51 protein-coding genes and 1 riboswitch (2 of these 52 only partly in view) are annotated in these 57,671 nt (G+C 61.4%); of the genes, 36 read left to right on the top strand and 15 right to left on the bottom strand.

Annotation, left to right across the window (positions count from 1 at the left end):
• From U5G49_RS19420 to U5G49_RS19395, 6 genes are all read left to right on the top strand, one after another.
• Window positions 1-1,014 carry the 3' portion of a heavy metal translocating P-type ATPase gene (locus tag U5G49_RS19420; protein ID WP_193446725.1) on the top strand. Its footprint begins 1,263 nt before the window's first position, so only the last 1,014 of its 2,277 coding nucleotides appear in the window; its start codon lies beyond the left edge, outside the window; its stop codon occupies window positions 1,012-1,014.
• 163 nt (window positions 1,015-1,177) lie between these two features.
• A riboswitch (cobalamin riboswitch) is annotated at window positions 1,178-1,401 on the top strand.
• Window positions 1,402-1,667: 266 nt separating this feature from the next.
• Entirely contained in the window at window positions 1,668-1,889 is a 222-nt protein-coding gene (gene nrdH, locus U5G49_RS19415; protein WP_018243700.1) for a glutaredoxin-like protein NrdH, read from the top strand.
• Window positions 1,890-1,903: 14 nt separating this feature from the next.
• Window positions 1,904-2,308, top strand: coding sequence for a class Ib ribonucleoside-diphosphate reductase assembly flavoprotein NrdI (gene nrdI, locus U5G49_RS19410; protein ID WP_018243699.1), 405 nt, complete (start codon window positions 1,904-1,906; stop codon window positions 2,306-2,308).
• A complete protein-coding gene (nrdE, locus tag U5G49_RS19405; protein ID WP_193446726.1) occupies window positions 2,287-4,491 on the top strand; it encodes a class 1b ribonucleoside-diphosphate reductase subunit alpha in 2,205 nt (734 codons plus the stop codon). Before nrdI ends, nrdE begins: the two co-directional genes overlap by 22 nt.
• An 87-nt stretch (window positions 4,492-4,578) precedes the next feature.
• Entirely contained in the window at window positions 4,579-5,553 is a 975-nt protein-coding gene (gene nrdF / locus U5G49_RS19400) for a class 1b ribonucleoside-diphosphate reductase subunit beta (RefSeq protein WP_193446727.1), read from the top strand.
• Between the two features lie 104 nt (window positions 5,554-5,657).
• Window positions 5,658-6,878: an adenylate/guanylate cyclase domain-containing protein gene (locus U5G49_RS19395; RefSeq protein ID WP_047623012.1), complete on the top strand. Its 1,221-nt coding sequence runs from the start codon at window positions 5,658-5,660 to the stop codon at window positions 6,876-6,878.
• 4 nt (window positions 6,879-6,882) lie between these two features.
• Here U5G49_RS19395 and queE read toward each other — a convergent pair whose 3' ends face one another.
• From queE to U5G49_RS19375, 4 genes are all read right to left on the bottom strand, one after another.
• On the bottom strand, window positions 6,883-7,611 hold the full coding sequence (gene queE, locus U5G49_RS19390) for a 7-carboxy-7-deazaguanine synthase QueE (protein WP_193446728.1): 729 nt from the start codon (window positions 7,609-7,611) through the stop codon (window positions 6,883-6,885).
• Window positions 7,608-7,964, bottom strand: coding sequence for a 6-carboxytetrahydropterin synthase QueD (queD, locus tag U5G49_RS19385; protein ID WP_018446446.1), 357 nt, complete (start codon window positions 7,962-7,964; stop codon window positions 7,608-7,610). The genes queE and queD overlap by 4 nt, the downstream gene beginning before the upstream one ends.
• Window positions 7,964-8,674, bottom strand: coding sequence for a 7-cyano-7-deazaguanine synthase QueC (gene queC, locus U5G49_RS19380; protein ID WP_018243693.1), 711 nt, complete (start codon window positions 8,672-8,674; stop codon window positions 7,964-7,966). The genes queD and queC overlap by 1 nt, the downstream gene beginning before the upstream one ends.
• Window positions 8,675-8,858: 184 nt before the next feature.
• Window positions 8,859-9,911 (bottom strand): LacI family transcriptional regulator, encoded by a 1,053-nt coding sequence (locus U5G49_RS19375; RefSeq protein WP_047623008.1) that lies wholly within the window; start codon window positions 9,909-9,911, stop codon window positions 8,859-8,861.
• Window positions 9,912-10,219: 308 nt separating this feature from the next.
• Here U5G49_RS19375 and U5G49_RS19370 point away from each other — a divergent pair, with 308 nt between their 5' ends.
• From U5G49_RS19370 to U5G49_RS19355, 4 genes are all read left to right on the top strand, one after another.
• Window positions 10,220-11,479: an ABC transporter substrate-binding protein gene (locus U5G49_RS19370; protein WP_047623007.1), complete on the top strand. Its 1,260-nt coding sequence runs from the start codon at window positions 10,220-10,222 to the stop codon at window positions 11,477-11,479.
• 114 nt (window positions 11,480-11,593) lie between these two features.
• Complete coding sequence (locus tag U5G49_RS19365) at window positions 11,594-12,547, top strand: carbohydrate ABC transporter permease (protein WP_131630967.1); 954 nt, start codon at window positions 11,594-11,596, stop codon at window positions 12,545-12,547.
• Window positions 12,544-13,530, top strand: a complete 987-nt coding sequence (locus tag U5G49_RS19360) for a carbohydrate ABC transporter permease (protein ID WP_193446915.1) — start codon at window positions 12,544-12,546, stop codon at window positions 13,528-13,530. Before U5G49_RS19365 ends, U5G49_RS19360 begins: the two co-directional genes overlap by 4 nt.
• Before the next feature lie 3 nt (window positions 13,531-13,533).
• Window positions 13,534-14,649, top strand: a complete 1,116-nt coding sequence (locus U5G49_RS19355) for an ABC transporter ATP-binding protein (RefSeq protein ID WP_028734729.1) — start codon at window positions 13,534-13,536, stop codon at window positions 14,647-14,649.
• 108 nt (window positions 14,650-14,757) lie between these two features.
• Here the strand turns inward: U5G49_RS19355 and U5G49_RS19350 are convergent, their stop codons facing one another.
• From U5G49_RS19350 to U5G49_RS19340, 3 genes are all read right to left on the bottom strand, one after another.
• Entirely contained in the window at window positions 14,758-17,001 is a 2,244-nt protein-coding gene (locus tag U5G49_RS19350; protein WP_193444359.1) for a glycoside hydrolase family 2 protein, read from the bottom strand.
• 203 nt (window positions 17,002-17,204) lie between these two features.
• Window positions 17,205-18,203, bottom strand: a complete 999-nt coding sequence (locus U5G49_RS19345) for a LacI family DNA-binding transcriptional regulator (protein ID WP_193444358.1) — start codon at window positions 18,201-18,203, stop codon at window positions 17,205-17,207.
• Window positions 18,204-18,212: 9 nt separating this feature from the next.
• Window positions 18,213-19,220, bottom strand: coding sequence for a Gfo/Idh/MocA family protein (locus U5G49_RS19340; RefSeq protein ID WP_193444357.1), 1,008 nt, complete (start codon window positions 19,218-19,220; stop codon window positions 18,213-18,215).
• A gap of 203 nt (window positions 19,221-19,423) precedes the next feature.
• Between U5G49_RS19340 and U5G49_RS19335 the strand changes: the two genes are divergently transcribed.
• From U5G49_RS19335 to U5G49_RS19315, 5 genes are all read left to right on the top strand, one after another.
• Window positions 19,424-20,716, top strand: coding sequence for an ABC transporter substrate-binding protein (locus U5G49_RS19335; protein ID WP_193444356.1), 1,293 nt, complete (start codon window positions 19,424-19,426; stop codon window positions 20,714-20,716).
• A gap of 104 nt (window positions 20,717-20,820) precedes the next feature.
• Window positions 20,821-21,708: a carbohydrate ABC transporter permease gene (locus U5G49_RS19330; protein WP_193444355.1), complete on the top strand. Its 888-nt coding sequence runs from the start codon at window positions 20,821-20,823 to the stop codon at window positions 21,706-21,708.
• A 1-nt stretch (window position 21,709) separates the two neighbouring features.
• A complete protein-coding gene (locus U5G49_RS19325) occupies window positions 21,710-22,621 on the top strand; it encodes a carbohydrate ABC transporter permease (RefSeq protein ID WP_065276800.1) in 912 nt (303 codons plus the stop codon).
• A gap of 19 nt (window positions 22,622-22,640) precedes the next feature.
• Window positions 22,641-23,723, top strand: a complete 1,083-nt coding sequence (locus U5G49_RS19320) for an ABC transporter ATP-binding protein (protein WP_193444354.1) — start codon at window positions 22,641-22,643, stop codon at window positions 23,721-23,723.
• A gap of 43 nt (window positions 23,724-23,766) precedes the next feature.
• Window positions 23,767-24,516, top strand: coding sequence for a ThuA domain-containing protein (locus tag U5G49_RS19315; protein WP_193444353.1), 750 nt, complete (start codon window positions 23,767-23,769; stop codon window positions 24,514-24,516).
• A gap of 1 nt (window position 24,517) precedes the next feature.
• Here the strand turns inward: U5G49_RS19315 and U5G49_RS19310 are convergent, their stop codons facing one another.
• The 3 genes from U5G49_RS19310 to U5G49_RS19300 form a co-directional block, all read right to left on the bottom strand.
• Entirely contained in the window at window positions 24,518-25,429 is a 912-nt protein-coding gene (locus tag U5G49_RS19310; protein WP_193444352.1) for an SMP-30/gluconolactonase/LRE family protein, read from the bottom strand.
• Window positions 25,430-25,793: 364 nt separating this feature from the next.
• Window positions 25,794-26,615: an SDR family oxidoreductase gene (locus U5G49_RS19305; protein WP_065276804.1), complete on the bottom strand. Its 822-nt coding sequence runs from the start codon at window positions 26,613-26,615 to the stop codon at window positions 25,794-25,796.
• 92 nt (window positions 26,616-26,707) lie between these two features.
• Window positions 26,708-27,895, bottom strand: coding sequence for a phytanoyl-CoA dioxygenase family protein (locus U5G49_RS19300; RefSeq protein WP_193444351.1), 1,188 nt, complete (start codon window positions 27,893-27,895; stop codon window positions 26,708-26,710).
• A 95-nt stretch (window positions 27,896-27,990) separates the two neighbouring features.
• On the opposite strand from U5G49_RS19300, the gene U5G49_RS19295 reads away from it, so the two are divergent.
• Both U5G49_RS19295 and U5G49_RS19290 read left to right on the top strand, forming a co-directional pair.
• Window positions 27,991-29,016 (top strand): LacI family DNA-binding transcriptional regulator, encoded by a 1,026-nt coding sequence (locus tag U5G49_RS19295; protein ID WP_193444350.1) that lies wholly within the window; start codon window positions 27,991-27,993, stop codon window positions 29,014-29,016.
• A gap of 63 nt (window positions 29,017-29,079) precedes the next feature.
• Window positions 29,080-30,297 (top strand): adenylate/guanylate cyclase domain-containing protein, encoded by a 1,218-nt coding sequence (locus tag U5G49_RS19290; protein ID WP_130759665.1) that lies wholly within the window; start codon window positions 29,080-29,082, stop codon window positions 30,295-30,297.
• Between the two features lie 16 nt (window positions 30,298-30,313).
• On the opposite strand, the gene U5G49_RS19285 is transcribed toward U5G49_RS19290, so the two are convergent.
• The 4 genes from U5G49_RS19285 to U5G49_RS19270 all read right to left on the bottom strand — a co-directional run bounded on the left by U5G49_RS19285 (window position 30,314) and on the right by U5G49_RS19270 (window position 33,695).
• Window positions 30,314-31,093, bottom strand: a complete 780-nt coding sequence (locus U5G49_RS19285) for an SDR family oxidoreductase (RefSeq protein WP_193444349.1) — start codon at window positions 31,091-31,093, stop codon at window positions 30,314-30,316.
• An 82-nt stretch (window positions 31,094-31,175) separates the two neighbouring features.
• Window positions 31,176-31,571, bottom strand: a complete 396-nt coding sequence (locus U5G49_RS19280) for a DoxX family protein (protein WP_047623157.1) — start codon at window positions 31,569-31,571, stop codon at window positions 31,176-31,178.
• A gap of 153 nt (window positions 31,572-31,724) precedes the next feature.
• Window positions 31,725-32,873: a galactonate dehydratase gene (dgoD, locus tag U5G49_RS19275; RefSeq protein ID WP_047623156.1), complete on the bottom strand. Its 1,149-nt coding sequence runs from the start codon at window positions 32,871-32,873 to the stop codon at window positions 31,725-31,727.
• 66 nt (window positions 32,874-32,939) lie between these two features.
• The gene (locus U5G49_RS19270; RefSeq protein ID WP_003543153.1) at window positions 32,940-33,695 is read right to left on the bottom strand and encodes a FadR/GntR family transcriptional regulator; all 756 of its coding nucleotides are present in this window, start codon (window positions 33,693-33,695) and stop codon (window positions 32,940-32,942) included.
• A gap of 213 nt (window positions 33,696-33,908) precedes the next feature.
• On the opposite strand from U5G49_RS19270, the gene U5G49_RS19265 reads away from it, so the two are divergent.
• The 10 genes from U5G49_RS19265 (at window position 33,909) to U5G49_RS19220 (ending at window position 47,138) form a co-directional block, all read left to right on the top strand.
• Window positions 33,909-34,892: an arabinose ABC transporter substrate-binding protein gene (locus U5G49_RS19265; RefSeq protein ID WP_018243673.1), complete on the top strand. Its 984-nt coding sequence runs from the start codon at window positions 33,909-33,911 to the stop codon at window positions 34,890-34,892.
• A 69-nt stretch (window positions 34,893-34,961) separates the two neighbouring features.
• Entirely contained in the window at window positions 34,962-36,467 is a 1,506-nt protein-coding gene (araG, locus tag U5G49_RS19260) for an L-arabinose ABC transporter ATP-binding protein AraG (protein ID WP_028734716.1), read from the top strand.
• Window positions 36,468-36,588: 121 nt separating this feature from the next.
• Window positions 36,589-37,539, top strand: coding sequence for an L-arabinose ABC transporter permease AraH (gene araH / locus U5G49_RS19255; RefSeq protein ID WP_018243671.1), 951 nt, complete (start codon window positions 36,589-36,591; stop codon window positions 37,537-37,539).
• A complete protein-coding gene (locus U5G49_RS19250) occupies window positions 37,536-38,423 on the top strand; it encodes an aldose 1-epimerase (protein WP_193444348.1) in 888 nt (295 codons plus the stop codon). The genes araH and U5G49_RS19250 overlap by 4 nt, the downstream gene beginning before the upstream one ends.
• Window positions 38,424-38,426: 3 nt before the next feature.
• Window positions 38,427-39,206 carry an SDR family oxidoreductase gene (locus U5G49_RS19245; protein ID WP_018243669.1) on the top strand — a complete coding sequence of 260 codons (780 nt, stop codon included), beginning with the start codon at window positions 38,427-38,429 and terminating at the stop codon, window positions 39,204-39,206.
• Window positions 39,207-39,353: 147 nt separating this feature from the next.
• The gene (locus U5G49_RS19240) at window positions 39,354-39,785 is read left to right on the top strand and encodes an OsmC family protein (RefSeq protein ID WP_017967997.1); all 432 of its coding nucleotides are present in this window, start codon (window positions 39,354-39,356) and stop codon (window positions 39,783-39,785) included.
• Window positions 39,786-40,042: 257 nt separating this feature from the next.
• Complete coding sequence (locus tag U5G49_RS19235) at window positions 40,043-40,651, top strand: TetR family transcriptional regulator (protein ID WP_018243668.1); 609 nt, start codon at window positions 40,043-40,045, stop codon at window positions 40,649-40,651.
• Window positions 40,652-40,700: 49 nt separating this feature from the next.
• Window positions 40,701-41,840 (top strand): efflux RND transporter periplasmic adaptor subunit, encoded by a 1,140-nt coding sequence (locus tag U5G49_RS19230; protein ID WP_193444347.1) that lies wholly within the window; start codon window positions 40,701-40,703, stop codon window positions 41,838-41,840.
• A 26-nt stretch (window positions 41,841-41,866) separates the two neighbouring features.
• Complete coding sequence (locus U5G49_RS19225; RefSeq protein ID WP_193444346.1) at window positions 41,867-45,013, top strand: efflux RND transporter permease subunit; 3,147 nt, start codon at window positions 41,867-41,869, stop codon at window positions 45,011-45,013.
• 214 nt (window positions 45,014-45,227) lie between these two features.
• Window positions 45,228-47,138 carry a beta-N-acetylhexosaminidase gene (locus U5G49_RS19220; protein ID WP_193444345.1) on the top strand — a complete coding sequence of 637 codons (1,911 nt, stop codon included), beginning with the start codon at window positions 45,228-45,230 and terminating at the stop codon, window positions 47,136-47,138.
• 51 nt (window positions 47,139-47,189) lie between these two features.
• Here the strand turns inward: U5G49_RS19220 and U5G49_RS19215 are convergent, their stop codons facing one another.
• Window positions 47,190-48,101 carry an ROK family protein gene (locus tag U5G49_RS19215; protein WP_193444344.1) on the bottom strand — a complete coding sequence of 304 codons (912 nt, stop codon included), beginning with the start codon at window positions 48,099-48,101 and terminating at the stop codon, window positions 47,190-47,192.
• A gap of 404 nt (window positions 48,102-48,505) precedes the next feature.
• Between U5G49_RS19215 and U5G49_RS19210 the strand changes: the two genes are divergently transcribed.
• The 9 genes from U5G49_RS19210 to U5G49_RS19170 all read left to right on the top strand — a co-directional run.
• Window positions 48,506-49,075 carry an exopolysaccharide biosynthesis protein gene (locus U5G49_RS19210; protein WP_018447055.1) on the top strand — a complete coding sequence of 190 codons (570 nt, stop codon included), beginning with the start codon at window positions 48,506-48,508 and terminating at the stop codon, window positions 49,073-49,075.
• A 151-nt stretch (window positions 49,076-49,226) separates the two neighbouring features.
• Window positions 49,227-50,180 carry a sugar-binding transcriptional regulator gene (locus tag U5G49_RS19205; protein WP_018072680.1) on the top strand — a complete coding sequence of 318 codons (954 nt, stop codon included), beginning with the start codon at window positions 49,227-49,229 and terminating at the stop codon, window positions 50,178-50,180.
• Window positions 50,181-50,326: 146 nt separating this feature from the next.
• The gene (locus U5G49_RS19200) at window positions 50,327-51,637 is read left to right on the top strand and encodes an ABC transporter substrate-binding protein (RefSeq protein ID WP_018243662.1); all 1,311 of its coding nucleotides are present in this window, start codon (window positions 50,327-50,329) and stop codon (window positions 51,635-51,637) included.
• Window positions 51,638-51,775: 138 nt separating this feature from the next.
• On the top strand, window positions 51,776-52,648 hold the full coding sequence (locus U5G49_RS19195) for a carbohydrate ABC transporter permease (RefSeq protein ID WP_018243661.1): 873 nt from the start codon (window positions 51,776-51,778) through the stop codon (window positions 52,646-52,648).
• Between the two features lies 1 nt (window position 52,649).
• A complete protein-coding gene (locus tag U5G49_RS19190) occupies window positions 52,650-53,480 on the top strand; it encodes a carbohydrate ABC transporter permease (RefSeq protein WP_018072683.1) in 831 nt (276 codons plus the stop codon).
• A gap of 18 nt (window positions 53,481-53,498) precedes the next feature.
• Entirely contained in the window at window positions 53,499-54,497 is a 999-nt protein-coding gene (locus U5G49_RS19185; protein ID WP_018243660.1) for an ABC transporter ATP-binding protein, read from the top strand.
• Window positions 54,498-54,581: 84 nt separating this feature from the next.
• Window positions 54,582-56,063, top strand: a complete 1,482-nt coding sequence (locus U5G49_RS19180; protein WP_193444343.1) for a mannitol dehydrogenase family protein — start codon at window positions 54,582-54,584, stop codon at window positions 56,061-56,063.
• A gap of 98 nt (window positions 56,064-56,161) precedes the next feature.
• A complete protein-coding gene (locus U5G49_RS19175) occupies window positions 56,162-56,851 on the top strand; it encodes an HAD family hydrolase (RefSeq protein ID WP_128404174.1) in 690 nt (229 codons plus the stop codon).
• A protein-coding gene (locus U5G49_RS19170; protein ID WP_193444342.1) for an FGGY-family carbohydrate kinase crosses the window boundary here: on the top strand, window positions 56,851-57,671 show its 5' portion. The gene runs 763 nt beyond the window's last position; the window shows 821 of its 1,584 coding nt (coding positions 1-821); its start codon is at window positions 56,851-56,853; its stop codon lies beyond the right edge, outside the window. Before U5G49_RS19175 ends, U5G49_RS19170 begins: the two co-directional genes overlap by 1 nt.

Below are 57,671 nucleotides of genomic sequence, written 5' to 3'. Positions count from 1 at the left end.
GCGGCGATCGCCGCCTCGCTTTCATCCGGTGCGCGGCGCGGGCTGCTGATGAAGGGCGGCGCGGTGTTGGAAACGCTCGGCAAGGTGACGATGGTCGCCTTCGACAAGACAGGCACGCTGACAGAAGGCAAGCCTCAGGTGACCGACATCATTTCCTTTGGCCTGAGCGAGGCGCAGGTGCTGTCGCGCGCGGCGGTGCTGGAGCAGGGTTCCAGCCATCCGCTGGCGCTGGCGATCCTCAACCGCGCCAAGGCGGACGGCGTTCCCGTGCCGCCGGCCTTCGAGCTGGAAGCGCTGCCGGGCAAGGGTGTCAGCGGCAAAGTCGGCGGTGAGGCGCTGGATCTGCTGTCGCCGCCTGCCGCCCGCGAGCGCGGGACGCTCAGCGCGGAACAGGATGCACGCATCACTGCGCTGAACGACGAGGGCAAGAGCGTGTCGGTGCTGCTCGTCAACGGTGTTGCGGCCGGCCTGATCGCCATGCGTGACGAGCCGCGTGAGGATGCCGAGGCCGGGCTCGCTGCGCTCAAATCGGCAGGCGTCAAGGCGGTGATGTTGACGGGCGACAACAAGCGGACGGCAGCAGCCGTTGCCGGCATGCTCGGCATCGACTGGCGCGGCGAGATGATGCCGGAGGATAAGCAGCGGGTCGTCGGCGAATTGAAGCGCCAGGGCTTCATCGTCGCCAAGGTCGGCGACGGCATCAACGATGCTCCGGCGCTGGCCGCTGCCGATATCGGCATCGCCATGGGCGGCGGCACCGATGTGGCGCTGGAGACGGCGGATGCCGCCGTGCTGCACGGACGCGTTGGCGACGTGGCGCGGATGATCGAACTTTCCAAACGCACGATGCGCAACATCCTGCAGAATATCACCATCGCACTCGGGCTGAAGGCGGTGTTTCTGGTGACGACGATCGCAGGGATCACCGGGCTCTGGCCAGCGATTCTTGCCGATACCGGCGCCACCGTGCTGGTGACGATCAATGCACTGCGGTTGCTTCGGATAAAAATATGAATGTCGTTTGAGGAGCCGGCTTCTGCCAGCTCTTTTTATGATGGGTTCTACACAGCGCTTTTCCGTTAACGCTTCGTTATCCACATCATACACAGCGCGGCGATTCGTTGCCGCCATTGTCGCGCCGCCACAACAACTTGTTGACGTCATGATCGATTCGCGTACCATATCTAGTGTTCGAGGTTCCGTCGATTCGTGAGGATCGGCGGCTAAGACGGGAATTCGGTGCGCTTCGCCATCATGGCGCGGCAATGCCGGGGCTGCCCCCGCAACTGTAAGCGGCGAGCAACTGTCCGATTTCAAGTCACTGGAGCATGATGCTCCGGGAAGGCTGGGCAGGCGCTTTGACCCGTGAGCCAGGAGACCTGCCTCGAACGAAACGTCCACGGGCGGGGTGTCCGGAAGGTCGCGTTGCATGGCTGCGGGGAATCTCCGCATCGCGTTTCGCGGGCCCGAACCTCCGCATGAGCCACTTCGGGGTGAAGTCATGTCAGAATTTCAGTTCAGGCCGCCACCCACTAGAGGTAGAGGGCGGAGTACGCCCAGCGGCTAAACAGCCGCACAGCTCAAAATCATCAGAGAATTTTTCGACGGATATCGACAGATTTCCGATCGATGTCCTGCGTCCCAATCGCATCGTCACGAGGAATATCATGACCATTACCGTCTACAGCAAGCCTGCCTGCGTCCAGTGCACTGCCACCTACCGCGCCCTCGACCGTCTGGGCGTCGATTATGACATCGTCGATATCTCGCAGGATGCCGAAGCGCTCGATCGCGTCCGCAGCCTCGGCTACATGCAGGCGCCTGTCGTCATCGCCGGCGAGCAGCATTGGGCGGGCTTCCGTCCCGACATGATCAGCGCGCTCTCCTGACCTGAGGACAAGCGATGGGCTTGATTGTCTATTATTCCAGCCGATCCGAGAACACCCATCGGTTCGTCGCCAAGCTCGGTCTGCGCGCGGCGCGCATTCCGCCAGGTGGCGCAGACGCGTTCCATATCCGCGAACCCTTCGTGCTGATCGTGCCGACCTATAGCGGCGACGGCGGCAAGGGTGCCGTTCCCAAGCAGGTGATCCGTTTCCTCAACGATGCGGAAAACCGAGGACACATCCGCGGCGTGATCGCCGCGGGCAACAGCAATTTCGGCGAGACATACGGGCTCGCCGGCGACGTGGTCTCGCAGAAATGCCAGGTGCCGTACCTTTACCGGTTCGAGCTCATGGGCACCGAAGACGACGTCGCCAAGGTCAAACACGGAATGGAACGATTTTGGACACGGGAACAAACCTGACGCGGGATGCGGGCGCAAAACCGCATCAAACTTTTGCTCAGCCCGCCGGGGAAAGGCCGCCGAAGGCAGCCGAAACCCTCGACTATCACGCGCTGAACGCGATGCTGAACCTCTATGACGATGAGGGGCGGATTCAGCTCGACAAGGATCGTTTGGCGGCCAAGCAATATTTCCTCCAGCATGTGAACCAGAACACGGTGTTCTTCCACAATCTGAGGGAAAAGCTCAATTACCTCGTGACCGAGGGATATTACGAGCAGGAGGTTCTCGACCAGTATTCCTTCAATTTCGTGCGGGATCTGTTCGACCAGGCCTATGCCAAGAAATTCCGTTTCCCGACCTTCCTCGGCGCCTTCAAATATTACACCAGCTATACGCTGAAGACCTTCGACGGAAAGCGCTATCTCGAGCGCTATGAGGACCGCATCTGCATGGTGGCTCTGGCCTTGGCGCGCGGCGACGAAGGCCTTGCGCGCGACATGGTCGACGAGATCATTTCCGGCCGTTTCCAGCCGGCGACGCCGACCTTCCTCAATGCCGGCAAGAAGCAGCGCGGCGAACTGGTTTCCTGCTTCCTGCTGCGCGTCGAGGACAATATGGAATCGATCGGCCGCTCGATCAATTCGGCGCTGCAATTGTCGAAGCGCGGCGGCGGCGTGGCGCTGTCGCTGACGAATATCCGCGAGGCAGGCGCGCCGATCAAGCATATCGAGAACCAGTCCTCGGGCATCATCCCGGTGATGAAGCTGCTCGAAGACAGCTTCTCCTATGCCAACCAGCTCGGGGCGCGGCAGGGCGCGGGTGCGGTCTATCTCAATGCCCATCATCCCGATATCATGCGCTTCCTCGACACCAAGCGCGAAAATGCCGACGAAAAAATCCGCATCAAGACGCTGTCACTCGGCGTCGTCGTGCCCGATATCACCTTCGAACTCGCCAAGAACAACGAGGATATGTATCTGTTCTCGCCCTATGACGTGGAACGCGTCTATGGCGTGCCTTTCACCGAGATTTCGGTGACGGAAAAATATCGCGAGATGGTGGCGGATGCCCGCATTTCGAAGAAGAAGATCAAGGCGCGCGAATTCTTCCAGGTGCTTGCCGAAATCCAGTTCGAGAGCGGCTACCCCTACATCATGTTCGAGGACACGGTGAACCGGGCGAACCCGATCGCCGGACGTATTTCGATGAGCAATCTATGCTCGGAAATCCTGCAGGTCAGCGAGGCGAGCGAATATCATGACGACCTTTCCTACAAACATCTCGGCAAGGATATTTCCTGCAATCTCGGCTCGCTGAATATCGCGGCGGCAATGGATTCGGCAGATTTCGGCAAGACGATCGAGACCTCGATCCGGGCGCTGACAGCCGTTTCCGACATGAGTCACATTTCCTCGGTTCCCTCGATCGAGAAGGGCAATGACGAGAGCCATGCGATCGGCCTCGGCCAGATGAACATGCACGGTTATCTCGCCCGCGAGCGTATCTTCTACGGCTCCGAGGAAGGCGTCGATTTCACCAATATCTATTTCTATACGGTGACCTATCACGCAATCCGCGCCTCGAACCTTTTGGCGGTCGAACGCGGTACGAGCTTCAAGGGCTTCGAGAATTCGAAATATGCCTCCGGCGACTATTTCGACAAATATACAGAGCAGCTCTGGGAGCCGGCGACGGAGACGGTCAGGGCGCTGTTCGAGACGTCAGGCATTCACATTCCGACGCAGGAAGATTGGGCCACGTTGAAGAAGGCGGTAATGGCCTCCGGCCTCTATAACCAGAACCTGCAGGCGGTTCCGCCGACGGGGTCGATCTCCTATATCAACCACTCGACCTCCTCGATCCATCCGATCGTCTCGAAGATCGAAATCCGCAAGGAAGGTAAGATCGGCCGCGTCTATTATCCGGCGCCGTTCATGACCAACCACAATCTCGACTATTATCAGGATGCCTACGAGATCGGGCCGGAGAAGATCATCGACACCTATGCGGCGGCGACCCAGCATGTCGACCAAGGCCTGTCGCTGACCTTGTTCTTCCGCGACACGGCAACGACGCGCGACATCAACAAGGCGCAGATCCATGCCTGGAAGAAGGGCATCAAGACGATCTACTACATACGCCTTCGCCAGATGGCGCTGTCCGGCACCGAGGTGCAGGGCTGCGTATCCTGCACCTTATGATTTGATTGCGGCTGACGCTGCAAGAAGCGGGAGGGTTCCGCAGTTCCCTTCGCCATGCAGACGCTGACGCCCGAAAAGGACCACCCGATGAACATGCAAATCAAACCTGCGTCCCGCGTGCGCGCCATCAATTGGAACCGCATCGAGGACGATAAGGATCTCGAAGTCTGGAACCGGCTCACCGGCAATTTCTGGCTGCCGGAGAAGGTGCCGCTTTCGAACGACATTCCTTCCTGGGCGACGCTGACGCCGGTCGAGCAGCAGCTGACCATCCGCGTCTTTACCGGTTTGACGCTGCTCGACACGATCCAGAACGGCGTCGGTTCCATCCGGCTGATGGCGGATGCGGTGACGCAGCATGAGGAGGCGGTACTTTCCAACATCTCCTTCATGGAGGCGGTGCATGCGCGCTCCTATTCCTCGATCTTCTCGACGCTGTGCTCGACGCCTGACGTCGACGATGCCTACCGGTGGTCGGAGGAGAATGAATTCCTGCAGCGGAAATCGGCGCTGATCATGGAGCAGTACGGCTCCGGCGATCCGCTGAAGAAGAAGGTCGCGAGCGTCTTCCTTGAAAGCTTCCTGTTCTATTCCGGATTCTACCTGCCGATGTACTGGTCGAGCCGCGCCAAGCTCACGAACACGGCCGACATGATCCGACTGATCATCCGCGACGAGGCGGTGCACGGCTATTATATCGGCTACAAGTTCCAGCGCGGGCTGGAGCGGCTCGGTGAGGAGAGAAGGCAGGAGATCAAGGATTTCGCCTTCGAGCTGCTGCTCGAGCTCTATGACAACGAGGCTAGATATACCGAAGCGCTCTATGACGGCGTCGGGCTGACCGAGGACGTCAAGAAATTCCTGCACTACAATGCCAACAAGGCGCTGATGAATCTGGGCTATGAGGCGCTGTTCCCGGCTGAGGCGTGCAAGGTCAATCCGGCAATCCTGTCGGCGCTTTCGCCGAATGCCGACGAGAACCACGACTTCTTCTCCGGCTCCGGTTCCTCCTATGTGATCGGCAAGGCTGTCGCGACCGAGGACGAGGACTGGGATTTCTGAGGCTTGATCGCAGTCTCCCTCTTATCATTTGCTCTCTCATCGCCCACATTCAGCGGAAACTAAATTTGGTCCTCGCCTGTGACGTGGCGTAGCGGGAGTTTTTGATGTCGTCTTTTTTGAACAAGGCCGGGACTGCCGTCGAGGCGGGCGAAGGCGTCTGGCCGGTCCGCAGAAGACGGATTCTCGACTGGCTGGTGAACGAGACGCGCGGCGAGCGGTTCATCGACAATATCCTGGTGGAGATGTGCGAGAAGCTTTTGGCATCAGGAGTGCCGGTGGCGCGGGCGACACTGCATTTCAGGATGAACCATCCGCAATGGATTGGCGCCCGCATCCTCTGGAAGGAAGGCCTGGCCGAGGCGAAGATCAACACATTTGCCTATGGTATCGAAAATACGCCGGAGTTCCTGAAGAGTCCCGTCAACGCGATCCATCAGGGGGCGGAGGAGGTGCGCAAACAGCTGGAAGATACAGCCGACGACGAGGATTCATTCTATCAGGAACTGCGCGACGACGGTCTCACGGAGTATATCGCCTGGCCAGTCGAGCACACTTTCGGCAAACGGCACGTCGCGACATTTTCCACCAGCCGGCCGGGCGGTTTTACGAACGAGCATGTCGATTTCCTGCGCGATCTGCTGCCGGCACTGACCCTCGTCAGCGAAATCCGGCTGAAGAACATCATGGCGCGCACGCTGCTGCAGACCTATGTCGGACCGCATGCGAGCGAACAGATCCTGTCGGGCGTCACGACGCGCGGCAGCGGCGCGACCGTCGGTGCGGCAATCATGATCTGCGACCTGCGCGACTTTACTGAGATTTCCGATCTCTGGCCGCGTGACGATGTCATCCATCTGCTCAACGATTACTTCGACGCCATGTCCGACCCGATCGAACGGTATGGCGGAGAAATCCTGAAGTTCATGGGCGACGGATTGCTGGCGATCTTCCCGCTGAGCAAGGACACGGCCTGTCACGATCTGCTGCAGGCGATCCGCGAAGGGCAGGCGTTGATGGCGCAATTGAACCAGCAGTATGCGGGCAACGGACGCGAACCGCTGCGCTACGGCGTCGGCGTGCATGTCGGCGACGTCATGTACGGCAATATCGGCTCGCGCCGGCGGCTCGATTTCACCGTCATCGGCCCGGCGGTCAATGTCGCCTCACGGCTGGAAACCCTGACCAAGGAGGTCAAGCGTCCGGTACTCTTGTCGCGGGCCTTTGTCGAAATGGCGGACTGCGCGAAAGACATGGACAGCCTGGGCACCTTCCCGCTGCGCGGGCTCGGCGAGCCGGTCGATGTCTTCGCCTTTCCGGAGCGCTAGAAACTTATACCCCTCGCTTGTTTCCCCAAAGCAGCACATGCAGTTGAGGTAGCACGCGGGCTGTAAACCATTGGTCGGCTGTTACTTTTGCGACAAGCCAGTGCATCCGATCCATCACGCCGTCGATATCAATGCGCGCGTTATCGTCATCGGGCGGTGGCGGCGTATGATTGCCGGGCTGAAGGAACAAGGGAGTTTGGGGATAGCGCTCACCCGCCCGTTGGGCGAATTCGTAGTCGGCATCGTCGAAGACGACAATCTTCAATGCGACCTCCGGTCCGCCGGCGGCCAGGTGAAGGCAGTGATCCACCTGGTCCCAGTCCGTCAGCATTCCGCTTGATGGCGGTTTGGGGCTGATGACCAGGATATCGAGATCGCGAAACCAAGCCTGGGCCACACTTCCCTGTGTTTCCAGTGCAAAGCGGTATCCTTGGGAATGGCCGAGTTCGATCAATGGCCTTAAGGGCTGTATCGCCGGATTGCCTCCGGAGAGAGAAACCGTCAGTGGCTTGCCTCCCGAGAGTTCCGTGACCTTATGCCAGACCGCCTCAGTGGACATGGGAATCCATTGATCCCGGAACGCGCTGTCGACCGCGTGAAGACTGTCGCACCAGGAACACCTGAAGTCACAGCCGCCTGTCCTCACGAACACCGTCGGCAGCCCGATCAAGGCACCTTCACCCTGTATGGTCGGGCCAAAGATTTCGCTGACGCGAATGCTCCCCACGCTCACGGCCTGTACTCCGCCCAGGTTTTGGGGGTCTCGCTGACGCGAACGGATGAGGTCTCTGGAAAGCGCTGCTTGCACCAGTCGTAAAAGTGCCTTGCCAGAAATTCCGAGGTGACTTTCGAATGGCCGAAGACGTCGTTCAGGTGACGATGATCGAATGTTTCGTCGATATAGCGCTTGAGTGGCGAGAGGTCGTGATAATCACGAACGAAGCCATCATCATTCAGGCTTTCCGCAGCCAGTTCGACGATGACGATGTAGTTGTGACCGTGAAGCCGAGCGCATTGATGGTCGGCAGGCAGGTGATCCAATTGATGGGAGGCGGAGAGATGAAACTCCTTGGTGATGCGGTACATCAACGCACCTCCGTGGCCGAGTATCGCGACACGGCCGCTTTCCAGAAATCGCGGTCTTCGTACTCCGTGGGATCGGGAACACCGGCAAGATGGAAAGCTTCACGGCGTTCCACGCAGGTTCCGCAGCGTCCACAGTGAAGCTCGCCGCCTTTGTAGCAGGACCAGGTCTCCGAAAACGGCGTGCCGTGTTTCGCGCCGTCAACAACGATCGCCGCTTTGGAAACATCGACATAGGGGGCAAGCAGTTTCACGCTGGCATAACCTTCCAGCGCTTCATTCTGCATGCGCTGGAAAGCATCGATGAAGCCCGGCCGGCAGTCCGGGTAGATGAAGTGGTCGCCGCCATGCACGGCGACGGCAACGGCATCTGCCTTTTGCGCCGCAGCCAGACCGAACGCAATTGCCAGCATGATGGCATTGCGGTTCGGCACGACGGTGGCTTTCATGGTCTCCTCGGCGTAGTGGCCATCCGGAACCTCGACATTGTCCGTCAGGGCCGATCCGCTGAGATGACCGCCGATGCTGGCGATGTCGATAATATGATGGGGAACGGAGAGCCGTGAGGCACAGCTGGCGGCGAAGTCGAGTTCCTTGCGATGCCGTTGGCCGTAGTCGAATGAGACCAGGCCGATAAGTTGCTTTTCCGTCGCGACCTTGTGGGCAAGCGAAACGGAGTCCAGTCCGCCTGAGCAGACGACGATGGTTTTCATATTTTGGATCCCTTGTTTTGACCGGGTGGGCTGCGACCGGATTACGCGGTGCTTCTAGGACAAATCACGCGTCATGGAAACAGTTTTGAAGCGTGAGCGTCATTTCGGAATGAGATGTCGTTGATTTCACTGGGGTTTTCGTGGCTTTTGGGTCTGATGCCAACGCTCCCCACAGCCGGGTAGCCTAACCGACCGGAAAGTTGATCTGCGGCGGCAGAAGAAGCTGCAGATCCTGGGCGTCCGGATTGTTGATGCGCTGCAGCAGCATGCGTCCCAGATCCTCGCCGGCCGCCGTCAGGTCCTCGTGGATCGTGTCGACCTTCGGCTGCAACTGGCTGAGAAGGCGGGACGTCTCCTTGGCGACGATATCGTAATCGACGGCGAGTATGCGGCCGGCATCGCTCATGCCGCTGATGACGGCAAGCGCCGAAACTTCGCCGGGGCAAATGAAGCCATCCGGAGCATCCGGGGCAGCAGCGCGACTGCTGATGAAGTCGCGCAGCACGCCTGCCGGCGTATCGAGATCGACTGCCTCGGGGATCTCATAGGCGATGCCCGCCTCCCGCACCGCCGTCATGAAGCCATGCAGGATATGCTGGCAGAAGGTCAGCCGTTTCGGCGGCAGGATCACCGCCACCTTTTTGCGGCCCTTGGTGATCAGCCGGCGCGTCGCCTCATAGGCAAAGGTGAAATTGTCGTAGTCGACATAGGGGTGAGGCGTCGAATATTCGGTGCGGCCATGACAGATGAAGGGAAAGCCGGTCTCGAGCAGCAGGCGGACGCGGGCATCGAGCGGTTCGGTGCGCGTGAAGATCAGCCCGTCGGCGAGGTGATTGCGGATGATATATTCGGCGGCCTCGATATCGGTCGTCGACAGGAAGTTCGGGGCGACGACAAGATGGTAGGAGGTCTCTTTCAGCGCCTTGGCGATGCCGTACATGATCGAGGTGCTGAAGCCGACCACTTCCTCGTGCGAATCGAGCAGGATAGCGATGACATTGGTGCGGCCGGTCTTCAGGCGCTGCGCGGCCCGGTCAGGGAGATAGCCGATCTCGCGGGCGATGCGGTGCACGCGTTGACGGGTCTCGAGCGAAATCTGCGGCGCATCGGAAAGCGCCCGTGACACCGTCGTCACGGCAAGGCCGGCGATCGTGGCGATCGTTCGCAAGGTCGGCTTGCCGCGCTTATGCGTGATATCGAGATTTTCGCCGCGCTGCGGTCGGGACGGTTCGGTCACCCTTGGCTTTCCATGCTGGAATTGCCGATACCATAACACGATGAATCCGGCGTGCAATCGACGAATGAAAACGTTTTAAATTTTAACGTTCTGTTAGTCACGGATTAAATATGAATTATATTCAGTAACTTACGGAAATAACCATATTTTTCTCGAGAGTCGAGAAAGGGCTTGACGACAGGAGGCTTATAACGTTTTAAATTGTCAACCGCGCGGAGGAGTGCGGCCGTATGCTGACTGCTGCAATGGCGGGAAGCATCGGGCGGCAGGGAGGGTCCCGCCGCCGATTTGCAAATGGGAGGAAATTCATGCGCAAGTTTTTGAGCTCGGCAGCTATTGCTGTCGTGATGATGGCTGGCCTCAGTGCTGCCCATGCCGCCGACGTGAAGGAAGTGCAGATGCTGCATTGGTGGACGTCTGGCGGCGAGGCGGCGGCACTGAACGTATTGAAGCAGGATCTTTCGAAGGAAGGTTTTGCCTGGAAGGACGTGCCGGTTGCCGGCGGTGGCGGCGATGCGGCGATGACGGCGCTGAAGGCGATGGTCGCGGCAGGCACCTATCCGACGGCCTCGCAGATGCTCGGTTATACCGTGCTCGATTATGCCCAGGCCGGCGTCATGGGCGATCTGACGGAGACGGCGAAGAAGGAAGGCTGGGACAAGTCGGTTCCGGCAGCACTGCAGAAGTTCTCGGTCTATGACGGCAAGTGGGTCGCAGCCCCCGTCAACGTGCACTCGGTCAACTGGCTGTGGATCAACAAGGCTGTGATGGACAAGATCGGCGGCACCCAGCCGAAGACCTTCGACGAGCTGATCGCGCTGCTCGACAAGGCCAAGGCCGCCGGCGTCATCCCGCTCGCTCTTGGTGGCCAGAACTGGCAGGAAGCGACGATGTTCGATTCCATCGTGCTGTCGACCGGTGGGCCGGAATTCTACAAGAAGGCCTTCAACGACCTCGACGAGGAATCGCTGAAGTCCGACACGATGAAGAAGTCCTTCGACAATCTGGCGACGATCATCAAATATGTCGACCCGAACTTCTCGGGCCGCGACTGGAACCTGGCGACCGCCATGGTCATCAAGGGTGATGCGCTGGTGCAGGTGATGGGCGACTGGGCCAAGGGCGAATTCGTCGCCGCCAAGAAGACGCCGGATACCGACTTCCTCTGCTACCGCTTCCCCGGCACCGACGGCAGCGTGGTCTACAACTCCGACATGTTCGGCATGTTCAACGTACCGGATGACCGCAAGGCGGCCCAGGTGGCGCTGGCAACGGCAACGCTGTCGAAGAGCTTCCAGTCGGCCTTCAACGTCGTCAAGGGTTCGGTGCCGGCTCGTACCGACGTTCCCGATACCGACTTCGACGCTTGCGGCAAGAAGGGCATCGCCGACCTGAAGGCAGCCAACGAAGGCGGCACGCTGTTCGGCTCGCTGGCGCAAGGGTACGGCGCTCCTCCGGCGATCGCCAATGCCTATAAGGATGTCGTCTCGAAGTTCGTCCACGGCCAGATCAAGACCTCCGACGAAGCCGTCAAGCAGCTCGTCCAGGCGATCGACGACGCCCGCTGAGACCACTGTCGACTAAAAATGCTTCCCCGCCTGCTCGCGGGGAAGCTTCAGGCTCCGCGCCGATCATGCAGGGATGATCATGCGGGGCCGATTTTGGGGAGGAGATGACATTCCATGAGCACCGTTGCGACCACCGATCCGGTTCTGACACCGAGGCAATCGACGGGGATCTCGTTGAGGGGCCGGCTGCAGGATGCGCTGCCGAAGATCGTCTTGGCGCCGAGCTTCGTCATCACCATCATCTTCGTCTACGGCTTCATCGTCTGGACGGCCTATCTGTCGTTCACCAATTCCAAGACCTTTCCCTCCTATGCGCTGACCGGGGCGCGCGCCTATCAGCGGCTGTGGCGCTGGACCTTCGAGAGCGATCCGCCATCTTCCTGGTACACCTCGATCACCAACATGGCGATCTTCGGCTTCCTCTATATCGGCATCTGCTTAGCACTCGGTCTGTTCCTCGCCATCCTGCTCGACCAGAAGATCCGCGGCGAGGGGCTGCTCCGGCCGATCTTCCTCTATCCGATGGCGCTGTCCTTCATCGTCACCGGTGTCGCCTGGAAATGGTTCCTCGATCCCGGCCTCGGGCTGGAACAGACGCTGCACCATTTTGGCTGGACGAGCTTCCACTTCGACTGGATCAAGAACAAGGACTTCGTCATCTACACCGTCGTCATCGCCGGCGTCTGGCAGGCGTCGGGCTTCGTCATGGCGATGTTCCTGGCCGGCTTGCGCGGCATCGACGGCGAGATCATGAAGGCAGCGCAGATCGATGGCGCTTCCGCCTTCCAGCTCTATCGGCGCATCGTCATTCCGCTGCTGCGGCCGATCTTCCTGTCCGCCTTTATCGTGCTCGCCCATATGGCGATCAAGTCCTACGACCTGGTGGTGGCGCTGACCTCGGGCGGCCCCGGCGGCTCGGCCTGGCTGCCGTCGAACTTCATGTACGAATACACCTTCAAGCGCAACGAGATGGCCGTCGGTTCGGCCAGCGCCATCATCATGCTGATGACGATCTCGGCAATCATCGTTCCCTATCTCTATTCCGAACTGAAGGAGAAGGCGCGATGAGCAGCGTGACCTCTCCAATAGCAACCTCGACCGCAACGCTGCGGCAGGGCAGCGATCACAGGAACGACAGCAAGAACAGCAACAACACCCGCTGGATCGGCCGCACCGTCATCTATGGCCTGCTGCTGGTCTTTGCCGTCCTCTATCTGATGCCGCTCTTCGTCATGCTGACCACCTCGTTCAAGACCATGGACGAGATCCAGAACGGCAACATGCTGGCGCTGCCGCAATCGCCGACCTTCGATCCCTGGATCAAGGCCTGGGGCGAGACCTGCGTGGGGCTGACCTGCGCCGGCATCAAGGGTTACTTCTGGAACTCGATCAAGATGGTCGTGCCGGCTGTCGCGATCTCCACCATCATGGGGGCGCTGAACGGCTATGTCCTGACCAAATGGCGCTTCCCCGGCCACACGCTGGTGTTCGGGCTGATGCTGTTTGCCTGCTTCATCCCGTTCCAGTCGGTGCTGTTGCCGATGGCAACGATCCTCGGCTCGCTCGGCCGCTTCGGCATGACGCTGCAGAACGCCACGGGCTGGAACTTCGGCTTCGGCAATCCGACCGTCAATCTGGTCTTCGTGCACGTCGTCTATGGCCTCGGCTTCACGACGCTGTTCTTCCGCAATTTCTACGAGGCCTTTCCGACCGAACTGGTCAGGGCCGCCCAGGTCGATGGCGCCAGCTTCTTCCAGATCTTCCGCCGCATCATGCTGCCGAACTCGCTGCCGATCATCGTCGTCACGGTGATCTACCAGTTCACCAATATCTGGAACGACTTCCTGTTTGCGTCTGCCTATGCCGGCACCGGTGAATCCATGCCGATGACGGTGGCGCTGAACAACGTCGTCAACACCTCGACCGGGGTGGTCGAATACAATGTCAACATGGCGGCTGCGATGATCGCAGCCGTGCCGACGCTCATCGTCTATATCCTCGCCGGCCGCTACTTCGTGCGCGGTCTGATGGCGGGCGCTGTCAAAGGGTAATCCATGGCCTTCCTCGAAATCTCCGGTCTCAGAAAGCGCTTCGGCGCCGTCGACATTCTCAAGGGGATCGACCTCGAACTCGAAAAGGGCGGCTTTCTCGTGCTGGTCGGCCCGTCCGGCTGCGGCAAGTCGACGCTGCTCAACACCATTGCCGGGCTGGAGACGATCACCTCCGGCGATATCAAGATCGACGGGCGCGACATCAGCGGTCTGCATCCCTCCAAGCGCGACATCGCCATGGTGTTCCAGTCCTATGCGCTCTATCCGAACATGACGGTGGCCGGCAATATCGCCTTCGGCATGGAGATCCGCGGCGTGCCGAAGGAGGAGCGTGTCAAGGCGATCGGGCAAGTCTCCGACATGCTGCAGATCGGTCATCTGCTCGACCGCAAGCCGAGCCAGCTCTCCGGCGGCCAGCGCCAGCGTGTCGCCATGGGTCGGGCGCTGGTGCGCAATCCGCAGGTCTTCCTGTTCGACGAGCCGCTCTCCAATCTCGATGCCAAGCTGCGCGTCGACATGCGCACCGAGATCAAGCGGCTGCATCAGCGCATGGGCACCACCTTCGTCTATGTCACCCATGACCAGATCGAGGCGATGACCCTGGCGACCAAGATCGCCGTGCTGAAGGATGGCGTGCTGCAGCAGTTCGGCACGCCGGCCGAGATCTATAACAGCCCCTCCAACATCTTCGTCGCCGACTTCATGGGATCGCCGGCAATGAACCTGCTCACCGCCACCGTCGAGAACGGCGCCGGCGGGCTCGAAGTCTCGCTGGAGCGGCCGAATGCCGCCCCGCTGAGGCTCCCGGTCATCGCAGGCAACAATGGCCTGACCGCCTATACCGGCAAACAGGTGATCTTCGGCATCCGGCCGGAGGCCTTGACCGATCCCGATGGCGCCGACCGCAAGGCGCGCTCGCTGACCGAGGGTGACTGCCTGATCGAGGTGGTCGAACCGGCCGGCTCCGATACCTTCGCCGTCACCAAGCTCGGCGGCAAATCCGTCGTCGCCCGCCTGCGCGCCGATACCGGCATCGCTCCAGGACAAAACACCCGCCTTGCATTCAATCTCGACAAGGCCGTCTTCTTCGATCCCGAGAGCCAGCTCAGGATTTCGTAACAGTCATTAGAGCGCCGCGCATCTATAAGACGCGCTAAGGACGTTCTAACACTTTGAGTTTGCACATAATCCTTTCCGAAAATCGATTTCGATTTTCGGGGTTATGCGCTAGGCAGCCGTCACGCTGAGCGACACCGGCGCGAAACGCGTCGAAACCGCTTCGACGGTGATCTCGCCCGTGAACCCCGTCGCCTCCAGCCAGAAGCCGGCGGTGCCGCCCTGGAGCGGCACGTTGGTCGGACCGACGATCCTTGCCGGGCCGTGCACCTTCAGCGAAATGCTGTCGTTCATGAAGGGCAGGCGCTGGCCGCGCTGGTCGAGGGCGCGGATGATGACGCGTGTGCTGTCGCGTTCACGGGCTTTCAGCGTGCTGCTATCGGCAACGACCTCCAGGGTCGTCGGCAATGGATCGGCCGCCAGCGTCAGGCTGGCCACCGGCTCGCCGCCGATATAGCCGGTGAAGGTGCCGTCGATCCATTCGAGACCCCAGGTGCCGAGCTCGTCGGCAGTGAAATGACGATGGTCGAGCACGACGGGCGGATGCGGCAGATGCGGATAATTCTCGCGATCCGGACCGATGCGCTTGCTGAGCGCGCCATATCGCAGCTCCACCTCGTCGCAGTTGGTCAGGATGATCAGCGGCAGCACGCCGCCGATATTGCGTTCGCCGCGCGCCCAGAAGGTCGCCGGCTTCATGACGATCTCCTCGGAAGGGTCGCACTGGCTGATATAGGCATAGGCCGCGAATTTCGGCTCGCGGAACATGTCCATGACGCCGTGATAGCAGATGCGGTCGCCGGAGCCGAAATCCTTGTGGGTGTTGTAATCGAACATGCACCAGCCGATAGCGCCGGAGATATCAGGATCGCCATAGGCGGCATTCAGCACCTCCAGGTGACGGCGCACATGCTCGGCCTGACGCTGCTCCTGGTCATAAATCTTCGTCGGGTGCATGTGGCCGTTGAACTCGGTGATGAGGTACGGCACCTTGTGGGACAGTCCGGTATTTTCCTGCTGGCCGCGTAGCGCGGTGCGCGGGCGGTTGGCGCCCGGCAGTTCCTCGTTGCCGAGGATGAAGTCGTTCATCGTATAGACGTCTTCGAGCAGTTCGCTCTCGGTGAGATAACGCACGCCGCCGGTCTGGCGGGTGCTGTCGAGTTCGCGGGCAAGACGGTTGGTCTCGGCGTAGAAATCGTGACTATCCTGCGATTCGTTGATGCGCACGCCCCAGATGATGATCGAGGGGTGGTTCCAGTCGCGCTCGATCATGCGGCGGACGTTTTCAATCGATTCCTGCTGCCAGTCGGCATCGCCGATATGCTGCCAGCCCGGGATCTCTTCGAAGACCAGCAGACCGATCGTGTCGCATCGGTCGAGGAACCATTTCGACTGCGGATAATGCGAGGTGCGGACGATATTGCACTTCAGCACCGTCTTCATGATGTCGGCGTCGCGCTCCTGGGCGGAGCGGCCGGCGGCATAACCGACATAGGGGAAGGCCTGGTGGCGGTTGAGGCCGCGCAGCTTCAATGGCTTGCCGTTGAGGAGGAAACCTTCCGGCGTGAATTCGGCGGTGCGGAAGCCGAACCGTGTGGAGAGACGGTCGGAGCCGTGTTCGGTCCTGAGCTCGACGGTGACGTCATAGAGCGTGGGATCGGTGATGTCCCAGAGGGCGATGCCGGTGAGGCCGCCGAAGGAAAGCCTGGTGCTGTCGCCGATCGTTTCGGTTGCGGCGGTGGCGACCACCGTGCCGTCGGCCTGTTTCAGCGTGGCGGTGACCGTCGCCGAGAAGCTGCGGCCCTCGGGATTGGCGATATCGACGCGTATGGTCGCCGATTTCTCCGGGTCGAGAACATCTGTGGTTTCGATCTTGAGATTGCGGATCGAGACCGGGTCGGTGACCTTCAGCCAGACATCGCGGTAGATGCCGGCATAGGTCAGATAATCGATGCGGCCGCCGAAAGGCGGAATGTCAGGATTTTCGCTGCCGTCGATTTTGACGGTGACGAGGTTCTCGCCCTTGGCGAGCTTGCCGGTGAGGCGGGCCTCGAAGGGGGTGTAGCCGTCCTTATGGGCAATGATTTCCTCGCCGTTCAGATAGACGACGCTGTCGGCCATGGCGGCGTCGAAGACGAGCGAGACTTCGCGGCCCTCGAATTCCGGCAGCCAGCGCAGCACCTTCTGATAGGTGAAGGCACGCTGATAGCTGGTCTCGTCGAAATAGCTGAAGGGCAGTTCGACGGCGGTATGCGGCAGGCTGACTGATTTGGCGGCATCGAAAGTTTCGAGCAGGCGCTGGCCGAAGCCCTCGTGGAAACTCCAGCCTTCATTGAAGGAAACGACGGAACGCATTTCAGGCTCTCCAGATTGCGGCATCAGGGACATTGCGGCGCCTCTCGGCGCGTGAAAATCGGGTCATCGGTATTCCTCCTCGATGCAATGGATGAGCGAGCCGCTTAAGCACGTCACAGCGAACTTGATTCATGCGACGGGCTTTAGCTTTTTTCATGCATGTCGTCATCCCGGAACCGCTGTACACTTCCAGGCGACATGCATCAGGCGGTTGAGCCCCAGCGGGCGGTGCAGGTGAGCGTGATGCTGTGCGGGCCTTCGATCTGGGCGTCATGGCGTTCGATCAATTCGACGACGGCATCGATGAAGGCGACGTGGTCTAGGCTCAGTGTGGTGAGGTCGTTGCAATCCCAGGCGGCCATGGCGATGCCATCCTGGCCGACGACGGCGATATCATCAGGGGTGTTCTTGCCGAGCACCCGGCGGGCTGCATCGCGCGCACCGATCGCCATGACATCGTTGCCACAGATGATGGCGTCGACCTTGTCACGGTGCAGCAGGAGAACGGCTTCCTTGAAGCCGGAATCATAGGAATAATCGCCGAAGGCCTGCGCCTCGAAGGAGAGGCCGCGCTTGGCCAGCGCATCGGCGAACCATTTGCGCCTGAGCTTGTCGATCCAGCTTGAATTGGTGCCGGAGAGGTAGGCGAAGCGCTTCTTGCCGTCGCGGACGATCTTGTCGATGATCTCGTCGGCGGCCTCAGAGCCGTCGATGCGGATGCTGGAGACGTTTTCGTTGTCGAGCGGCTCGAAGGAGACGATGATCGGCTTGGTCGTGTGGAAGATGTCGACAGCATCCTGCATCGACACCATGTCGGAGAAGACGACGACGTGATCGACCTGATAGGTGGAGGCAAGGCGCATCAGCTGCAACCGGTCGGAATGATCGGCACAGCAGAGGATAATCGGCAGCAATTGTCTGGCCTGCAGGCGGTGGACGAGAAGCTGCTGCTCCTCGGCCTCGCAAGGGTTGCCGATCGCATTGACGACCAGGGCGACGAGGCGCGAGCGCTGGTTGTTCAGCGAGCGGGCGATAGCGTTCGGCTGGTAGCCATGTTCACGGGCGACGGCGAGGATGCGGTCGCGCGTCGCGCTGCCGATGCGTGAATCCGGCGAGAAGGCGCGGGAAATGGTGGCGGAGGAGACGCCGGCGAGTTTCGCCAGTTCCTTCGATGTGATCCGCCGTCTGCTCATACCGCTCATCTTCAGCGCCTATTGGGCGACGATCCTGACGGAAGCGCCGTCGGCCGCTGCCGATTCCTTGATTGCATCCCATAGCCTAGCGAATCTGAGGCCCATTTCAACGGAGCCGGAGTTTTCCATCTTTCCCTCGCGAATGGCGAGGAAATTCTTCATCGGGTTGCCGAGAATCTCGGTCTCCTCGCGCGGCTCGGCGGTGCGGCCGACACTGATCTCGCGCCAGCCGCCCCAGGCGTCGATGCGCACGATCGCCCTTGAATAGAAGAAGGTGATGTAGGAGGCGCAGCCCGGAGGGCCTTCGCCGGCGGCCGTCAATGTCGCCAGCGCGCCGTTCTTCAGCCGGGCGGAGACGGCGGTGGCGATATCGACCCGTCTCCCGTGGTTGTTCATGTAGGCCGACACACTGTCGAAATCCGAATTGGCGAGCAGGCAGACGGTGTTCATCATATGGGCGCCGGTATCGAACATGAAGCCACCGCCGGAGATATCAGGCTGCTGCTTCCAGTGGCCGTCATAATTGGACGACCAGCTTTCCCAGATCATGCCCGATATGGCGATCAGCTCGCCGAATTCGCCGGCGAGAGCCCGCCGGCGCGTGTCGAGCACCAGCGGCGACAGGCCGCCCTGGAAGGCGGTGACGATGGTGACGCCGCTCTCTTTCTGCGCGGCGATCAGCCTCTCGGCCTCGGCGACCGTCGTCACCATCGGCTTCTCCAGGAAGAGGTCGAGGCCGGCTTCGGCGACGGCGGTTGCCTGCTCGGCATGGAAGGCATGCGGGGTAGAGACGTAGACGATGTCGAGTTCGCCCCGGCATTCCGCGAGCATCTGGCGATAGTCCTCGAAGCTCTTCGGTTCTGGTGCGCCGGCGGCGAGGCAGACGTCGATCAGGCGCTGGCGCGAAGGCGCCGTGGTGTCGGCGAGTGCAGCAAATTCGATCTCCGGCATCTTGACCCAGCTCTCGGCATATTCCGCCGCCTTCAAGCCAGCGCCAATGACACCGAGGCGCAATTTCCTAGTCATGAAAACTCCTCCCTGAATGCATTGTGCACACGATTACACAAACGATATAGCGATGGCAATATCTATATAGATAAGCAATATCAGTATATTAAAACTCGCATTCGAATCTTTTCAAAAACCATCTTGTCAGCGTTTGGAATGCGTGTACATTTTCGCAGCCGGTGCTGGAGGGCGCCGTGTCTCTAAAAAAGGGAGGACTTCAATTGAAGAAGATGGTTCTTGGCGGCCTATGCGCCGTTCTGCTGAGCGCGGTTTCGACGCTGGCGCAGGCTGAAACAATCCGCATTGCAAATCACGGTCAGGCCGGCATCGACGCGATGAAGTCGACGGTCGAGCGGATCGAAAAGAAATATGGCGTCACCGTCGAGGTCATCGAATATCCGGCGCCCGACAAGGATTACCTGACCAAACTTCTGACGGAGCTCGGCGCCGGCAACGCGCCCGACCTCTTTTCCATCCCGACCACGGCTGCCGTCGCCGACATGGTGGAAGCCGGCTACCTCGCGCCTGTTACCAAGGAGTTCAAGGCTTGGGATGGCTACGCCAACCTCTATGACGTTGCCAAGGAGCTTGCCGTCAGCCCGGATGGTGAAACCTATGTGATGCCGTTCATGCTCGGCATCCAGGAAATCTATTATCGCAAGGACGTTCTCGAAAAGGCCGGCATCTCGACCGAACAGCCGAAGACCTGGCGGGAGCTTCTCGACCGCGCGGCCGAAATCAAGCAGAAGACCGGCGCCTACGGCCTGCTCTTCCCGGCCGGCGTCTCGTGGGGAAGCGGCGCCTTCGACGAAGGCTTCCAGCATCTGCTCGTCGGTTCCAAGACGCCGCAGCTCGTCGATGCCGACGGCAAGCTCGATCTGAATGGCGAAGGCATCAAGGATGTCTTCAACGTTTACAAGGAACTGATCGACAAGGATCTGATGCCGACGCAGCCGCTGCTCGGGCCTGAGCCCTGGGTCGTGCCGAAGTACCAGATGTTCCCGGCCGGCAAGCTCGTCGCCACCACCTGCGGCTCCTGGTGCTATATTTTCGACTGGGGTCGCGAAAGCAAGAATCCGATCCCTGACGTGACGAAGGTGGTCGGCACCTGGACCGTTCCCGGCCAGAGCAGCGGCCAATATGTGCTTGCCAATCTCGCCGCGCCGTGGGCCGTCAATTCCAAGTCGGCCAATACCGAGCTGGCGATCAAGGCGCTGATGGAGATCGGCTCGATCGAGACGCAGGTTTCCTACGCCGCCCGCATCGGCAACATCCCGGCCAGCAAGGATGCGGCTGACAATGCCGAGTTCCAGAAGCTGACGGAACTGGTTCCGATCCATGCGGCGGCCGGAAACGGCGTGTTCCTGAAACAGGCCTCCGGTTTCGGCACGGTTTCGGAAGGCGTGGCGCGGGCCACCGAAGCGCTACTGCGCAAGGAGACCGATGCCGCCGGCGCCCAGAAGATCCTTGTCGACTACGTCAAGGAAACGCTCGGCGACGACATGGTCAAGTAAGCTCCGGCACCCTCTCTTCCGCCAGGACGGGGACGCGGCGCCATCGCCGCGTCTTCCCGCTTTCATTCGATCGCCGGCTTCATTCGATAAGGTTGTGAGCTTCCATGGCCAGAAACTCTCATGAAAAGCGTGCCGAGCGGCAATGGTTGCTGATCCTGCTGCCCTCGCTGGTGCTGCTTCTGGCCTTCGTCATCTATCCGGCCCTCTATTCGATCTATCTGAGCTTCACCAACGAGGCGCTGACCGGGGCCGCGGCCCTTCGGCCCCGCTTCGTCGGCTTCAGGAACTATACGCGGCTCTTCAACGACGCGAAGTTCTGGAATTCGCTGTTCGTCACCTTCGTCTTCGTCATCGGTTCGGCGGTGATCGGCCAGTTCGTGCTCGGGCTGATCTCGGCGATTGCGCTGCGCCGCCCGATCCGCTTTCGGCGGGTGTTTTCGTCGATCATCCTGTTGCCGAACGCAGCCCCCGAAGTCGTCGCCGGTTTCATGTGGATCTCGATGCTGGCGGGCGGCGACAATGCCACACTCAGCCGCATCATCAGCTTCTTCGGCATCACGCCGGCCGACTGGCTGCAGGTCTTCCCGCTGTCGATGATCATCGTCGTCAATACCTGGCGTGGCATCGCGACGGCGATGATCCTGTTAACGGCCGGCCTCAGTACCATTCCGACGGAGATCTATGAGGCCGCCCGCATGGACGGCGCCACACCCTCGCAGATGTTCCGCCGCATCACCCTGCCGCTGATGATGCCGACGATCCTGCTCTACATGCTGATCTCGGCCGTCTCCACCATTGCCGTCTTCGGCCTCGTCTATGCGCTGACGCGCGGCGGGCCGGGCGGGGCGACCGAGGTGGTCAGCATCTATATCTACAACCAGTCCTTCACGGCGTTCCAGCTGGGCTACGGTGCTGCGGTCGCCGTCGTCGCGCTCGTCATCTCGCTGATCCTTGGCATCGCCTATGTCCGGGCCATGAAGGTGGAGGTCTGACATGGCCGTCGTTTCCCCGAGCGAAACTGCAAATAGGGGTCGGTCCGACCTCATTGCCTATGCGACGCTGTCGCTGATCTCGATCTTCTGCGCGGTACCCTTCTTCTGGGTGCTGATCGCCTCGTTCGACGGCAATGCGCAGCTCTTCCTGCATTGGCCGGAGCAATGGACCTTCGCCAACTATGTCAGGGTCTTCACCAAAGAGGACGGGGCGAAGTGGCTGTTCAACTCGCTGTTCGTGGTCGGCGGCGCGACGCTGCTCGTCATGGTGCTTTCCGGACTTGGCGGCTATGCGCTATCGCGCACCCGGGCCTGGTGGAAGCTGCCCTTCCTCTACGCGATCCTGCTCATCCGGGTGCTGCCGCCGACGGCGCTCGTCGTGCCGCTCTACAAATTCCTGCTGACGCTGAACAACGCGGAAGCGGCGGTGCTCAGGCCGATCTTCGGCAGCTATGCCCGCGATATCATGCGCTGGACCGGTTTCATCGACGGTTATCTCGGGCTGATCCTGGTGCTTGCGACGATGCAGTTGCCGCTGGCGCTCTGGATCATGAAGACCTTCTTCGACGGGCTGCCGAGGGACTACGAGGAGGCGGCGCTGATGGATGGGGCAACACTTATCCAGCGCATCCGCCGGGTGCTGATCCCGCTGGCGCTGCCGGGGCTGGCTGCGGCCGGGCTTTTCGCCTTCATGTCGGCCTGGGGTGATTTCCTGCTGCCGCTGATCCTCCTGTCGTCGCCGGAGTTGCAGACGCTGCCGCTCGGTCTCTTCCGCGCCTTTCTGCGGATCAACGAGATCGATTACGGCCTGCTGACGGCGCTGGCTTTCATCTACCTGCTGCCTGCCGTCGTCGCCTTCGGTTTTGCGCGGCGCTTCCTCGTCCAGACATTTTCGGGCGGTGTGAAGGGCTGAGATCAAGAAAGAGAAACAGATGATCAATCTCAGAAACGTTCGCAAATTCTACGGCGCGCTCGAGGTCATCAAGGGCGTCGACATCACCGTGGAAGACGGCGAATTCGCGGTCTTCGTCGGTCCGTCCGGCTGCGGCAAGTCCACGCTGCTGCGGATGATCGCCGGCCTCGAAGGCATCGACGATGGCGACCTCATCCTCAACGGCAAGCGCATCAACGACGTGCCGCCCGACAAACGTGGCATCGCCATGGTGTTCCAGTCCTATGCGCTCTATCCGCATATGAGCGTTGCCGAAAACATCGGCTTCTCGCTCAGCCTGAAGAAGGTGCCGGAGGCAGAGATCCGCCGGCAAGTGGAGGGTGTTGCCGAGATCCTGCAGCTCACCGACTATCTCGACCGCCGCCCGGCCGCTCTTTCCGGCGGCCAGCGCCAGCGCGTCGCGATCGGCCGCGCCATCATCAAGAAGCCGGCGCTGATCCTGTTCGACGAGCCGCTGTCGAACCTCGATTCGGCGCTGCGCGTGCAGATGCGCGCTGAGCTGCAACGCCTGCACCGCGAACTGAAGGCGACGGTCGTCTACGTCACTCACGACCAGGTGGAAGCGATGACGATGGCCGACCGCATCGTCGTGCTGAACAAGGGCGTGGTAGCGCAGGAGGGTGCGCCGATGTCGCTCTATCATGAGCCGGACAACGAATTCGTCGCGACCTTCATCGGCTCGCCGAAGATGAACGTCATTCCCGTCACTATAACGCAGCCGGCGGCCGGCAAGGTGCATCTCAACAGCCCGATCGGGCTTTCGCTCGATCTCGCCGATGCCAACGGCGCGCTGCCGCAGGGCGATGCCAAGCTCGGCATCCGGCCGGAGCATCTGAAGATCGCCGCCGAGGGCCAGGACCACTTTACGGCCGAAGTCGTCATCGTCGAGCGCCTCGGCGTCGAGACCTACATGACCGTCGGCTCGCAAGAGCAGCCGATCGTCGTGCGCGCTGAGGGCGATATCGCCGTGCGGCCGGGTGACCGCGTGGCGCTGACGGCCGATCCCGCCGCCTGCCATCTGTTCGATTCCGCCGGCCGGGTGATCCGTCCGGCAACCGCCTGACAATTTCGCCTGAAGCATCACAGCCTAGACATCGAGGAATGCCATGACAATCAAGGCCACCATCTGGAACGAGGGACGCCACGAGCAACTCCACAAGGAGGTTCAGGAGATCTATCCTGATCGTATCGACGGAGCGATCGCTGCCGGCATTGCCCATCCGGATTTCGAAATTCGTCGCGGCACGCTGGATGATCCTGATGAAGGTCTACCGGACAGCGTGCTCAACGATACCGACGTGCTGCTCTGGTGGGGGCATATGGCCCATGAGGAAGTCAGCGACGGGCTGATCGACCGTGTGCAGCAGCGCGTGCTGAAGGGCATGGGCCTGCTGGTGCTGCATTCCGGCCACCACTCCAAGCTCTTCCGTCGGCTGATGGGCACCAATGCCAACCTCTCCTGGCGCGAGACGCCGGACGGCGACCTGGAGCGCGTCTGGGTGGTCAATCCTTCGCATCCGATCGCCGAGGGGCTGCCGCCCTATTTCGAGGTCAATGCCTCGGAAATGTACGGCGAGCCCTTCGACATTCCGCAGCCGGACGAGCTTGTCTTCATCTCCTGGTATTCCGGCGGCGAGGTGTTCCGCAGCGGCTGCACCTTCCAGCGCGGGCGCGGGCGCATCTTCTTCTTCAGCCCCGGCCACGAGACCTACCCGATCTATCACGACAAGACCGTGCATAAGGTGATCTCGAACGGCGTCCGCTGGGCGCGGCAGAAACACACTGATGGCCGCATCCTGGAAAACTGGCATCGGGCCGAGCCGCTGCACGGCCGTCCCGATAGACCGAAGGCCTGATCTACGGATATTGCGCGCCGGTCGTCTTGATATAAATCGAATAGACCGAACGCGTTGCGGTGATGAAAAGCCGGTTTTTCTTGGGGCCGCCGAAGGTGAGGTTGGACACCGTCTGCGGCACCCTGAGCTTGCCGAGCAGCGTTCCGTCGGGCGAAAAGCAGTGCACGCCGTCGGAGGCACTCGTCCAGAGATTGCCGGCGACATCGAAACGGAAACCGTCGGGATGGCCAACATCGAGGCTGCAGAAATAGCGGTTGTTGGCAAGCGTCCTGCCGTCGATGACGTCGAAAACGCGGATATGGCGCGGCACGTCATGTTTTGCGGAGCCGGAATCGGCAATATAAAGCTTCGTCTCATCGGGCGAGAAGGCAAGGCCGTTCGGCTGGATGAAATCCTCGACGACGGCGTCGATCGCCCCGCTTGTCGGATCGATCCGGTAGACGTTGCGCGTGGGCTGCTCGGGCTCGGCCTTGTGGCCCTCGTAATCCGACAGGATGCCGTAGGTCGGATCGGTGAACCAGACCCCGCCGTCGGAGTGCACGACGACGTCGTTCGGCGAGTTCAGCCGTTTGCCCCGGTAGCTGTCGGCGAGAACGGTGATGGTGCCGTCTGTCTCGGTGCGGGTGACGCGGCGGCCGCCATGTTCGCAGGAGACCAGCCGGCCCTGCCGGTCGCGGGTATTGCCGTTGACGTAGTTGGAGGGCGAGCGGAAGACGGAGACCGTACCATCCGGTGTCCAGCGCATCATGCGTTCATTCGGGATATCGCTCCAGAGAAGGCAGTTCAGGTCGGAAAACCAGACCGGGCCTTCCGTCCAGCGGCAGCCGGAATAAAGCTCCTCGAGGCCGGCGCTGCCGATGACCATTGCACCGAAGCGTTCGTCGCGGATCTCATAAATCGGATTGTCGCCCATGCCAGTTCCTCCCTGAATGCTGCCGTTCTTTTCCTAGCGGCAAAAACCCGGAGGTGCCAGAGCCCGGCGACGGAATTGCCGGGCTCCGGTTTCCTAGAGCCTTCCCTGGTCAGCTTGAAGCATTCTGTTGGCTCAAACGGAGTCGGATGGTCGACCGGCCGGCGCGCGTCGTAGCTAAGCTCTACGGCCAAGCCGGCCGGTCGATTAGCCGGCCCGTTTCAGCCAACCCGAAGGGCCGGGCATCTTTGCGCCAGGATCAAAGGCGATCGGCTCGCACGTACCTTGGGGTATGCCCTTCGCCAATCGCCTTTGCCCTGACGAAAACCTGCTCCGGCAGAATGCTTCAAGCTGACCAGGAAAGGCTCTAGAGGGCCGCGACCGGATGCGGCGAGCCGTCATAAGCGCCCCAGATCGACTGGTCGAAGCAGATGACTGAGCCGGTCATCAGGCCGGATTCGGAAGACGACAGGTAAGCGCAGGCGCGCGCCACCTCGTGCGGATCGACGAGGCGGCCGAAGGGCTGGCTTGCCGCCGCCTTCTCCAGCCAGTCGGCCGGTGCGCCGTGATATTCGCGCTGGATCCGGTCTTCGCCTTCGGAGGCCATCCAACCGATGTTCAGACCGTTGACGCGGATGCGGTTGCGCAGGAGCGCGTAGGCAGTGTTCTTCGTCAGCGTTTCCAGCGCGCCCTTGGAGGCGCAATAGGCGGCGATGAAGGGCTGGCCTGCTTTGGCCGACATCGAGCCGATATTGACGATCGTGCCCTCGATCTTTTCACGGCGCATGACCTTCACCGCTTCCTGCATCAGGAAAAACGGCGCGCGCACATTGACGGCGAACATGGCGTCGAAGAGCTCGGGGCTGGTGTCGAGGATAGTGCCGCGATCGGTGATGGCGGCGGCATTGACCAGCGCATCAACACGGCCGAAGGTCTCGTCACAGGCGCGCACGACATGCTGTGCATCCTCGACCTTGCCGAGGTCGGCCTTGACGTAGACGATCCGGGCGCCGGTCGCGGCCGAAATCTCCGCCGCCTTTGCCTTGCCCTTGGCTTCGTTGCGGCCGCAGATGACGATGCCTTCGGCGCCGCGTTCGGCGAAGAGACGGGCGATGGTCGCGCCCAATCCTTGCGTGCCGCCGGTGACGATGGCGATCTTGCCGTCGAGGCGGCCGTGGTCGGTGCTCATGTGGTTCCTCCAGTTTGATGATGCGCGAATAGCCTCCCGCGGGTGCGGGAGGCTTTTATCTCAGTGCGGATGCAAGAGGCCCGAGCTCCAAATCAGCTCAACTTCTTCTGCGCCTGCTCGGCAAGTGCTGCCGCAAAGACTTCATCGCTCCAGCCTTCCTTCAGCGCCTCATGCATCAGCTGCGCCTGTGTCTTCGGCGCCAGTCCGCCAAGCGGCGGGTCGCGGTCGAGATTGGTCGGGAAGGAGTAGCCCTCGGCGCAGGCGGCGACGGCGTTGGCGATTTCGTCAGGCGAGAGCCTGTCCTGCAAGGCCTTCAATGCAGGAAACAGCCTGGCGCTCATCCGCTCGCGATTGACGGTTTCCATTGCCCGGCCGAAGGCGGAAGAGACCTGCAGAAGGTTGGCGACACGCTTGATGTCGGCCGAGCGGTTGGTGCCGGCGGCATGGAAGAGGGCGGGATTGAAGAAGACGAGGTCGCCTTTTTCGAGCGGCAGCTGGACATGATTGGCCTCGAAATAATCGCGGAACTCCGGCCGCTTCAGCGCGAGGTAACCCGGCACATAGGTTTGGCTGTGTGGCAGGAAGAGCGTCGGGCCGCTTTCGAGCGGCATGTCGCAATGGGCGACCGCACCCTGTAGCGTCAGCACCGGCGAGAGCCGGTGTACATGCGCCGGGAACTGTTCGATCACCTTTGAGGACTGAAAGCCGAGATGGTAATCGCGGTGCGCCGACTGCGCCGCACCACCCGGATTGACGCGGTTGACCTGCGCCGTCATCTGGTAGCTCGGACCGAGCCAGGCTTCGCTGGCCACCGCGATTATGGTGTTGCCGTAATATTCGGCGAAATTTGCCGGATCGGCGAGACAATGTTTTTCCAGCGAATTCCAGATGCGGTCGTTGGCGCCGGGCTTGGCGAAGTGATCGCCGCCGCCGCTCGCGGTGCGGTGCTGTTCCTCGATGATCGCGTCGAAGATCGTGCTGGCGCGGTCGATGACGGCGGTGTCTTCGTAAGCATGCTTGAACACGACGACACCAGGACCCTCGCCGAAAGCTTCGCAGATTTCGGCCAACACGGCGCGTCGGCCTTCTGCCGTTGCGGCCGCTGCCATCACCTTGCGGCTGTCATAGATCAGCACGTTTTTTTCGACCGCAGACGCCGAGGGGTAATCGGCAAGTACAGTCGCCTTTTCCGCAAGGCTGCGGAAATCATCGAGATCGCAGGCCTCTTCGCTCAGCCAGACGCGGTCGGCGCGCAGTTTCTGCTGGTTGTCGGTTTTCATAGCGGGCTCCTCCCTCTTTCCGATGGGGGCACTATACGCCACAGTGCGCGGTGATATAGATCAGAAATCCATCAAAAAACCATCAGGCCAATCGCATGGCACATCTCTTTCTCGTCAAGGACATCGCCTTCCAGGCCGGACTCAGCACCGCCACCGTCGACCGGGTGCTGAACGGCAGACCGGGCGTGCGCCGGCAGACTGAAATGCGGGTGAAGGCGGCGATCGCGGAGCTGGAGAAACAGCAGGCCGGGGCGATCGGCAGCGGCCGCGTGCTGGCGATCGATATCGTCATGGAGACGCCGCAGCGTTTCAGCGACGCGGTGCGCGCCGCCTTCGAGGCGGAGATGGCGACCTTCCTGCCCGGCGTCTTCCGCTGCAGGTTCCATTTCGCCGAGGTGATGAAGCCGGCCGAACTGGTGCAGCTTCTCGACCGCATCCGGCTGCGCGGCACGCACGGCATCGTGCTGAAGGCGCCTGACGTAGCCGAGGTGGCTGCCGCCGTGGGGCGGGCGGATGCCGCCGGCATTCCCGTGGTGACGCTGGTGACCGACTTGCCGAATTCGGCCCGCATCGCCTATGCCGGCGCCGACAACCGGGCGGCAGGAGAGACGGCCGCCTATCTGATCGGTGAATTTCTCGGGACTGATGGCGGCAAGGTGCTGGTAACGCTGTCGAGCGGACGGTTCCGCGGCGAGGAGGAGCGCGAAATCGGCTTCCGCCGGGTCATCCGCGCTCGTTATCCCGCCATCGGCATCACCGAAATCAGCGAGGGGCACGGCACCGATGCCGCGACGGGAACGCTTTCCGCGGCAGCGCTTGCGGCCGACCCCGCCATCAACGCCGTCTATTCGATCGGCGGCGGCAACCGGGCGGTGCTTGCGGCCTTCGACGCGGCCAAACGTCCCGTCCGCGTTTTCGTCGCCCATGATCTCGATGCGGACAACCGCGCCTTGCTTGCGGCGCGCCGGATCGGCTTCGTGCTGCATCATGATCTGAGAACTGATGCGCGCTCGGCCTTCAGGGCGATCATGAGCCGCGCGACTGCATTGCCGCGAACGGTTCCGGCCTCGCTTTCATCAGTCGAAATCGTCACGCCCTACAATATGCCTGCGGGCGACTGAGCCAATTGGCTTTCCTTCCATGCCGAATTCGGGCTACAGATTTGGCACGGGTGAAGGTGGAACATGGATTACAGCGACGTCAGCACGATTGCAGCCTGGATCACGGAGCAGGGACTGAAGGGCGCTTCGGAAGCCGAGCTGATGACCGGCTTCTGCTCGGCTTGCCGGGATGCCGGCCTGCCGCTCGACCGCGGTCTGGCGCTGATGGATACGCTGCATCCGGTGCATGAGGGCCGCGCCTTCCGATGGGACAGCGTCGAGGAGATCCAGACCGAGTTCGAATATGGTCCGACGATCTCGGGGGAGGCGGCGTCGAACTGGCAGCGTTCGGCCTTCTATCATCTTTGGTCCCGCAACGAACGGGAGATCCGCCGGCGTCTCGGTTTCGGCGACCCGATCGATTTCTCTATGCTCGATACGATTGCTGAAGCCGGCCACACGGATTTCGTGGCGATGATGCATCGTTTTTCCGAGGCTGGCACGATCGGCGAGATGGATTGCTTCTTCTCGCATTTCGCGACGAAACATCCTGAGGGCTTTTCCGATCACGACCTCGCCATCCTGCGCAAGCTGGTGCCGGTGTTGGGGCTGGCGATCAAATGCATCGCGCTTGGACGTATCGCCCGCACCATCGCCGAGGTCTATCTCGGTGAGGACGCCGCGCGCCAGGTGATGGAAGGCAAGATCAGCCGCGGCAAATCGGAGCGGATTTCCGCGGCACTCTGGTTTTCCGATCTGCTGAACTACACCAAGATCTCCGACAGCGTGCCTCCGGAGGAGATCATCCCGCTGCTCAACGACTATAGCGAGGCGGTGATCACGGCGGTCCACCAGTCCGGCGGCAACGTGCTGAAGCTGATCGGCGACGGTGTGCTCGCCATCTTTAAGGGCGAGGTGCCGGCGGAGACGTGTCGTGCGGCGCTGAGCGCCGAATCGTTGCTGCGGGAAAAGCTCACCACGCTGAATGCCGCGCGTGCGGCCGACGGCCGGGCGACGACCGACGTCTATATCGGCCTGCATATCGGCGATGTCTTCTACGGCAATATCGGCAGCCAGGACCGGTTGGACTTCACCGTCATCGGACCCGCCGTCAACGAGGTCAGCCGGATCGCCTCGATGTGTCGTTCCGTCGATCTCAACCTGTTGATCTCCTCCGATTTCGCCGCGGCGATACCGGAGCAGCAGCGTACCGCACTCGCCTGCGTCGGACGCTATGCTTTGCGCGGCGTGCAGCGCGCGCAGGAACTGTATACTCTCGACAGCGCCCGACTGAACAGCTGAGTTCCTGACTGCAAGGCTATCGCAACAGACCCTGGCCGCCGTCGATCCAGATCGGCGTACCGGTGATGTGTCGAGCGCGGTCGGATGCAAGGAAGAGGATTGTTTCGGCGACGTCCTCGCTCTTGCCTGCCTTGCCGCCGGCAATCGGGATATCCCCCTGCGGCCAGATGACGGGAACCTCCGTCTCTTCGCGATGACGACTGTCGGTATTGGCGCCGATATTGGTCTCGATCTCGCCGGGGCAGACGGCATTGACGCGGATGCCATGTCGGCCGAGTTCGAGGGCGAGCTGCTGGACCATGGCGACCTGGCCCGCCTTGGTTGCGGTGTAGGCGGTGGCGCCCGGCGTGGTGAAGGTGCGGGTGCCGTTGATCGAGGAGACGACGATGATCGAACCGCCGTGGCGCTTCAGATGCGGAACCGTCAGATGCAGGGTCAGGTAGGTGCCGCGCAGATTGACGGCGATCGTCTTGTCCCATTCTTCCGGTTTCAGATCGTCGATCGGCGCCCAGACACCGTTGATCCCCGCATTGGCGACAACGATGTCGAGGCCGTCGAAGGTGTTGGTCAGTAGCTCCACCGCGCCCCGCATTTGAGCGTCGTCGCTGGTATCTGCCGTCAACGCGATCGACTGGCCGCCGGCGGCCTTGATCTCGGCGCAAGTTTTTTCGACCTCGTCGGCGGTGCGGCTCAATGCTGCGACCCTTGCACCCTCCGCGGCGAGCCGCAACGCGGCCGCTTTGCCGATGCCCGAACCGGCGCCTGTCACTAATGCGATTTTTCCCTTCAGCTCCATGGGCGGGCTCTCCTTGCCGTTTTGCCGACATGCCAACTGTTCGGCGCGGCAGTTGGTTCCGGAAGGAGGCGGGTCGTCGCAGTTATCTTAGAAGCGTTTGCTTCAACGCCCATTTCTCCGGCCCGTGGACCGCCGCAAAGAGCAGTCCGGCGAGGAAGGTAAAGTGATCGATGAAGAAACCGAACTCGGCCTGGTTCTGCTGCCAATGGGATGGGCCGTGGAAGGCGAAGGCGAGGAAGATCACATAGATGCCTGCGAGCAGGCTGGCCTCGGTGAAGAAGGCTCCTGATATAAAGGCGAGCGCCAGTGCGATCTCGAAGAAGGCGGCGATCCAGGTAAGGAACGTCGCCACCGGAAAGCCGGCGGCGGTGATATAGCCTGCCGTCGCGCCGATATCGGCGAACTTGAAGCCGGCCGCCATGAAAAAGATGAAACTGAAGATGATGCGGGCGACGATGATTGCAATTGCTCTGGCCATTCTGAAATCTCCTCTTTGAGCTTCCACTATGACGGACAGGACACGTGATATCCTACACGGGGAATGAAAAAGGGCCGCTTACGCGACCCTGTCACTTTGAATTGCGCATAATCCTTTCCGAAAGTCGGTTCCGATTTTCGGGGCTATGCGCTCTCACCATTCGGCAAAGCTGCCGTCGGCATGCCGCCAGATCGGGTTGCGCCAGCGGTGACCTTCCTTGGCGCGCTCGATGACATAGGCCTCGTCGACCTCGATGCCAAGACCCGGACCCTGCGGGATCGAGACGAAACCATCGGCATAGTGGAACACCTCCTTGTTGGAGATGTAGTCGAGGATGTCGTTGCCCTTGTTGTAGTGGATGCCGAGGCTCTGTTCCTGGATGAAGGCGTTATAGCTGACGGCATCGACCTGCAGGCAGGCGGCGAGCGCGATCGGGCCCAGCGGGCAATGCGGCGCCAGCGCCACGTCGTAGGCTTCGGCCATCGCCGCGATCTTGCGGCATTCGGTGATGCCGCCGGCATGGGAGAGATCCGGCTGAATGATGTCGACGTAGCCGTCTGACAGAACCTGCTTGAAGTCCCAGCGCGAAAAGAGCCGCTCGCCGAGCGCGATCGGCGTCGAGGTATGGTTGACGATATCGCGCAGCGCTTCCTTGTTTTCGGAAAGCACCGGCTCTTCGATGAACATCAGCTTGTAAGGGTCGAGCTCCCTCGCGAGAACCTTCGCCATCGGCTTGTGCACGCGGCCGTGGAAATCGACGCCGATGCCGATATGCGGGCCGATCGCCTCGCGGATGGCGGCGATGGTCTCGACCGCCTTCTCCACCTTTTCGTTGGTGTCGACGATCTGCATTTCCTCGCAGCCATTGAGCTTGATCGCCTTGAAGCCACGGGCAACCACCTCCTTGGCATTGTTGGCGACATCCGAAGGACGGTCGCCGCCAATCCAGGAATAGACCTTGATACGGTCGCGGAGCTGGCCACCGAGCAGGGAGTGGATCGGCTGGCCGAGCGCTTTGCCCTTGATGTCCCACAGCGCCTGGTCGATGCCCGAGATCGCGCTCATGTGGACGGCGCCGCCGCGATAGAAGCCGCCGCGATACATCACGGTCCAGTGGTCTTCGATGAGGAAAGGATCCTTGCCGATCAGGTAGTCTTCCAGCTCATGGACGGCGGCCTGAACGGTGAGCGCACGGCCTTCGACGACCGGTTCGCCCCAGCCAATGATGCCCTCGTCGGTCTCGACCTTCAAAAACAACCAGCGCGGGGGAACGATATAGGTGGTGAGTTTGGTGATCTTCATCGCTGTTCTTTCAGTCTCTTCCCGGGTTTGCGATCGACGGCGCGTTCGTCGATTTGTGGTGATCGGTCATTTCGTTCTGCCGATCGCTTTTTCGGCGGCGGCTAGATCCCGCACCGCAAGATCGAGCATGCGGTTGGCGCATTCACGGGCTCCCGCCTTGTCGCGCATGCGCAGGGCCTCGACCAACTGACCGTGAACGAGCACCGCATCCTCGCGATTCTCGACGCCGATATTGGAGGCATGCAGCGCATATTTCAGCGCCGCGTGAATGGCGCTCGACAGGCGGCGGAAGACCTGATTGTGGCTGGCGGTGAGCAGCACCGTGTGGAACATGACGTCGGCATCGGTGAAGCTTTCCGGGTCGCGGGCGCTGTCGCGCATCTGCCGCCAGGCATTGTCGAGATCGGCGATCTCCTGGGCGCTGGCGCGCTCGGCGGCATATTCGGCGGCTGCCGGCTCGATGGTGCGGCGGGCTTCGAGAATGCAGCCGAGCAGGTCGAAATCCTTGATATACGGACCCATCCATTCAAGCACGTCAGCGTCGAGGATATTCCAGTCGTCCTTATCGCAGACGGTGGTTCCGATGCGCGGCTTGCCACGGACAAGGCCTTTGGATTCCAGCACTTTCAGCGATTCGCGAATGACGGTGCGGCTGACGCCGTAGAGTTCGCAGAGATCGTTCTCGCGGGGCAGCGGCGAGCCCGCAGGATAGCGGTCCGCACAGATATCCTGAGCGATCGCCGCCGTGACGTTGCGGCGTACGCGCGGGCGGCGCTCGATGCGGCGGCTTTCGGCCCCGCTCTGTCGCTCGATTGTTTCCAACTCACCTCTCCGCTCTGTCTCGCGTGCTAGGCAATCGAACCTGATTATCCGAATTCGATCCGCTTTGCGACGCTTCCTCCCGGCATCTCGTTAATAATCCTATTATTCCAATCATCATACATTGGCAATTGACTGGTATGATGATTTGTCATAATTCATTGGACGTTGCCTGGGAGGCAGCTGCTCGGTTTTTGAGAGTTTAGGGAGAGAGACATGCGCTTGTTCAAAGCAGCCATTCTGGCTGGCACTTTCGCCATTCTGGCAGCCGGCTCGGCATTTTCCGCGGACGTCAAGATAGGGTTCATCGTCAAGCAGCCTGAGGAGCCGTGGTTCCAGGACGAATGGAAATTCGCCGACCAGGCCGCCAAGGAAAAAGGCTTCACCGTCGTCAAGATCGGCGCCGAAGACGGCGAGAAGGTCCAATCGGCGATCGACAATCTCGGCGCTCAGGGTGCGCAGGGCTTCATCATCTGCACGCCCGACGTCAAGCTCGGCCCCGGCATCGTCGCCAAGGCCGAAGCCAACCAGCTGAAGCTGATGACGGTCGACGACCGCCTCGTCAGCGCCGACGGCAAGCCGCTGGAAGACGTGCCGCATATGGGCATTTCAGCCACCAAGATTGGCGAGACCGTCGGCCAGGCAATCGTCGACGAAATCAAGAAGCGCGGCTGGGAGATGAAGAATGTCGGCGCCGTGCGGGTTTCCTATGACCAGCTGCCCACCGCCGTTGACCGCGTCGAAGGTGCGATCTCGGTGCTGAAGTCCGCCGGTTTCCCGGCCGAAAACATCTATGATGCGCCACAGGCGAAGACGGATACGGAAGCGGCGCTCAACGCGGCGACCACCGTTCTCAACAAGCATGCCGACGTGAAATACTGGGTCGCCTTCGGCCTCAACGATGAAGCCGTCCTCGGCGCCGTCCGCGCATCCGAATCGGTCGGCATTCCGGCCGCCAACGTCATCGGTGTCGGCATCGGCGGTGCGGAATCGGCGATCAATGAATTCAAGAAGCCGGCGGCAACGGGCTTCTTCGGCACCGTCATCATCTCGCCGAAGCGTCACGGCTACGAAACGGCGCTCAACATGTACGACTGGATTGCCAACGACAAGGAGCCGGCAAAGCTGACGCTGACCTCGGGTTCCCTGGCGCTGCGCGACGATTACGAAAAGGTCCGCAAGGATCTTGGCATCGAGTGATCGTCCTTCCAAGATGATATCGTCCGGCGGCCGCGTCGCGTGCCGCCGGTCTTTCTCGACGGAGCGAAGATGGCTTTCCTCGAATTCAGCAATATCTCCAAGGGTTATCCCGGCGTGCAGGCGCTGGCGAATGTTTCCTTCACGGTCGAGAAGGGCGCCGTCCATGGCCTGATGGGCGAAAACGGTGCCGGTAAATCGACGCTGATCCGGGTACTGTCGGGCGATCAGGCCGCCGATCGCGGCAACATCCTCATCGACGGCGAGGAGCAGAAATACGGCTCCGTCCGCGACGCCTTCCATGCCGGCGTCATCGTCATCCATCAGGAACTGCAACTCGTTCCAGAGTTGACGGTCGCCGAAAATCTCTGGCTCGGACGCTTTCCGGCCAAGGGCGGTGTCATCCATTCGAAGGCGCTGATCGAGACGGTGCGGTCGAAGCTCGAGGAGATCGGCATCGATGTCGATCCGTCGGCCAAGGTCGCCTCGCTTTCGATCGGTGCGCGGCAGATGGTCGAGATCGCCAAGGCCGTCATGCTCGATGCGCGGGTGATTGCGCTCGACGAGCCGACCTCCTCGCTTTCCTCCCGCGAAAGCGAAATCCTGTTTTCGCTCATCGACAGGCTGAAGGCGAAGGGAACGGTCATTCTCTACGTCTCCCATCGCCTCGACGAGATCTTCCGCCTTTGCGACAGCCTGACGGTGCTGCGCGACGGCAAACTTGCCGCCCACCATCCTCAGATCGCCGAAACCACGCGCGAGCAGATCATCTCGGAAATGGTCGGACGCGAGATCAGCAATGTCTGGGGATGGCGCGAACGCGCGCTCGGCGACGTACGGCTGGAGGTCAAGGGCCTGTCGGGGCCGAGGCTGCGTCATCCGATCAGCTTTTCCGTCCGCCAGGGCGAAATTCTCGGTTTCTTCGGCCTGATTGGCGCCGGCCGCAGCGAGATGGCGCGGCTGCTTTACGGCGCCGACACCAGACATCAGGGCCAGGTCACGATCGACGGCGTAGCCGTTGCGCCGAACAATCCGAAAGCGGCGATCAATGCCGGCATGGTGCTTTGCCCCGAGGACCGCAAGTTCGACGGCATCGTCCAAGGGCGATCGATCGAGGAGAATATCGCGATCTCGTCGCGCCGGCATTTTTCGCCTTTCGGCATTCTGAGCCCGAGGCAAGAGGCGGCGTTGGCGGACCGCTTCATCGCCAAGCTTCGGGTGCGGACGCCCTCGCGCAAGCAGGACATCATCAACCTCTCGGGCGGCAACCAGCAGAAGGTCATTCTCGGCCGCTGGTTGTCCGAGCAGGGCATCAAGGTCCTGGTCATCGACGAGCCGACACGCGGCATCGATGTCGGGGCGAAATCGGAAATCTACGAAATCCTCTACGAGCTTGCGGCCGGCGGCATGGCGATCGTGGTGATATCAAGCGAGTTGCCCGAAGTCATGGGCATTTCCGATCGCATCATGGTGATGTGCCAGGGCAGGGTGGCGGCCAATGTCACCCGCCAGGATTTCGGCGAGCGCAACATCCTGACGGCAGCGCTTCCCGACAAGAATGCCGCAGGCACCATTTAGAGCGGTTCAGCTTTTCATAGAAACGCAGAACCGCTCTAACTTTTTGTTTTTACGCAATTCCGGACGGAAAACCGCTTCGCACTTTTCCTGAAATTGCTCTAGGACCAGGAATATACGGACGATGAATTCGTTGAAAAAAATCCTTCTCGGCGAACAGGGGCTGGTGGTGATCTTCGCTGCCGCCTTCGTGATTGTCTCGCTCTTCGTTCCGAACTTCCTGACCGAGCGAAACATGCTGGGGCTGCTGCAATCGGTCGTCACGATCGGCATCGTCGCCTGCACGATGATGTTCTGCCTGGCATCCCGCGATTTCGACCTTTCGGTCGGATCGATCGTCGCCTTCTCCGGCATGATCGCGGTGATGGTCTCGAATGCGACAGGCTCCATTCCCGTCGGGCTGCTCGCCGCCCTGCTTTGCGGCGCCGTCGTCGGCCTCGTCAATGGTATCGTCATTGCGCGTTTTCGGGTCAATGCACTGATCACCACGCTTGCGACCATGCAGATCGTGCGCGGGCTGGCGCTGATCGCGTCCGATGGCCGCGCCGTCGGCATCAACGATCCCGATTTCTACCAGCTTGCTCTGTCGCGCTTCCTGACCGTGCCGACGCCGATCTGGATCATGCTGATCCTTTTCATCCTCTTCGGGTTCGTGCTCAACCGCACCGTCTTCGGCAAGAACACGCTGGCGATCGGTGGCAATCCGGAAGCCTCGCGGCTTGCCGGCGTCAACGTCGTCAACATGCGCATCTGGATCTTTGCGCTGCAGGGGCTCGTCTGCGGCATTGCCGGCATCCTGCTTGCCTCGCGCATCACTTCCGGCCAGCCGAATGCGGCGACGGGGCTTGAGCTTTCGGTGATTTCGGCCTGCGTTCTCGGCGGTGTTTCGCTGGCCGGCGGCCGAGCGGCGATGAGCGGTGTCATCGTCGGCGTGCTGATCATGGGCATTGCCGAAAACGTCATGAACCTCTTGAATATCCAGGCGTTCTATCAGTATGTCGTGCGCGGGCTGATCCTGCTGATCGCAGTGCTGCTCGACAATTTGAGGTCTTCGGCTGCGGGGCGACGTGGATGAACCAAGGACGAGCCGGGGACGACATCGAACTGAGGCACGGCGATCTCTCCGTCCGGGTCAGCCGTCGGGGTGCCGCCGTCACCGCCGCGACTTATCGCGGCATGCCCTTTCTCGTGGCGGCCGGCGGGCCGGAGGGAGCGATGGCGAATTTCGCGATGGTGCCGTTCGGCAATCGCGTGGAAGGCAACACCATGTCCTTTGCCGGACGCGACTATGGCTTCCAACCGAATGCTTCCGATCCGCTCTATCTCCACGGTGACGGCTGGCTCAGCCTCTGGCAGCTTGAAGACGCCAGCGCGGAGCATGCGCAGTTCTGCTTTTCCCGCAGCGCCGACAGGGTTTCACCTTATGCCTATCTTACGCGGCAAGAACTCCGTCTCGCCGGCGATGCACTGGTGCTGAGGCTTTCCGTGGAAAACCGCGGCGATACGGCTCTTCCCTTCGGGCTCGGTCAACATCCCTTCTTCGCGCGCACGCCAAAGACACGACTGGCGATTGCTGCCGATCGCTATTGGAGCGAGCGGCCGGACCATCTGCCAGAGATGCCTGGCCCTGTGCCTGGTTATTTCGATTTCAGATCTGAGACGCTTTTACCGCAGAGATGGATGAACAATGCCTTCGAGGGTTGGAATGGGCGGGCTGTTATCACCTGGCCGGAACTTGGAATCCGGGCGGCGTTGGAAGCCGACGGTGCGCTCGATCACTTCATGCTGTATATGCCGGTCAACCGGAGCGATTTCTTCTGCCTCGAGCCGATGAGCCATCTGCCGAACGGGCATCACCTTCCTGATTTCGGTGGGCTCACGCCGCTTGCGCCAGGTGAGGCGCTTGCCGGCACAGTGACGATCCTGATGTCGACGCTGCCGGTTCAACCGAAGGGGTGATAGATGAGCAGCCGTCTGCAGGGCAAGAACATCCTGATAACCGGTGCTGCGCAGGGTATCGGCCTTGCGATGGCGAAGGCTTTCATGCGGGAGGATGCCGCCGTCTTTCTCGTCGATCGCGATGGGGCGCTGCTGGCGCAGGCGGCGAAAGAGCTCCAGCGCAGCGGCGGCCGGCTCGGTTATCTGCCGGCCGATATTACCGATGCCGGAACGATTACGACGTTGGTCGCTCAGGCGAATGAAGAGATCGGACAGCTGAACGCGCTCGTCAACAATGCCGGGGTCAATGTCTTTGCCGAACCGCTCGCGACGACGGACGAGGAATGGAACCGCTGCTTCGACATCAATCTGAAGGGCGCATGGAACTGCTGCAAGGCGGTGCTGCCGGGCCTCATCGAACAGGGTGGCGGCGTCATCCTCAACATCGCCTCAACGCATGCCTTCACGATCATCCCGCACACATTTCCCTATCCGCTGGCAAAACACGCGCTGCTCGGGATGACAAAATCCCTGGGGCTCGAATATGCGGCCCGCAATATCCGGGTGAACGCGCTGGCGCCGGGCTATGTCTCGACGCAGAAGGTGATCGATTACTGGAACAGCTTTCCCGATCCGGAGGCGGCAAGGGCCGAGACGATGAAACTGCATCCCGGCGGGCGCATCGCGACGCCGGAGGAGATTGCCATGGCGGCCGTGTTCATGATCTCAGACGAGTGCCCGTTCATCAATGCCACCTGCCTGACGATCGACGGCGGCCTCAGCGTGCTGCAGCATCCCGCTTGAAGGGCTTCGATCCCGCTATTTTTACAAGCCTGTCGTCTTCTCGGGATAGAGCATTATATTGCCCATCGGGAAGGCTATCTGATCTCCCGCAGGCACGGAGCGGCCCCTGCCGCTTTCTGAAAGCACAATCGAAAACAGGAGGACGGCATGCAGATCAATCGTACGGCTTCGGCTCATTGGACCGGTGGCCTCAAGGACGGCAAAGGTCTGATCTCGACGCAGAGCGGCGCTCTGAAGGATTATCCCTACGGCTTTGCGAGCCGCTTCGAAGGCGTCGCCGGCACCAACCCGGAAGAACTGATCGGTGCCGCCCATGCCGGCTGCTTCACCATGGCGCTGTCGTTGATCCTCGGTGAAGCCGGCTTTACCGCCGAGCATATGGAAACCTCTGCCAAGGTAACGCTCGAAAGCGTCGAGGGCGGCTTTGCCATCACCGCCATCCATCTCTCGCTCTCCGGCCGTATTCCCGGTGCCGATGAGGCGACCTTCACCGAACTCGCCAACAAGGCAAAGGCCGGCTGCCCGGTTTCCAAGGCCCTTGCCTCGGTTCCGATCACGCTCGACGTCAAGATCGTCTGATTTCCCTGCTGCCGGCGATGAGGTGCCGCGCGCGTTCGCGTCGCGGCACTTTTCAATTGCGTTCGATGTCCATCGTTCAGCCGCTCCAAATCCTCACATCCAATGAATTCGTGGTGCGCCGACCGGCGCTAGCCGCTCGCACGAGCACAGCCGACCCGAAGCTCTACTGCTCTCCGGGATGTTGACAAGTGACGCCTGATATTTTACGACTGACGAAATTCAAAATTCGTCAGTCGTAATTCGAGGCATCGAAAGTCATGGACGAGATCGCGGAAAACACGCTCGACATCACCCGGCAGGAGAATGTCACACGCATTCTCGACGCGGCCGAACGGCTGTTTCGGCACTATGGCTACAGCAAGACGACGGTGGCCGACATTGCCCGCGATCTCGGCATGTCGCCCGCCAATATTTATCGTTTCTTCGCCTCTAAGGTGGAAATCCACCAGGCGCTCTGCGGGCGCATGCTCGCCACCGCTTATCAAATCGCTTACGACATCCGCCATCAGCCTATCAGCGCCAGCGAGCGGCTGCGCCGCTATGTCGAGACCCAGCATCAGTTGACGCTCGATCTGATGCTCGACGAGATGAAGGTGCACGAGATGATCATCGTCGCGATCGAGCGCGACTGGCATGTCATCGAAAAGCATATCGACCGTGTTCATGATCTCATTGCCGAAATCATCGCCGAAGGCATTGCAGCCGGGGAATTCGCCGAGCAGGACCCGGTCGTTGCCTCGCGCTGCTTCGGTGCGGCGACGATCAATCTCTGCCATCCGCAGATGGTGGCGCAATGTCTTGCCAAAACGAACCGCGCAAGCGTCGACGAACTGATCGACTACGTGATCAGGGCGCTGAAGAAATAATGGACGGCAGCCGCCGTCGGAACCCCGAAACGATCCAGGAGTGCGGAAGATGTTTTCGCTCAAGACCCTCAGCCATCGCATGCCGTCAGTCGCCAGTCTCGTGCTCGTCGGCGCCATCGGCATCGGCGTTTCCGCCTGCTCGGAAGAGAAGGCTGAGGTCAAGGAAGTCATCCGGCCGGTGAAGGTCGTCGAGATCGCCAAGGCCGGCGACACCCGCAAGCTCGACTATTCCGGCTCGGTCAAGGCGCGTACGGAGATGAACCTTGGCTTTCGCGTTGCTGGCAAGATCACTGAACGCCTCGTCGATATCGGCGACAAGGTGAAACCGGGCGACGTGCTCGCTCGGATGGACTCCACCGATTACCAGCTGGCGGTCAAGACGGCGGAAGCCAATCTCGCAGCCGCTGAAAAGGGCGTCGAAACCGCCGATCTCGTCAACAAGCGCAATCAGCAGCTCTTCGACAAGAATGTTTCGCCGAAATCCCAGCTCGAGCAAGCCTCGCTCAGTTACGATCAGGCCGTTTCAAGCCGCGATGCCGCCGTCTCGGCACTCGATCAGGCGAGAAACCAGGTGAGTTATGCGGAGCTGAAGGCCGACCACAACGGGATTGTCACGACGATCAATGCCGATGTCGGCCAAGTCGTTGCGTCGGGCACTCCCGTCGTCGCCGTTGCCGTCGACGGCGAAAAGGAAGTGCAGATCGCCGTTCCGGAAAATGACATTGCCGAATTCAAGCCGGGCAAAACAGTCAAGGCAAGCTTCTGGGCCGACGACAGGCTGGTGCTCGACGGCAAGGTGCGGGAGGTTTCCGGAAGCGCCGACCAGCAGTCGCGCACCTTTGCGGTCCGGGTGAGCCTGCCGAACGATCCGCGCGTTTTGCTCGGCATGACGGCGACGATCGAGGCCGATGTCAGCAACGGCAACAGCTATGTCTCGATCCCGCTCAGTGCCCTGGCTGAAAAGGACGGAAAGCAGGTGGTCTGGACCGTCGACCGCGACACGGCGACCGTGCATGGCCGCGACATCAAGGTCGCCGATTTCACCGGCGACGGCGTGCATGTGACCGAAGGTCTCGATACCGGCGATCTCGTCGTTTCGGCCGGCACGCAGTTCATGAGCGAAAACCTGAAGGTGAAGGTGCCGGACCAGCAGTCGGCCCTGGCTGCCACCGACCAGACCGTTCGCTGAACGCGCCATAAAGAGAGAACAGGACCATGGACGCCACCATCACCGAAAAGCGGCCCTTCAATCTGTCGCGCTGGGCGATCGGACATCCAAGCATCGCCCGCTTCCTCTTCGGGCTGATCATCATCACCGGCGTGCTCGGGCTGATGCGCATGGGCCAGCGCGAGGATCCGGAATTCACCTTCCGCGTCATGGTCGTTCAGGCGCTCTGGCCGGGTGCTTCCATCCAGGAAATGGAAGATCAGGTCGTCAACAAGATCGAGCGCAAGCTGCAGGAAACACCGCATATCGACTGGGTCAAGTCCTATACCAGGGCGGGCAGTGCGATCATCACCCTGCAGGTCAAGGGCGACACGAATTCGCAAGAAGTGGCGGATGCCTTCTACCAGGTGCGCAAGAAGGTCGGCGACATCTCCAGCGAGCTGCCGCAGGGCCTGCTCGGCCCCTATTTCAACGACGAGTTCGGCGATACCTTCATCACGCTGCATTCGATCAGCGGCGACGGCTATTCCTATCCGGAACTGAAGAAATTCGCGATCCAGGCGCGCGACATGCTGCTGACGACGCCGGGCGTCGAAAAGGCCGTCATCATCGGCGACCAGCCTGAGAAGATCTATATCGACCTCTCGTCGAAGGCGCTCGCCGAGCGCGGCCTGACGATCCTCGATCTACAGAACGCCATCAAGGGCCAGAATAATGTTGATCCGGCCGGCTCGGTCGATACCGGCCTGCGCTCGGTGCGCATATCGGTCGAAGGCGACGTGAAGAAGGCGGCCGATATCCGCGAGTTGCGCCTTCGCGCCGGCGGCCAGGTGACGCGCCTCGGCGATATCGCCACCGTCAGTTCCGGGCTCGAAGATCCCTACCAGCGCAAGTACCGTTTCAACGGCCACGACAGCGTTCAGGTCGGCGTCGTGATGGCCAAGGGCTTTAACGTAACCGATGTCGGCAAGGGTGTTGAGGCGACCTATCAGCGTTTCGAAGAGGCGCTGCCCTACGGCGTCGCCGTCGATCAGATCGCCAACCAGCCGGACGTGGTGACCGATGCGGTCAGCGAATTCATGCATGCACTCGGCGAAGCTCTCATCATCGTGCTCGTCGTCTCGTTTGTGTCGATCGGCTGGCGATCGGGCCTCGTCATCGCCATTGCCATTCCGCTCGTGCTGGCCGCCACCTTTGCGCTGATGTACGAACTCGGCATCGACCTGCAGCGCATCTCGCTCGGCGCACTGATCATCGCGCTCGGCCTGCTTGTCGACGATGCAATGATCGTCGTCGAGATGATGGAGCGAAAGCTGGAGGAGGGGCTCGTCAAGATCGACGCGGCAAGCTTCGCTTATTCCTCGACTGCCTTCCCGATGCTGACCGGCACGCTGATCACCACGGCCGGCTTCATTCCGGTCGGCTTCGCCGCCTCGACGGCCGGCGAATATGTGCGCTCGCTGTTCTACGTCGTCGGCATCGCGCTTGTCACCTCGTGGTTCGTCGCGGTCTACTTCACGCCGTGGCTCGGCTATATGATCCTCAAGCAGCGCCATCACGCCGGCGAGCATCGCGACGCCTTCGACACCGGCTTCTATCGCCGGCTGCGCGGCACGGTCGGCTGGGCGGTGCGCCACCGCGTCATCGTTCTGCTGCTGACGCTCGGCACCTTCGTCACCAGCCTCTGGGCCTTCCAGTTCATTCCGCAGAATTTCTTCCCGCAATCCTCGCGGCCGGAAATCCTCGTCGATCTCTGGCTGCCCGAGGGCACCAGCATCAAGGAAGTCGAGGTGCAGGCAAAGGCGCTCGAAGCCAAGATGATGGATGATCCCGACAAGCGGTTCATTGCCACCTATATCGGCGAAGGCGCGCCGCGCTTCTTCCTGCCGCTCGACCAGCAACTGCGCAATCCGAACTTCGCCCAGCTGCTCGTCATGGCCAATGACGAACCGGCGCGCGAGCGGCTGATCGTCAAGCTGCGGACGATCCTTGCGGAAGACTTCCCCGATATTCGCGGTAAGGTCGACCGCCTCTTCCTCGGTCCGCCGACCGGCTGGCCGGTGCAGATGCGGGTCATGGGGCCTGACCGCCAGGAAGTCAGGGAGATCACCAACCAGGTAAAGGCGCGCTTCCAGGCCAATCCAATGCTCGGCGCCATCCATGACGACTGGCTGGAAGAGGTGCCGGCGATGAAGCTGGTGATCGACCAGGATCGCGCCCGGGCACTTGGCGTCACCTCGCAGCGTGTCCGTCAGATGCTGCAGACCGCCATGTCAGGGGCTGCGCTCGACGATTTCCGCGACGGCGAGGAGACGGTCTCGATCGTCGCCCGCGAGCCGGATGCCAGCCGTTCGCTGCTGTCGGCGGTCAACTCGGTCTATGTCCCGACGGATTTCGGCGGCTTCGTGCCGGTCTCGCAGGTCGCCAAGGTCGTGCCCGTCATGGAGCAGGGCATCGAATGGCGGCGCGACAGGCTGCCGACGATCACCGTGCGCGCCACGTTGCCTGACGATGTGCAGCCGAACGACGTGGTGATGAAGATGTATGCCGACATGAAGGACCTGCGCGACAGCCTGCCAGCCGGCTACAAGGTCGAGATCCAGGGCGGCGCCGAGGATGCAGCGGAAAGCCAGATGTCGATCGCCGCCAAGGCGCCGATCATGCTCGCCGTCATCATCGTGCTGCTGATGGTGCAGCTGCAGCATTTCGGCAAGGCGATGCTGGTGCTCGCCACCGGACCGCTCGGGATCATCGGTGCGGCCGCCGCATTGCTGATCAGCGGCGCGCCCTTCGGCTTCGTGGCGATCCTCGGCGTCATCGCGCTGCTCGGCATCATCATGCGCAATTCGATCATCCTGGTCGACCAGATCGACCAGGATATCAAGGCCGGCATGCACCGACAGGAGGCGATCGTCGGCGCGGCCGTGCGCCGTTTCCGGCCGATCATGCTGACGGCGCTGACCGCCGTGCTGGCGCTGATCCCGATCTCGCGCGGTGTCTTCTGGGGTCCGCTCGCCTACGCGATGATGGGCGGCATCCTGGTTGCGACCGTGCTTACCATTTTGGTTCTGCCCGCCGGTTACGCCCTTTTCTTCGGCCGAGAGCCGAAGGCAAAGGACGAGCCAGGCCGGCATGCCGACGCCATCCAGGAAGAGGCGGATGACAGACATCCGCCGGCGTTGGCAGCTGAGTGAGGACGGCGCGGCGAAAGCCGCGCCGTTTTCCTTGCAGATCACAGCTTACTCATCAAGCAGCGTCGCTGCCTATAGCGCCGCGCAGTCTTTACTGCCTGCTTCGTCTTGGAGCTGCGCGCCGATTCCATCGCCCCCTCGAAAAAGCTAAGCTGCGAAAGCATGCTGGGAGACCAACCACGATCCCGACCACCAACTGACGGGGCAAGGCACGATCATGGCCGATTACCATCTGGAAGCAAGCTGGAGCCCGATCGAAGGCAGCTTTGGGCGCCTGACCTTCACGCTGTTCAATCTTTCGGCCGAGCCACTGTCGACATTCTCGCTCGCCTATACCTCGGAGACGCGAGTTGCCGACAAACATGTCTGCGATGGTGGCAGCCTCAATCGACAGGTCGCGCATTTCCATGAATTCCTGCCGCCCGAAGACCTGAGCGTGCCGCCCGGCGGGCGCTGGCGGTTCACCGTCGAGGGGCTGACCAGGGAGCCGAAACATAGGACGGCCGGCGTCAAATCGGCCTATCTGACACTTGGCGACGGACGCCACGTGCCTGTTGGTTTCGGCGATCTCTTGCTCGAAGGCCGAGATGGCGGCGTGGCCTTGCCGCTTTTGCCGCCGGGCCGGGCCGAGGAACCTTATTCGCTTCTGCCCTGGCCGCTGGCGCTCGGGTTGAAGGCGGGAGAGCTGCCGGTCGTCCTTTATCCGGCCGAGCGGACGCGGCCCGATGCGGTCAAGGCGCTTTCGCTGGTTCTCGCGCTTTACCAGCGGCTCTATCCAGCCGACAACGTGCCGTTTTCCCTCAGTGCCGTCGAAGGCGGGCGGGCCATTCGTTTCGTCACCGAATCGTCGATCGCCGCCTTCGCTTACGAATTGCGTTTTACCGCGCATGAGATCGTGCTTTCGAGTGCGGACGCCGCCGGGCGGCATTACGGGCTGATCAGCCTGGCGCAACTGCTGCACGGCGCCCGCGCCGATCGCGAGCGCTTCAAATTCCCCAGTTTCGGCACGATCGCCGACCAGCCGCGTTATGACTGGCGAGGCTGCCATCTCGATGTGTCCAGGCAGTTCTATCCGGTGGCGGACGTCGTGCGGCTGATTGATATTCTCGCCTGGAGCAAGCTCAACATCTTCCATTGGCATCTGACGGATGACGAAGCGTGGCGGCTGGAGATCAAGGCCTATCCCGCGCTGACGGAGATCGGTGCCCGGCGCGGGCCGGATGAAGTGCTCGTGCCGCAGCTCGGCGACGGGGCGCAAACGCGCTCCGGCCACTACACGCAAGAGGACGCCAGGCGGATCGTAGCGCATGCAGCCTCGCTGCATATCGAGGTAGTGCCGGAAATCGATATTCCGGGCCATAGCATGGCGACACTGTTCTCGCTGCCCGAGCTCGTCGACGGGCAGGAGGCGCCGGACAGTTACCGCTCGGTGCAGGGTTATCCGAACAACGCCCTCAATCCGGCGGTGGAATTCACCTATGAATTTCTCGGCAAGGTGTTCGACGAGATGGTGGCGCTGTTTCCCGGCGAATATCTTCATATCGGCGGCGACGAGGTGGCGCATGGCTCCTGGCTGTCCTCGCCGCTCTGCAAGGCACTGATGGAGCGGGAGAAACTTGCCGGCACCGCCGAGCTGCAATCCTATTTCCTGAAACGTATCAAAGCCATGCTGGCGGAGCGCGGCAGGAAACTTGCCGGCTGGAACGAGGTCTCGCATGGCGGCGGCGTCGACCGCGACGGCACACTGCTGATGGCCTGGGAAAAGCCCGCCGTCGGCATCGAGCTGGCACAGGAAGGCTACGACGTGGTGATGACGCCAGGGCAGGCCTATTATCTCGATATGGCGCAGGCTGAGGCTTGGGCCGAGCCCGGCGCCGCCTGGGCGGGCTACGCGCCGCCGGAACACACCTACGCTTACGAGGCCGAGGGCGAGCTGCCGGAGGCGCTGCAGGAGAAGATGCGCGGCATCCAGGCCTGTATCTGGACCGAGAATTTCGTCTCGCGCGCCTATTTCAACCGGCTGGTTTTTCCGCGTCTCCCGGCGGTCGCCGAGGCTGCCTGGACGCCTTCTGTGCGTAAGGACTGGGATCGCTTCGCCGCGATCGTGCGGAGGTGGCCGGTGCTTTAAGGAATCGCAATTCCGGATGCAAAATCGCTTCGCACTTTTCGTGGAATTGCTTCAGTCCGTCTCGGCCTTCAGCCCCAATAGCGCTGCGCCGATCAGGCCGGGTTCGATGCGGCATTCGCTGCGCACCACCAGTGGGCGATCGAACTTGCGCAGGATGCGGGCGCGCACGGCGTGGTCGAGTTCGGCAAGCAGCGGCTCGACATTGGAAAGCCCGCCGCCGACCGGTACGATGCTCGCGCCGGTGATATTGATCGTCAGCGCCAAGGGCGAGGCGACAAGATCGACATAGACGCCGATCGTCCGTGTCGCCTTCTCCTCTCCATCGCGCCACTGAGCGATGATCTCCTCGCTGGCAAGGTCGAGATCGTGCAGCGTCTTGTGCAGTCGCTCCAGGCCGCGGGCGCCGCCGACAGTGTCGACGCAGCCCTTCTGTCCGCAGCCGCAGGCATAGGCGGGAATGGCCACAGGCGGATTGCCGGCTGCGGTTGCGATGATCGGCCCATGACCCCATTCGCCGGCAAAGCCGCCGGCCTCGTTGACGAGGCGCCCGTCGGCCACCAGGCCGCCACCGACGCCGGTGCCGAGGATGGCGCCGAAGACGATGCGGTGGCCGCGGCCGGCCCCGAGACCGGCTTCGGCAATAGCGAAACAGTCGGCATCGTTGGCGATCAGCACAGGCAGGCCGAGTTCGGCTTCGAGATCGGCCGCGAGCGTGCGGTCGTGGATACAGGGAATGTTGGCGCAGATCAGGCGCTGCGTATCGGGATCGACGACGCCGGCGATGGAGAGAGCGATGCCGTTCGGCTGTTCGCCGGTTTCGGCGATGATGTCGCGCAGGGTCTCGACGAAAGCGGCAAAATCATCCCTGGGTGTCGGGCGGCGGCCGAGGGGAACGATGTCTGTCTCGGAACGAGCGATGCCACCCTTGATGGCGGTGCCACCGATGTCGAATGAAATGATCATTGCCACTCTGCCGTTTCTCTGGTCTCCCAGCGTCTGCTTGCATTGTTGGCGGGGAATTTCAAGCGCTCATTCGGCAGGGTGTCGCCGGCTTTAGGGTCGTGCCGTGTGCCATCCCCTCTGTTCTGCAGGACATCTCTCCCGCAGGTCGAATAGGCGGGACGGTTCTCCGTCTTCCATTCCGTCATGGCAAGACGTTGGAGAAATCTGGTGATCCCCAGCCCATCGGCTCCGATCGCAACGGTAATTTCTAACCCCGCAAGTCATTCAATTGGCATATTGCATCGCCAGAATCCGGCCCTACACTTTCATAAACTGTCGGACCCACGACCATCGATACGAGAGAAAACAGTACCATCCGAAGACCACGTCCCAAAGGCCGCCGCCTCTCATCCATTTTGCGGCAGATGGCCGCCGACCACAGCCGCGAACGGATCTCGATCGGCGATCTATTCGACACGATGGGTGACAGGGCGATCAGCGCGTTGATGCTGATCTTCGCGCTTCCGAATGCCTTTCCCACTCCGCCGGGCACCTCGGCCGTGCTCGGGGCGCCATTGATCTTCCTGGCAGCGCAACTGACCTTCGGGCTGAAACCCTGGCTACCGAAGGTGATTGCCAACCGTTCGATGCGCCGGGAGGATTTCGAGACCATTGTCGGCCGCATCCACCGCTGGCTCGCCTGGGCCGAACGCATGCTGAAACCGCGGCTGGCGATCTTCGCCGAACCGCCGGCGGAATATCTTGCCGGGGCGGCATGCCTGCTGCTGTCGATCGTGCTGTTGCTGCCGGTCCCGCTCGGCAACATTCTGCCGGCGATCACGATCTCGGTCTTCGCTTTCGGCATATTGGGCCGTGACGGTCTTTTCGCGCTCATCGGCTTCGTGATGACGGCCGTGTCGCTCGTTATTGCCGGCGGGGTGATTTACGGTCTCGTGAAGGCGGCGATCTATCTCGTCCTGCGATGGCTTGCCTAAGCGGGGGTTTGCCCGAGTGAAGGCGGTTATTTGGCTGGGCTCCCTGCAACAGGCTCGACATTTGCCGGAATTTTGTTTTGATCTGGCGCGATACAGACTCAAACCATGTTCGGCGACGGCGCGCCGGCTCACTTTGCGCGGTAGGCATTAGATGGTAAAAAGATCCGAGACCCCTGCACGGCTCGACGATGCGGCGCGTGCCGGCTGGCTCTACTACGTCGCCGGGCGCACGCAGGACGAAATCGCCGCTGCGATGGGCATCTCGCGGCAATCGGCGCAGCGGCTGGTGTCGCTGGCGGTCGCCGAGCGCCTGATCAAGGTGCGGCTCGATCATCCGATCGCAGCCTGCCTGGAGCTCGGAAGCCAGCTGCGCCGTAAATTCGGGCTGAAACATGTGGAGGTGGTGCCGAGCGATCCCGCGTCGTCGTCGACGACGGTCGGTATCGCCGAGGCAGCGGCGGCCGAGATCGAGCGGTGGCTGAAACGGCCGGAGCCCATCGTACTCGCCATCGGTACCGGCCGCACATTGAAGGCGGCGGTCGACCAGCTTCCGGCGATCGAATGTCCCAATCACCGCATCGTTTCGCTGACCGGCAATATCGCCCCGGACGGATCGGCCGCCTATTACAACGTCATCTTCAGCATGGCCGATGCGGTGAAGGCACGACACTATCCGATGCCGCTGCCGGTGCTCGTCACCTCGGCGGAGGAGCGCGAGTTGCTGCATGGCCAACAGCTGGTGCGCTCGACGCTTAATATGAGCGCCCAAGCCGATGTCACCTTCGTCGGCATCGGCGAGCTCGGCATCGATGGGCCGCTCTGCGTCGACGGTTTTCTCGAGAAGGACGAGATGATGGAGCTGATGCGGGGGGGCGCTGTCGGCGAAATCTGCGGTTGGATCTTCGATGTCGATGGCAGGTTGATCGACAACCCGATCAACGAGCGCGTCGCGTCCGCGCCGATCCCATCCCGCGATGCATCGATGGTCATTGGGCTGGCCAAGGGCAAGCGCAAGTTCAAGGCGATCAGGGCCGCCGTTGTCGGCCATCAAATCAATGCTCTGATCACCGACGAAGAGACTGCTGAGTTTTTGCTCAAGAACTGAGCAAAAAATATTATATTTAAATCAATGGGATGACTATTGGCTTCGGCACTGCAGCAACGATTGCCGATTGACATTCTTTGTTGTTTGTTGAGTAATTGCCCATGAGCGAAGCGAATGCTCACACCCCATCTTCTGGGAGGAAGATTATGACATTGAGAACTTTTCTGCTGGGCGCCTGCTCAGCACTGGCGTTTGCCGGCATGGCTTCGGCCGAAACGCTGACGATCGCGACCGTGAATAACGGCGACATGATCCGCATGCAGAAGCTGACGGATGACTTCAAGGCGAAGAACCCCGGCATCGACCTTGAATGGGTAACCCTCGAAGAAAACGTGCTGCGCCAGAAGGTCACGACCGACATCGCGACCAAGGGCGGCCAGTACGACGTCTTGACGATCGGCACCTATGAAGTTCCGATCTGGGCAAAACAGGACTGGTTGCTGCCGCTCGACAATCTCGGCGCCAACTACGACGTCGACGACCTGCTGCCGGCAATCCGCAGCGGCCTGACTGTAGACGGCAAGCTCTATGCTGCGCCGTTCTATGGTGAAAGCTCGATGGTCATGTACCGCAAGGACCTGTTCGACGCTGCCGGCCTGAAGATGCCCGACGCGCCGACCTGGGACTTCGTCGCTGACGCTGCCCGCAAGATCACCAACAAGGACAAGGAAATCTACGGCATCTGCCTGCGCGGCAAGGCCGGCTGGGGCGAGAACATGGCCTTCCTGACGGCCATGTCCAATTCCTTCGGCGCACGCTGGTTTGACGAGAAGTGGAAGCCGCAGTTCGATCAGCCGGAATGGAAGGACACGCTCGACTTCTACGTCAAGCTGATGAAGGATGCCGGCCCTCCGGGCGCCTCCTCCAACGGCTTCAACGAGAACCTGGCGCTGTTCCAGACCGGCAAGTGCGGCATGTGGATCGACGCAACGGTTGCCGCTTCCTTCGTCGCCGATCCGAAGCAGTCGCAGGTCGCCGACAAGGTCGGCTTTGCGCTCGCCCCGGACAAGGGCCTCGGCAAGCGCGGCAACTGGCTCTGGGCCTGGAGCCTCGCCATCCCGGCGGGTACCCAGAAGGCAGAAGCTGCTGAGAAGTTCGTCGCCTGGGCAACCAGCAAGGAATACAGCAACCTCGTCGCCGAGAAGGAAGGCTGGCTGAACGCACCTCCGGGCACCCGCAAATCGCTCTATGCGAATGCGGACTACCAGAAGGCGGCTTCGTTCGCCAAGATGACGCTCGACTCGATCGAGTCGGCCGATCCGACCAAGCCGACCGTCAAGCCGGTCCCTTATGTCGGCGTGCAGTTCGTGGCGATCCCGGAATTCCAGGGCATCGGCACGGCAGTGGGCCAGCAGTTCTCCGCAGCTCTTGCCGGCCAGCTTTCGGTCGACCAGGCCCTGCAGAGCGCCCAGCAGCTGGCAACCCGCGAAATGACCAAAGCCGGCTACATTAAATAAAACCTCCTGAGCAAGAGGCGGATCCTTGACAATCCGCCCCTCTGGGTCGCCGATTGCCCGAACTGCATCGGCGGCCTCTTTTTTCAAACAAAGCTGCCTTGCGGCCGCTCCCCGCTTCCGTCCAGATCGGTGATTGCCATGGCAACGTTACATACCCGCTCCGCCGCGCGCCTGATGATTGCGCCCTCCGTGCTGCTGCTGTTTGCGTGGATGATCGTCCCGCTTGTGATGACGATCTATTTCTCGCTGCTGAACTACAATCTGCTCAGCCCCGGCATGGAGAGCTTCGTCGGCTTTCTGAACTACGAATACTTCCTGTCCGACCCGGCCTTCTTTGCGGCGCTGATCAATACGTTGTTGCTCGTCGCCGGCGTGTTGCTGATCACCGTCATCGGCGGCATCGCCTTTGCGCTGCTGCTCGACCAGCCGATGTACGGCCAGGGCATCGTGCGCATTCTGGTGATCGCGCCGTTCTTCGTCATGCCGACGGTGGCAGCACTGGTCTGGAAGAATATGTTCATGAACCCGGTCAACGGCCTGTTTGCGCATCTTGCCAAGGCGCTCGGCCTGCAGCCGATCGACTGGCTGGCGAATGCGCCGCTGTTTTCCGTCATTCTGATCGTCGCCTGGCAGTGGCTGCCCTTTGCTACCCTCATCATGCTGACCGCGCTGCAGTCGCTCGACGAGGAGCAGAAGGAAGCCTCCGAAATGGACGGCGCCGGGCCGATCTCGAAGTTCATCTACATCATCCTGCCGCACATGGCGCGTGCCATCACCGTGGTGATCCTGATCCAGACGATCTTCCTGCTTTCGGTCTTTGCCGAAATCCTCGTCACCACCAATGGCGGGCCGGGCACCGACAGCACCAACCTTACCTATCTCGTCTATGCCCAGGCGCTGCTGCAGTTCGATATCGGCGGGGCATCGGCCGGCGGTATCGTGGCTGTTATCCTCGCCAATATTGTCGCGATCTTCCTCGTGCGCCTCGTCGGCAAGAATCTGGAGGCTTGAGATGGCCAGAAAAGTCACAACACAGCGCAAGCTCATCGTCACCGCGATCGCCTGGACGCTCGGCATCCTGATCTTCTTTCCGATTCTCTGGACGTTTCTGACCAGCTTCAAATCGGAAGCCGACGCCATCGCCTCGCCGCCGCAATTCCTGTTCTTCCACTGGACGACGGAAAACTACGCCGAGGTTCAGAGCCGGTCGAACTATCTCAGCCACTTCATGAACTCGGTGATCATCTCCTTCGGCTCGACGCTGATCGGCCTGATCATCGCTATTCCCGCCGCCTGGGCGATGGCGTTTTCGCCGACCAAGCGGACCAAGGACGTGCTGATGTGGATGCTGTCGACCAAGATGATGCCGCCTGTGGGCGCGCTGATCCCGATCTACCTGCTGTTTCGCAATTCGGGTCTGCTCGACACGCGCACCGGCCTCGTCATCGTGCTGACGCTGATCAACCTGCCGATCATCGTCTGGATGCTCTATACCTACTTCAAGGAAATCCCCGGCGAGATCCTCGAGGCGGCCCGCATGGATGGGGCGTCGCTGATGAAGGAGATCGTCTACGTGCTGACGCCGATGGCGGTGCCCGGCATTGCCTCGACGCTGCTTTTGAACATCATCCTTGCCTGGAACGAGGCGTTCTGGACGCTCAACCTCACCGCCTCGAAGGCGGCGCCGCTGACGGCCTTCATCGCCTCCTATTCCAGCCCCGAGGGCTTGTTTTACGCCAAGCTGTCGGCGGCATCGACGATGGCGATCGCGCCGATCCTGATCCTTGGCTGGTTCAGCCAGAAACAACTCGTCCGCGGCCTGACCTTCGGCGCTGTGAAATAACATAAAAGGGAGAGAAACATGGGCAGCATTACCCTTCAGAAGGTTTCCAAGGTCTTCGGCGAAGCCAAGGTCATCCCTTCGATCGATCTCGACATCAAGGACGGCGAGTTCGTCGTCTTCGTCGGCCCGTCGGGCTGCGGCAAGTCCACGCTGCTCCGGCTGATCGCCGGGCTCGAGGATGTCTCCGGCGGCAAGATCGTCATCGACGGCAGGGACGCCACCGAAAAGGCGCCGTCTGAGCGCGGCCTGGCCATGGTGTTCCAGTCCTATGCGCTTTATCCGCATATGAGCGTGCGCAACAACATCGCCTTCCCGCTGAAGATGGCCGGCGTCGACAAGGCGGAGATCGACCGCAAGGTGACGGATGCGGCCCGGGTGCTGAACCTCACCGATTATCTCGAACGCAAGCCGCGCCAGCTGTCCGGCGGCCAGCGCCAGCGCGTGGCGATCGGCCGCGCCATCGTGCGCCAGCCTTCGGCCTTCCTGTTCGACGAACCGCTGTCGAACCTTGATGCGGCGCTACGTGTCAACATGCGCCTCGAAATCAGCGAGTTGCATCAGCAGCTGAAGACGACGATGGTCTACGTCACCCACGACCAGGTCGAGGCGATGACCATGGCTGACAAGATCGTCGTCTTGAACAGGGGCAATATCGAGCAGGTCGGCTCGCCGCTCGAACTCTACAGCCGCCCCCGCAACCTCTTCGTCGCCGGCTTCATCGGATCGCCGAAGATGAACTTCATCACAGGCCAACACGCCGCCGCGCTGAATGCACATACCATCGGCGTCCGGCCCGAACATGTGCTGTTGTCGATGGAGAGCGGCGATTGGAAGGGCAGGGTCGTGGTCGCCGAACATCTCGGTTCCGACACCTTCCTGCATATTGATGCCGATGGCATCGGCATGGTGACGGCGCGCGGTAGCGGCGACTTCCCGGCCAAAGCGGGAGACACGGTCTTCCTGACGCCGGACCGTTCGCGTATTCACAAATTCAACGAGGGCGGCCTTGCCATCTGAGGCAGGCGGCCGGGCTGGGGGCAGGCATGCGAGCCGGACAATGGCGCCCGGCCGCTTCCGGAAGACCTTCAAGAGGACTGAAACATGACGTGCAAATTATCGCTGGCAACGCTTTCGGATGTGGCGCGCACTGCCGCCATCCCTGGATATGACAGGGCATCGCTGAAAGCCGGCATCGTGCACTTCGGCGTCGGCAATTTCCACCGTGCCCACCAGGCGATCTATCTCGACGATCTCTTCAACGCCGGCACGGATCACGACTGGGCGATCGTCGGCGCCGGTGTGCTGCCGTCGGATGCCGCCATGCGCGAAAAGCTTGCGGCGCAGGATTTCCTGACGACGGTGGTCGAACAAGACAACAACAAGACGGCGGCGCGCGTCACGGCACCGATGATCGACATCCTGCCGGTCGGTGATGCCACTGCGATCATTGCCAAGCTTGCTGATCCGGAGATCCGCATCGTCTCGATGACGATCACCGAGGGCGGCTATTTCATCGACGCATCAGGCACATTCAATCCGACCCATCCGGCGATCGCCGCCGACGGACAAAATCCCCACGCGCCGAAGACAGTGTTCGGCCTGATCGTCGCCGGCCTGAAAGCGCGCAAGGACAAAGGCATCGGTCCCTTCACCGTCATGTCATGCGATAACATTCCCCATAATGGCGTCGTCACCGCCAATGCCGTCGTCGGCACGGCCGCACTTTCGGACCCTGCCTTTGCCGACTGGATCCGGGCGAATGTCGCCTTCCCGAACGGCATGGTCGACCGCATCACCCCGGCGACCAGCCAGCGCGAGGTCGATTTCCTCCGGGACAATTTCCAGATCGAGGACAGTTGGCCGGTCTATTGCGAGGAATTCAAGCAATGGGTGCTCGAGGATAAGTTCACGGCCGGCCGGCCGGCGCTGGAAAAGGTCGGCGTCACCTTCGTCCCCGATGTCACGCCCTACGAGCACATGAAGATTCGCATCCTCAACGGCGGGCATGCCGCGATCGCCTATCCGGCGGCGTTGATGGACATTCATTTCGTTCATGATTCCATGGAAGACCCGCTGATCCGCGCGTTCCTTGCCAAGCTCGAGAAAGACGAGATCATCCCGATCGTGCCGCCGGTGCCGAACACGTCGCTGACGGATTATTTCGCCCTGATCGAACATCGCCTGCTCAATCCGAAGATTGCCGACACCATTCCGCGGCTGGCGCAGGACGGCTCCAACCGCCAGCCGAAATTCATCCTGCCGTCGACGCTCGACAATCTGCGCCAGGGCAGGGACGTCGTCGGCCTAGCGCTGGTTTCAGCTCTTTGGTGCCGCTATTTCGCCGGCAAGTCCGACAGCGGCAAAGATATCGTCTTCAACGATGCGAGCGCAGAGCGCCTGCATGCGGCGGCGCTGAAAGCCAAGGACGACCCGTCGGCCTTCCTCGTCTTCGACGATATTTTCGGCGATGTGGCGAAATCCGAACTTTTCCGCAAGCGTTTCGCTTATGCTCTCAAAACCCTGTGGGAAAAGGGCACGCGGGAGACGCTGCAGCTCTATCTCGACGGCAAGCTCGCAGTGTAAGGAATCCGGATGGCGGTATCTGCTGCCCGCCATTGGTCCGGCCTTGCGAGTGACGCGGGACGGTAACACGTCCGAATTGAACTCAGGTTGGGTCTTCCATGGCTGATGCTGAAACACGGCTGGTCATCTTCGATTGCGATGGCGTACTCGTTGACAGCGAGCCGATCTCGATCAGCGTGCTCGTTGGGGCGATGAACGATCTCGGCGTCTCAATCACCGAGGACCAGGCTTATGAGCGTTTTCTCGGCCGCAGCCTGTCTACTCTGATCGATACGCTGGAAACCGAATTCAACGTTCATGCCGGCGAGGAATTCCTCGAGCGTATCCGCACCGATCTCTACGCCCGTTTTCGGACGGAACTGAAGCCGATCGAGGGTATCGCCGCGACGATCGACGGGCTTGGCGTTCCCTGTTGCGTTGCCTCGTCGAGCCAGATGGAGCGAATCCGGCTGTCGTTGTCGGTGACCGGACTTCTCGACAAACTGCCCGACATCTTCAGCGCGACGATGGTCAAGCGCGGCAAACCGGCGCCTGATCTCTTCCTGCATGCGGCGCGTGAAATGCAGGTCGAGCCTGCTCATTGCCTTGTCGTTGAAGACAGCCCGGCCGGCGTTGCCGCCGCCAAGGCGGCAGGCATGACGGTCTTCGCCTTCACCGGCGGATCACACGCCAACTTCGCCGGATACCGTGCCGAACTCGACCGCCTTTCGCCGGAAGTGGTGTTTGACGCCATGCCGGATTTGATACACCTTGTCCGCAACCATAAGCTGGACGGGACCAAGACTTGATGCGTGATCATGTGGTTGCGGTGGATATCGGCACGGGCAGTGCGCGCGCCGGCGTCTTCGATGCACGTGGCCGACTGCTCGCCAAGGCGGAGCATCCGATCGTGATGAACCGGCCGCGCGAAAATCATGCCGAGCACGATTCCGAAGATATCTGGTCGGCCGCCTGCATGGCAGTGCGCAGGGCGATGGAGCAATCCGGCATCGCCGCCGCCTCGGTCGGAGCGATCGGCTTCGACGCCACCTGTTCGCTCGTCGTCCGTGACGTCGAGGGCCGGCAGCTCAGCGTTTCCACAGGCGGGGAGAGGCGTTTCGACACGATCGTCTGGCTCGACCATCGGGCGCTGAAGGAAGCCGATTTCTGCTCGGCGACGCAGCATAGAGTGCTCGAACATTCCGGCCACGTGATGTCGCCGGAAATGGAGATGCCGAAGCTGATGTGGCTGAAGAAGAAGCTGCCCGCCACATGGGAAAAGGCCGGCTACTTCTTCGATCTCGCCGATTTCATGACGTGGAAATCGACCGGATCGCCCGCCCGCTCGCGCTGCACGCTGACGGCGAAATGGAACTATCTCGCCCATCTCGAAAGGGGCTGGCAGCAGGATTTCCTGGAACGGATCGGCCTTGAGGACCTTCAGGCGCGCGGCCACCTGCCGGATGAGACCACGCCTGTCGGAGACAGCGTCGGCCGGCTGACGCAGGAAGCGGCGGAAGCGCTGGGGCTGACGACGGACTGCCATGTCGCTGCCGGGATGATCGACGCCTATGCCGGCGCACTCGGCGCGCTTGGCGGCTACGCTGCCGATCCTGTCAAACGCGAGCA

Source organism: Rhizobium indigoferae (assembly GCF_034554815.1).
GTDB lineage: Bacteria > Pseudomonadota > Alphaproteobacteria > Rhizobiales > Rhizobiaceae > Rhizobium > Rhizobium leguminosarum.
This window is presented reverse-complemented; position numbering and strand designations above follow the sequence as displayed.

Bases quoted from the DNA above. Each gene is read 5' to 3' on its own strand.
- nrdH (WP_018243700.1), top strand. From the start codon at position 1,668: ATGACCATTACCGTCTACAGCAAGCCTGCCTGCGTCCAGTGCACTGCC.
- nrdI (WP_018243699.1), top strand. From the start codon at position 1,904: ATGGGCTTGATTGTCTATTATTCCAGCCGATCCGAGAACACCCATCGG.
- nrdF (WP_193446727.1), top strand. From the start codon at position 4,579: ATGAACATGCAAATCAAACCTGCGTCCCGCGTGCGCGCCATCAATTGG.
- U5G49_RS19395 (WP_047623012.1), top strand. From the start codon at position 5,658: ATGTCGTCTTTTTTGAACAAGGCCGGGACTGCCGTCGAGGCGGGCGAA.
- queD (WP_018446446.1), bottom strand. From the start codon at position 7,964: ATGTACCGCATCACCAAGGAGTTTCATCTCTCCGCCTCCCATCAATTG.
- queC (WP_018243693.1), bottom strand. From the start codon at position 8,674: ATGAAAACCATCGTCGTCTGCTCAGGCGGACTGGACTCCGTTTCGCTT.
- U5G49_RS19370 (WP_047623007.1), top strand. From the start codon at position 10,220: ATGCGCAAGTTTTTGAGCTCGGCAGCTATTGCTGTCGTGATGATGGCT.
- U5G49_RS19365 (WP_131630967.1), top strand. From the start codon at position 11,594: ATGAGCACCGTTGCGACCACCGATCCGGTTCTGACACCGAGGCAATCG.
- U5G49_RS19360 (WP_193446915.1), top strand. From the start codon at position 12,544: ATGAGCAGCGTGACCTCTCCAATAGCAACCTCGACCGCAACGCTGCGG.
- U5G49_RS19355 (WP_028734729.1), top strand. From the start codon at position 13,534: ATGGCCTTCCTCGAAATCTCCGGTCTCAGAAAGCGCTTCGGCGCCGTC.
- U5G49_RS19350 (WP_193444359.1), bottom strand. From the start codon at position 17,001: ATGCGTTCCGTCGTTTCCTTCAATGAAGGCTGGAGTTTCCACGAGGGC.
- U5G49_RS19345 (WP_193444358.1), bottom strand. From the start codon at position 18,203: ATGAGCGGTATGAGCAGACGGCGGATCACATCGAAGGAACTGGCGAAA.
- U5G49_RS19340 (WP_193444357.1), bottom strand. From the start codon at position 19,220: ATGACTAGGAAATTGCGCCTCGGTGTCATTGGCGCTGGCTTGAAGGCG.
- U5G49_RS19330 (WP_193444355.1), top strand. From the start codon at position 20,821: ATGGCCAGAAACTCTCATGAAAAGCGTGCCGAGCGGCAATGGTTGCTG.
- U5G49_RS19325 (WP_065276800.1), top strand. From the start codon at position 21,710: ATGGCCGTCGTTTCCCCGAGCGAAACTGCAAATAGGGGTCGGTCCGAC.
- U5G49_RS19320 (WP_193444354.1), top strand. From the start codon at position 22,641: ATGATCAATCTCAGAAACGTTCGCAAATTCTACGGCGCGCTCGAGGTC.
- U5G49_RS19315 (WP_193444353.1), top strand. From the start codon at position 23,767: ATGACAATCAAGGCCACCATCTGGAACGAGGGACGCCACGAGCAACTC.
- U5G49_RS19310 (WP_193444352.1), bottom strand. From the start codon at position 25,429: ATGGGCGACAATCCGATTTATGAGATCCGCGACGAACGCTTCGGTGCA.
- U5G49_RS19305 (WP_065276804.1), bottom strand. From the start codon at position 26,615: ATGAGCACCGACCACGGCCGCCTCGACGGCAAGATCGCCATCGTCACC.
- U5G49_RS19300 (WP_193444351.1), bottom strand. From the start codon at position 27,895: ATGAAAACCGACAACCAGCAGAAACTGCGCGCCGACCGCGTCTGGCTG.
- U5G49_RS19295 (WP_193444350.1), top strand. From the start codon at position 27,991: ATGGCACATCTCTTTCTCGTCAAGGACATCGCCTTCCAGGCCGGACTC.
- U5G49_RS19290 (WP_130759665.1), top strand. From the start codon at position 29,080: ATGGATTACAGCGACGTCAGCACGATTGCAGCCTGGATCACGGAGCAG.
- U5G49_RS19285 (WP_193444349.1), bottom strand. From the start codon at position 31,093: ATGGAGCTGAAGGGAAAAATCGCATTAGTGACAGGCGCCGGTTCGGGC.
- U5G49_RS19280 (WP_047623157.1), bottom strand. From the start codon at position 31,571: ATGGCCAGAGCAATTGCAATCATCGTCGCCCGCATCATCTTCAGTTTC.
- dgoD (WP_047623156.1), bottom strand. From the start codon at position 32,873: ATGAAGATCACCAAACTCACCACCTATATCGTTCCCCCGCGCTGGTTG.
- U5G49_RS19265 (WP_018243673.1), top strand. From the start codon at position 33,909: ATGCGCTTGTTCAAAGCAGCCATTCTGGCTGGCACTTTCGCCATTCTG.
- araG (WP_028734716.1), top strand. From the start codon at position 34,962: ATGGCTTTCCTCGAATTCAGCAATATCTCCAAGGGTTATCCCGGCGTG.
- araH (WP_018243671.1), top strand. From the start codon at position 36,589: ATGAATTCGTTGAAAAAAATCCTTCTCGGCGAACAGGGGCTGGTGGTG.
- U5G49_RS19250 (WP_193444348.1), top strand. From the start codon at position 37,536: ATGAACCAAGGACGAGCCGGGGACGACATCGAACTGAGGCACGGCGAT.
- U5G49_RS19245 (WP_018243669.1), top strand. From the start codon at position 38,427: ATGAGCAGCCGTCTGCAGGGCAAGAACATCCTGATAACCGGTGCTGCG.
- U5G49_RS19240 (WP_017967997.1), top strand. From the start codon at position 39,354: ATGCAGATCAATCGTACGGCTTCGGCTCATTGGACCGGTGGCCTCAAG.
- U5G49_RS19235 (WP_018243668.1), top strand. From the start codon at position 40,043: ATGGACGAGATCGCGGAAAACACGCTCGACATCACCCGGCAGGAGAAT.
- U5G49_RS19230 (WP_193444347.1), top strand. From the start codon at position 40,701: ATGTTTTCGCTCAAGACCCTCAGCCATCGCATGCCGTCAGTCGCCAGT.
- U5G49_RS19225 (WP_193444346.1), top strand. From the start codon at position 41,867: ATGGACGCCACCATCACCGAAAAGCGGCCCTTCAATCTGTCGCGCTGG.
- U5G49_RS19220 (WP_193444345.1), top strand. From the start codon at position 45,228: ATGGCCGATTACCATCTGGAAGCAAGCTGGAGCCCGATCGAAGGCAGC.
- U5G49_RS19215 (WP_193444344.1), bottom strand. From the start codon at position 48,101: ATGATCATTTCATTCGACATCGGTGGCACCGCCATCAAGGGTGGCATC.
- U5G49_RS19210 (WP_018447055.1), top strand. From the start codon at position 48,506: ATGGCCGCCGACCACAGCCGCGAACGGATCTCGATCGGCGATCTATTC.
- U5G49_RS19205 (WP_018072680.1), top strand. From the start codon at position 49,227: ATGGTAAAAAGATCCGAGACCCCTGCACGGCTCGACGATGCGGCGCGT.
- U5G49_RS19200 (WP_018243662.1), top strand. From the start codon at position 50,327: ATGACATTGAGAACTTTTCTGCTGGGCGCCTGCTCAGCACTGGCGTTT.
- U5G49_RS19195 (WP_018243661.1), top strand. From the start codon at position 51,776: ATGGCAACGTTACATACCCGCTCCGCCGCGCGCCTGATGATTGCGCCC.
- U5G49_RS19190 (WP_018072683.1), top strand. From the start codon at position 52,650: ATGGCCAGAAAAGTCACAACACAGCGCAAGCTCATCGTCACCGCGATC.
- U5G49_RS19185 (WP_018243660.1), top strand. From the start codon at position 53,499: ATGGGCAGCATTACCCTTCAGAAGGTTTCCAAGGTCTTCGGCGAAGCC.
- U5G49_RS19180 (WP_193444343.1), top strand. From the start codon at position 54,582: ATGACGTGCAAATTATCGCTGGCAACGCTTTCGGATGTGGCGCGCACT.
- U5G49_RS19175 (WP_128404174.1), top strand. From the start codon at position 56,162: ATGGCTGATGCTGAAACACGGCTGGTCATCTTCGATTGCGATGGCGTA.